At 73.1% G+C, this 56,155-nt stretch carries 51 protein-coding genes (1 of these 51 cut by a window edge); 19 read left to right on the forward strand and 32 right to left on the reverse strand.

Features of this window, described 5'->3' with window-relative positions; all coding sequences use genetic code 11:
* Positions 1-316 precede the first annotated feature (316 nt).
* The 7 genes from ACGF3I_RS25690 to ACGF3I_RS25720 all read right to left on the reverse strand — a co-directional run bounded on the left by ACGF3I_RS25690 (position 317) and on the right by ACGF3I_RS25720 (position 7,421).
* Entirely contained in the window at positions 317-1,438 is a 1,122-nt protein-coding gene (locus tag ACGF3I_RS25690) for an LLM class flavin-dependent oxidoreductase (protein WP_393135855.1), read from the reverse strand.
* A 154-nt stretch (positions 1,439-1,592) separates the two neighbouring features.
* On the reverse strand, positions 1,593-2,378 hold the full coding sequence (locus tag ACGF3I_RS25695; protein ID WP_393135857.1) for an SDR family NAD(P)-dependent oxidoreductase: 786 nt from the start codon (positions 2,376-2,378) through the stop codon (positions 1,593-1,595).
* Positions 2,379-2,403: 25 nt separating this feature from the next.
* The gene (locus ACGF3I_RS25700; RefSeq protein WP_393135859.1) at positions 2,404-3,369 is read right to left on the reverse strand and encodes an LLM class F420-dependent oxidoreductase; all 966 of its coding nucleotides are present in this window, start codon (positions 3,367-3,369) and stop codon (positions 2,404-2,406) included.
* Positions 3,370-3,453: 84 nt separating this feature from the next.
* Complete coding sequence (locus ACGF3I_RS25705) at positions 3,454-4,656, reverse strand: S8 family peptidase (protein ID WP_393135861.1); 1,203 nt, start codon at positions 4,654-4,656, stop codon at positions 3,454-3,456.
* 327 nt (positions 4,657-4,983) lie between these two features.
* Entirely contained in the window at positions 4,984-5,262 is a 279-nt protein-coding gene (locus ACGF3I_RS25710) for a hypothetical protein (protein ID WP_393135863.1), read from the reverse strand.
* Positions 5,263-5,416: 154 nt separating this feature from the next.
* Entirely contained in the window at positions 5,417-5,851 is a 435-nt protein-coding gene (locus tag ACGF3I_RS25715) for a hypothetical protein (RefSeq protein ID WP_393135865.1), read from the reverse strand.
* A 349-nt stretch (positions 5,852-6,200) separates the two neighbouring features.
* Positions 6,201-7,421, reverse strand: coding sequence for an amidohydrolase family protein (locus tag ACGF3I_RS25720; protein ID WP_393135867.1), 1,221 nt, complete (start codon positions 7,419-7,421; stop codon positions 6,201-6,203).
* A gap of 218 nt (positions 7,422-7,639) precedes the next feature.
* Between ACGF3I_RS25720 and ACGF3I_RS25725 the strand changes: the two genes are divergently transcribed.
* Together ACGF3I_RS25725 and ACGF3I_RS25730 are read left to right on the forward strand one after the other, a co-directional pair.
* Complete coding sequence (locus tag ACGF3I_RS25725) at positions 7,640-10,648, forward strand: BTAD domain-containing putative transcriptional regulator (protein WP_393135869.1); 3,009 nt, start codon at positions 7,640-7,642, stop codon at positions 10,646-10,648.
* Between the two features lie 216 nt (positions 10,649-10,864).
* Positions 10,865-11,059 carry a hypothetical protein gene (locus tag ACGF3I_RS25730; RefSeq protein WP_393135871.1) on the forward strand — a complete coding sequence of 65 codons (195 nt, stop codon included), beginning with the start codon at positions 10,865-10,867 and terminating at the stop codon, positions 11,057-11,059.
* 124 nt (positions 11,060-11,183) lie between these two features.
* Here ACGF3I_RS25730 and ACGF3I_RS25735 read toward each other — a convergent pair whose 3' ends face one another.
* The 3 genes from ACGF3I_RS25735 to ACGF3I_RS25745 are packed head-to-tail and all read right to left on the reverse strand — an operon-like array spanning position 11,184 to position 13,383.
* Complete coding sequence (locus ACGF3I_RS25735) at positions 11,184-11,555, reverse strand: fic family toxin-antitoxin system, toxin component (RefSeq protein ID WP_393135873.1); 372 nt, start codon at positions 11,553-11,555, stop codon at positions 11,184-11,186.
* Positions 11,552-11,770: a hypothetical protein gene (locus ACGF3I_RS25740; protein WP_393135875.1), complete on the reverse strand. Its 219-nt coding sequence runs from the start codon at positions 11,768-11,770 to the stop codon at positions 11,552-11,554. The genes ACGF3I_RS25735 and ACGF3I_RS25740 overlap by 4 nt, the downstream gene beginning before the upstream one ends.
* Positions 11,771-11,802: 32 nt before the next feature.
* Entirely contained in the window at positions 11,803-13,383 is a 1,581-nt protein-coding gene (locus ACGF3I_RS25745) for a FadD3 family acyl-CoA ligase (RefSeq protein ID WP_393136035.1), read from the reverse strand.
* 214 nt (positions 13,384-13,597) lie between these two features.
* On the opposite strand from ACGF3I_RS25745, the gene ACGF3I_RS25750 reads away from it, so the two are divergent.
* From ACGF3I_RS25750 to ACGF3I_RS25760, 3 genes are read left to right on the forward strand one after another with little or no spacing between them, the layout of a single operon-like run.
* Positions 13,598-14,746 (forward strand): lipid-transfer protein, encoded by a 1,149-nt coding sequence (locus tag ACGF3I_RS25750; protein ID WP_393135876.1) that lies wholly within the window; start codon positions 13,598-13,600, stop codon positions 14,744-14,746.
* 3 nt (positions 14,747-14,749) lie between these two features.
* The gene (locus tag ACGF3I_RS25755; RefSeq protein WP_393135878.1) at positions 14,750-15,181 is read left to right on the forward strand and encodes a Zn-ribbon domain-containing OB-fold protein; all 432 of its coding nucleotides are present in this window, start codon (positions 14,750-14,752) and stop codon (positions 15,179-15,181) included.
* On the forward strand, positions 15,178-15,951 hold the full coding sequence (locus tag ACGF3I_RS25760) for an enoyl-CoA hydratase/isomerase family protein (protein WP_393135880.1): 774 nt from the start codon (positions 15,178-15,180) through the stop codon (positions 15,949-15,951). Before ACGF3I_RS25755 ends, ACGF3I_RS25760 begins: the two co-directional genes overlap by 4 nt.
* A 55-nt stretch (positions 15,952-16,006) precedes the next feature.
* Here the strand turns inward: ACGF3I_RS25760 and ACGF3I_RS25765 are convergent, their stop codons facing one another.
* The gene (locus ACGF3I_RS25765; protein WP_393135882.1) at positions 16,007-16,558 is read right to left on the reverse strand and encodes a hypothetical protein; all 552 of its coding nucleotides are present in this window, start codon (positions 16,556-16,558) and stop codon (positions 16,007-16,009) included.
* A gap of 219 nt (positions 16,559-16,777) precedes the next feature.
* Between ACGF3I_RS25765 and ACGF3I_RS25770 the strand changes: the two genes are divergently transcribed.
* Positions 16,778-17,671 carry a hypothetical protein gene (locus tag ACGF3I_RS25770; RefSeq protein WP_393135884.1) on the forward strand — a complete coding sequence of 298 codons (894 nt, stop codon included), beginning with the start codon at positions 16,778-16,780 and terminating at the stop codon, positions 17,669-17,671.
* 27 nt (positions 17,672-17,698) lie between these two features.
* Here ACGF3I_RS25770 and ACGF3I_RS25775 read toward each other — a convergent pair whose 3' ends face one another.
* The 3 genes from ACGF3I_RS25775 to ACGF3I_RS25785 form a co-directional block, all read right to left on the reverse strand.
* Positions 17,699-18,487 (reverse strand): putative protein N(5)-glutamine methyltransferase, encoded by a 789-nt coding sequence (locus tag ACGF3I_RS25775; protein WP_393135885.1) that lies wholly within the window; start codon positions 18,485-18,487, stop codon positions 17,699-17,701.
* Between the two features lie 96 nt (positions 18,488-18,583).
* Positions 18,584-20,923, reverse strand: coding sequence for a PQQ-binding-like beta-propeller repeat protein (locus tag ACGF3I_RS25780; RefSeq protein WP_393135887.1), 2,340 nt, complete (start codon positions 20,921-20,923; stop codon positions 18,584-18,586).
* Between the two features lie 161 nt (positions 20,924-21,084).
* Positions 21,085-21,876 carry a VOC family protein gene (locus tag ACGF3I_RS25785; protein ID WP_393135889.1) on the reverse strand — a complete coding sequence of 264 codons (792 nt, stop codon included), beginning with the start codon at positions 21,874-21,876 and terminating at the stop codon, positions 21,085-21,087.
* Positions 21,877-22,248: 372 nt separating this feature from the next.
* On the opposite strand from ACGF3I_RS25785, the gene ACGF3I_RS25790 reads away from it, so the two are divergent.
* Positions 22,249-22,896 carry a TetR family transcriptional regulator gene (locus ACGF3I_RS25790; protein ID WP_393135891.1) on the forward strand — a complete coding sequence of 216 codons (648 nt, stop codon included), beginning with the start codon at positions 22,249-22,251 and terminating at the stop codon, positions 22,894-22,896.
* A 162-nt stretch (positions 22,897-23,058) separates the two neighbouring features.
* Here ACGF3I_RS25790 and ACGF3I_RS25795 read toward each other — a convergent pair whose 3' ends face one another.
* Positions 23,059-23,517: a nitroreductase family deazaflavin-dependent oxidoreductase gene (locus ACGF3I_RS25795; protein ID WP_393136037.1), complete on the reverse strand. Its 459-nt coding sequence runs from the start codon at positions 23,515-23,517 to the stop codon at positions 23,059-23,061.
* 38 nt (positions 23,518-23,555) lie between these two features.
* A complete protein-coding gene (locus ACGF3I_RS25800) occupies positions 23,556-24,737 on the reverse strand; it encodes an acyl-CoA dehydrogenase family protein (RefSeq protein WP_393135893.1) in 1,182 nt (393 codons plus the stop codon).
* Positions 24,738-24,968: 231 nt separating this feature from the next.
* Between ACGF3I_RS25800 and ACGF3I_RS25805 the strand changes: the two genes are divergently transcribed.
* Positions 24,969-26,150 carry an acetyl-CoA acetyltransferase gene (locus ACGF3I_RS25805; RefSeq protein WP_393135895.1) on the forward strand — a complete coding sequence of 394 codons (1,182 nt, stop codon included), beginning with the start codon at positions 24,969-24,971 and terminating at the stop codon, positions 26,148-26,150.
* Between the two features lie 241 nt (positions 26,151-26,391).
* Here the strand turns inward: ACGF3I_RS25805 and ACGF3I_RS25810 are convergent, their stop codons facing one another.
* From ACGF3I_RS25810 to ACGF3I_RS25820, 3 genes are read right to left on the reverse strand one after another with little or no spacing between them, the layout of a single operon-like run.
* Positions 26,392-26,949, reverse strand: a complete 558-nt coding sequence (locus ACGF3I_RS25810; RefSeq protein WP_393135897.1) for a GNAT family N-acetyltransferase — start codon at positions 26,947-26,949, stop codon at positions 26,392-26,394.
* A gap of 37 nt (positions 26,950-26,986) precedes the next feature.
* Entirely contained in the window at positions 26,987-27,460 is a 474-nt protein-coding gene (locus ACGF3I_RS25815) for a Zn-ribbon domain-containing OB-fold protein (protein ID WP_393135899.1), read from the reverse strand.
* Entirely contained in the window at positions 27,457-27,909 is a 453-nt protein-coding gene (locus ACGF3I_RS25820; protein ID WP_393135901.1) for a DoxX family protein, read from the reverse strand. The genes ACGF3I_RS25815 and ACGF3I_RS25820 overlap by 4 nt, the downstream gene beginning before the upstream one ends.
* A gap of 279 nt (positions 27,910-28,188) precedes the next feature.
* On the opposite strand from ACGF3I_RS25820, the gene ACGF3I_RS25825 reads away from it, so the two are divergent.
* From ACGF3I_RS25825 to ACGF3I_RS25840, 4 genes are all read left to right on the forward strand, one after another.
* Positions 28,189-29,319, forward strand: a complete 1,131-nt coding sequence (locus tag ACGF3I_RS25825; RefSeq protein WP_393135903.1) for a flavin-containing monooxygenase — start codon at positions 28,189-28,191, stop codon at positions 29,317-29,319.
* Positions 29,320-30,231: 912 nt separating this feature from the next.
* Entirely contained in the window at positions 30,232-32,457 is a 2,226-nt protein-coding gene (locus ACGF3I_RS25830; RefSeq protein ID WP_393135905.1) for an acetate--CoA ligase family protein, read from the forward strand.
* A 221-nt stretch (positions 32,458-32,678) separates the two neighbouring features.
* Complete coding sequence (locus tag ACGF3I_RS25835) at positions 32,679-33,401, forward strand: enoyl-CoA hydratase/isomerase family protein (RefSeq protein ID WP_393136039.1); 723 nt, start codon at positions 32,679-32,681, stop codon at positions 33,399-33,401.
* 82 nt (positions 33,402-33,483) lie between these two features.
* Positions 33,484-34,074, forward strand: a complete 591-nt coding sequence (locus ACGF3I_RS25840) for a flavin reductase family protein (RefSeq protein WP_393136041.1) — start codon at positions 33,484-33,486, stop codon at positions 34,072-34,074.
* Positions 34,075-34,614: 540 nt separating this feature from the next.
* On the opposite strand, the gene ACGF3I_RS25845 is transcribed toward ACGF3I_RS25840, so the two are convergent.
* Together ACGF3I_RS25845 and ACGF3I_RS25850 are read right to left on the reverse strand one after the other, a co-directional pair.
* Entirely contained in the window at positions 34,615-35,910 is a 1,296-nt protein-coding gene (locus ACGF3I_RS25845; protein WP_393135907.1) for an MFS transporter, read from the reverse strand.
* Positions 35,911-36,126: 216 nt separating this feature from the next.
* Positions 36,127-37,425 carry an MFS transporter gene (locus tag ACGF3I_RS25850; RefSeq protein ID WP_393135909.1) on the reverse strand — a complete coding sequence of 433 codons (1,299 nt, stop codon included), beginning with the start codon at positions 37,423-37,425 and terminating at the stop codon, positions 36,127-36,129.
* A gap of 69 nt (positions 37,426-37,494) precedes the next feature.
* Here ACGF3I_RS25850 and ACGF3I_RS25855 point away from each other — a divergent pair, with 69 nt between their 5' ends.
* The gene (locus ACGF3I_RS25855; protein WP_393135911.1) at positions 37,495-38,502 is read left to right on the forward strand and encodes a GlxA family transcriptional regulator; all 1,008 of its coding nucleotides are present in this window, start codon (positions 37,495-37,497) and stop codon (positions 38,500-38,502) included.
* Positions 38,503-38,564: 62 nt separating this feature from the next.
* On the opposite strand, the gene ACGF3I_RS25860 is transcribed toward ACGF3I_RS25855, so the two are convergent.
* From ACGF3I_RS25860 to ACGF3I_RS25870, 3 genes are all read right to left on the reverse strand, one after another.
* Positions 38,565-39,614, reverse strand: coding sequence for a Zn-dependent alcohol dehydrogenase (locus tag ACGF3I_RS25860; protein ID WP_393135913.1), 1,050 nt, complete (start codon positions 39,612-39,614; stop codon positions 38,565-38,567).
* Positions 39,611-40,807 carry an acyl-CoA dehydrogenase family protein gene (locus ACGF3I_RS25865; protein ID WP_393135915.1) on the reverse strand — a complete coding sequence of 399 codons (1,197 nt, stop codon included), beginning with the start codon at positions 40,805-40,807 and terminating at the stop codon, positions 39,611-39,613. The genes ACGF3I_RS25860 and ACGF3I_RS25865 overlap by 4 nt, the downstream gene beginning before the upstream one ends.
* A 539-nt stretch (positions 40,808-41,346) precedes the next feature.
* Positions 41,347-42,258: an SDR family NAD(P)-dependent oxidoreductase gene (locus tag ACGF3I_RS25870; RefSeq protein WP_393135917.1), complete on the reverse strand. Its 912-nt coding sequence runs from the start codon at positions 42,256-42,258 to the stop codon at positions 41,347-41,349.
* Positions 42,259-42,345: 87 nt separating this feature from the next.
* Here ACGF3I_RS25870 and ACGF3I_RS25875 point away from each other — a divergent pair, with 87 nt between their 5' ends.
* Positions 42,346-43,272: a cyclase family protein gene (locus ACGF3I_RS25875; protein ID WP_393135919.1), complete on the forward strand. Its 927-nt coding sequence runs from the start codon at positions 42,346-42,348 to the stop codon at positions 43,270-43,272.
* A gap of 398 nt (positions 43,273-43,670) precedes the next feature.
* Here ACGF3I_RS25875 and ACGF3I_RS25880 read toward each other — a convergent pair whose 3' ends face one another.
* The 4 genes from ACGF3I_RS25880 to ACGF3I_RS25895 form a co-directional block, all read right to left on the reverse strand.
* A complete protein-coding gene (locus ACGF3I_RS25880) occupies positions 43,671-44,201 on the reverse strand; it encodes an ATP-binding protein (RefSeq protein ID WP_393135921.1) in 531 nt (176 codons plus the stop codon).
* Positions 44,202-44,628: 427 nt separating this feature from the next.
* Entirely contained in the window at positions 44,629-45,489 is an 861-nt protein-coding gene (locus ACGF3I_RS25885) for an acyl-CoA dehydrogenase family protein (protein WP_393135923.1), read from the reverse strand.
* The gene (locus tag ACGF3I_RS25890) at positions 45,489-46,643 is read right to left on the reverse strand and encodes an acyl-CoA dehydrogenase family protein (RefSeq protein WP_393135925.1); all 1,155 of its coding nucleotides are present in this window, start codon (positions 46,641-46,643) and stop codon (positions 45,489-45,491) included. Before ACGF3I_RS25890 ends, ACGF3I_RS25885 begins: the two co-directional genes overlap by 1 nt.
* A 49-nt stretch (positions 46,644-46,692) precedes the next feature.
* The gene (locus tag ACGF3I_RS25895; RefSeq protein ID WP_393135927.1) at positions 46,693-47,892 is read right to left on the reverse strand and encodes an amidohydrolase family protein; all 1,200 of its coding nucleotides are present in this window, start codon (positions 47,890-47,892) and stop codon (positions 46,693-46,695) included.
* Between the two features lie 124 nt (positions 47,893-48,016).
* Between ACGF3I_RS25895 and ACGF3I_RS25900 the strand changes: the two genes are divergently transcribed.
* Positions 48,017-49,552, forward strand: a complete 1,536-nt coding sequence (locus ACGF3I_RS25900; protein ID WP_393135929.1) for a class I adenylate-forming enzyme family protein — start codon at positions 48,017-48,019, stop codon at positions 49,550-49,552.
* 44 nt (positions 49,553-49,596) lie between these two features.
* On the forward strand, positions 49,597-50,553 hold the full coding sequence (locus ACGF3I_RS25905) for a phosphatidylinositol-specific phospholipase C (protein WP_393135931.1): 957 nt from the start codon (positions 49,597-49,599) through the stop codon (positions 50,551-50,553).
* Positions 50,554-50,593: 40 nt separating this feature from the next.
* Here the strand turns inward: ACGF3I_RS25905 and ACGF3I_RS25910 are convergent, their stop codons facing one another.
* Both ACGF3I_RS25910 and ACGF3I_RS25915 read right to left on the reverse strand, forming a co-directional pair.
* The gene (locus tag ACGF3I_RS25910) at positions 50,594-51,124 is read right to left on the reverse strand and encodes an EF-hand domain-containing protein (RefSeq protein ID WP_393135933.1); all 531 of its coding nucleotides are present in this window, start codon (positions 51,122-51,124) and stop codon (positions 50,594-50,596) included.
* 90 nt (positions 51,125-51,214) lie between these two features.
* Positions 51,215-51,589, reverse strand: a complete 375-nt coding sequence (locus ACGF3I_RS25915; RefSeq protein ID WP_393135935.1) for an STAS domain-containing protein — start codon at positions 51,587-51,589, stop codon at positions 51,215-51,217.
* A gap of 211 nt (positions 51,590-51,800) precedes the next feature.
* On the opposite strand from ACGF3I_RS25915, the gene ACGF3I_RS25920 reads away from it, so the two are divergent.
* Both ACGF3I_RS25920 and ACGF3I_RS25925 read left to right on the forward strand, forming a co-directional pair.
* On the forward strand, positions 51,801-52,382 hold the full coding sequence (locus tag ACGF3I_RS25920) for a sigma-70 family RNA polymerase sigma factor (RefSeq protein WP_393135937.1): 582 nt from the start codon (positions 51,801-51,803) through the stop codon (positions 52,380-52,382).
* Between the two features lie 8 nt (positions 52,383-52,390).
* A complete protein-coding gene (locus ACGF3I_RS25925) occupies positions 52,391-53,725 on the forward strand; it encodes a zf-HC2 domain-containing protein (protein WP_393136043.1) in 1,335 nt (444 codons plus the stop codon).
* 107 nt (positions 53,726-53,832) lie between these two features.
* Here ACGF3I_RS25925 and purU read toward each other — a convergent pair whose 3' ends face one another.
* Positions 53,833-54,684 (reverse strand): formyltetrahydrofolate deformylase, encoded by an 852-nt coding sequence (gene purU / locus ACGF3I_RS25930; RefSeq protein WP_393135939.1) that lies wholly within the window; start codon positions 54,682-54,684, stop codon positions 53,833-53,835.
* 56 nt (positions 54,685-54,740) lie between these two features.
* Complete coding sequence (locus ACGF3I_RS25935) at positions 54,741-55,187, reverse strand: hypothetical protein (protein WP_393136045.1); 447 nt, start codon at positions 55,185-55,187, stop codon at positions 54,741-54,743.
* A 173-nt stretch (positions 55,188-55,360) separates the two neighbouring features.
* Here ACGF3I_RS25935 and ACGF3I_RS25940 point away from each other — a divergent pair, with 173 nt between their 5' ends.
* A protein-coding gene (locus tag ACGF3I_RS25940) for an ABC transporter substrate-binding protein (RefSeq protein WP_393135941.1) crosses the window boundary here: on the forward strand, positions 55,361-56,155 show its 5' portion. Its footprint extends 567 nt past the window's final position; only the first 795 of its 1,362 coding nucleotides appear in the window; its start codon is at positions 55,361-55,363; the stop codon falls past the right edge of the window.

The raw sequence follows: 56,155 nt of genomic DNA on the forward strand, positions 1-56,155 counted from the left end.
CCCGTCCGGCGTTTGAGGACGAGCGCCGTTCAGGCGCGATAGGGGGGTGCAGGGGGCGCAGCCCCCGCCGGGGTCCGAGGGGCGGAGCCCCTCAGCGGGTCTGGGGCGCAGCCCCAGGGGCCGCACCCTTCAACCCGCTGCACGGGCGGGTGGGCGGGCGAGCCCCCCGGGGTCTGGGGCGGAGCCCCAGGGAGCCGGGGCCAGCCAGCCCCCTCCACGGGCGGGCGGGTGGGCAAACCCCCCGGGGCCCGGGGCCCCCACCCAGGCCCAGGCAACCCCCGGAACGGCAACCCGGCCCAGGCCGAAGCACACCCCGTCAGCGAGCCGCCCGGAAGCGGGCCGTACGGTGGACCGGGTCCGTGTCGATCTTCGGGATCACGTGCTCCCCGATGAGCCGAATCGTCTGGAGCGTGTCCTCGAAGGACACCCCGATCGGCAGCCCGAACGACAACTGGTCCGCCCCCGCCTGCTCCCACCGCTTGCACTGAGCGGTCACCTCATCCGGATCCCCGCAGATCATCAGCTCCTCCGCGATGAGCAGCTCGATGATCTCCGCGCTGTACTCCGGCAGCAGCTCCGGCCACTCCGGAATCCCCTCGGGACGGGGGAACGTGTCGTGGTAGCGGAACACCAGCGACTGGAGCCGGTTCAACCCGCCCCCGACCGCGATCCGCACCGCCTCGTCGTGCGTGGGCGCACAGATCGCCGTGGAGGTCACCATCACGTTGTCGTTGACGAAGTCCCCGATCGGCTCGGCCTCCCGGATCGCCGTCTTGTACTGCTCGAGGACCCACTCCATGTCGGAGACCTTCTGCACCGAGAACCCGAGCACCCCCAGCCCCTTGCGCGCCGCCATGGCGTACGAGGAGGGCGAGCCGGCCGCGTACCACATGGCCGGGTGGGACGTCCCGTACGGCTTGGGGAAGATCTTGCGCGGCGGAAGCTGCCAGTGCTTGCCCTGGAACCCCGGGTACTCCTCCTGGAGCCACATCTTGGGGAACTCGGCGATGGTCTCTTCCCAGATCTCCTTGGTGTAGTTCATGTCGGTCACCCCGGGTATGAACCCGAGGATCTCGTGGGAGCCCGCACCGCGCCCGCTGCCGAACTCGAAGCGGCCCTCGGAGAGGTGGTCCAGCATGGCCACCTTCTCGGCGACCTTGACCGGGTGGTTGACCTGGGCCAGCGGGTTGAAGATGCCCGAGCCGAGGTGGATGCGCTCGGTGGCGTGGGCGAGGTAGCCGAGGAAGACCTCGTTGGCCGAGAGGTGCGAGTACTCCTCCAGGAAGTGGTGCTCGGAGGCCCAGGCGTACTTGAAGCCGGACTTGTCGGCCTGGATGACGTACTTCGTCTCCTCCATCAGCGCCTTGTGCTCCGCCATGGGGTCGACCGCGGACCGTGCTGCCGGCACGTATCCCTGCACAAAGAGTCCGAATTCCAAGGGACTTCTCCTTCATGGGACTCACGCGTTTCTGACGCATCGTCAGATTGTGACGGGCTCGACTGTTCCACCGGCCGCGAGAGGCGTCAATAGCTGACGCACAGTCAGGCGCGCGTGCCGGCGCGACGCGGACGACAGGACGCGGGCGGCGGGCTCAGAACAGGGACACGCCCGCCAGCCAGCCCCCGTCGATGACGAACGGCTGCCCGGTGATGTAGGAGGAGTCCTGGGACGTCAGGAACAGCGCCAGGGCCGCCACCTCCTCGGGCCTGCCCACTCGCCCGAGCGGCACCAGCTTGCGGTAGAGCGCGTCCAGTGCGGCCGATGTCTCGGACGCGTCCGCCGTCGGGTCCAGCTGGGCGGGGTTGGACATCGCCGTGTCGATGGCCCCCGGGCACACCGCGTTGACCCGGATCCCCAGGTGCGCCAGCTCCATCGAGGCGACCCGGGTCAGACCGAGGATGGCGTGCTTGGTCGCGGCGTACGTGCCCACCGCGCTCATGCCGGTCAGTGCCGTGTACGAGGCGGTGTTGACGATGGTGCCGCCGCCCGCCGCCCCGATCTCGGGAGCCAGCGTCCTGATGCCGAGGAAGCAGCCGACCTGGTTGACCTGCACCACCTGCATGAACTCGTCCAGGGGCGTGTCCACCAGGGCGTTGAAGCGCAGGATGCCGGCGTTGTTGACCAGGCCGTCGATCCTGCCGAAGGCGTCCTTGGCGGTGGCGACGGCGGCGGTCCACTCCTCCTCGCGGCTCACGTCGAGGTGGACGAAGCGGGCGCATTCCTGCCCCAGCTCCTTGGCCAGCGCCTCGCCCTGTTCGTCCAGCACGTCCGCGATCACGACCCTGGCGCCCTCGGCCACGAAGAGCCGCGCCTCCTGCTCGCCCTGTCCGCGCGCCGCTCCGGTGATGAACACGACCCGTCCGTCGAGCTTGCCCATGCGGTCCTCCTGGCTTTCGGCTGCGTCAGTCATTGAGGTGCGGGCCGACCTCGGCCCCGAACGCGGCGATCTGGTCGAGGAGTTCGGCCCGGTCGCGGGAGCGGAAGCGCACCTGGATCTGGTCCACGCCCATCGCGCGGTACGCGCGCAGCGATTCGGCGAGGGCCTGCGGCTTGCCGGTGAGCGTGCGCCGGCCGGTGTTCCAGGCGGGCTCCCCCACGTACAGGGCCTCGGTGATCGCGCCCACGGTGATGGGATCGGCGACTCCCGCCTGGTCACGCAGGGACTTCAAGGTGGCTATCTGAGCCGGGAGTTGCTCGCGCGGGTCGCCCTGCGGCAGCCAGCCGTCGCCGCGCAGGGCGGCGCGGCGCACGGCGGCCGGCGAGGAGCCGCCGACCCAGATCGGCACCTGTCGCTGAGCGGGCCTCGGTCGCTGGCCGAGGCCGTCGAAGGAGAAGCGCTCGCCCTGGAACGAGGGGTACTCCTCGGGTCCGAGCGCGGCCCGCAACGCGTCGATGGTCTCGTCCAGGACCGGGCCCCGGCCCGCGAAGTCGGCCCCGACCGCATCGAACTCCTCGCGGACGTGCCCGGCCCCGACCCCCAGGATCAGCCGCCCGCCACTGAGGTGGTCCAGGGTCGCGTACTGCTTGGCGGTGACGAGCGGATGGCGCAGGCCGACCACCGCCACATGGCTCATCAGCAGGACCCGCTCGGTGATCGCGGCGAGGTAGGAGAGCGTGGCGACCGGGTCGTACCAGATGGTGCTCATCGGCCCCGCGAGCCGGCGCGGAACGCCCACGTGGTCGCAGCTCGCGATGTAGGCGAAGCCCGACCGGTCGGCCGCCCGCGCGATCTCGGCCAGGTCCCCGGGACCCGCCTCGGCCTCCCAGTCCTCCGCGTAGAGGGTGCTCTGCGACTGGACGGGGAGCTGCATCCCGTACACCAGTCGTCCGTTCGGCAGTATCGGCACCGTGGGACCGCCTCCAGCCATATCTGACGCACCGTCACATACGTACGGGGCCATCGTCATTGCTGACGGTTGGTCAGGCAAGAGGCGTGCGCGGCGTACCGGACGTCAGCGCGGCGCCCCCACGGCGAGGAGGCGGTTGGGCGAGCCCGGGCCGGGCCGGGTGACGCGGCCCTTCGAAGCGGCGGCGACCAGGGCCGAGGCGACCTGGCCCGGCCGGGCCAGCGGGTGGTCGGCCAGGTAGAGCGCGGCCGCTCCCGCCACGTGCGGGGCCGCCATGGACGTGCCGGAGTCGGTGAGCGTGGCCGTGTCGCCGGCGTTCCCGGCGGAGGTGATGAACTCGCCCGGGGCGAACAGGTCGAGCGCACCGCCGTAGTTGGAGAGGCTGTCGCGGGCGTCGCGCTCGTTGGTGGACCCCACGGTGACGGCCTCGCGGACGCGCGCCGGGGAGGACGCCGAGGCGTCCTGGCCGTCGTTGCCGGCCGCGACGGTGTACGTCACGCCGGAGGCGATGGACTTCCTGACGGCCTGGTCGACCACCGGGTCCGCGCCGCCGCTGAGCGACAGGTTGGCGACGGCGGGCTTCTTCGCGTGCCGCGTCACCCAGTCGATGCCGGCGACGATCTGCTCGGTGGTGCCGTTGCCCGCGTCGTCGAGCACGCGCACCGCGACGACCTTCGCCTTCTTGGCGACCCCGTGGCGGCTGCCCGCCGCGATGGCGGCGACGTGGGTGCCGTGACCGAACCCGTCCTGCGCGACCGGGTCGTCGTCGACCGCGTCGTAGCCGTAGGAGGCCCGGCCGCCGAAGTCCCGGTGGGTGATGCGGATCCCGCTGTCGATGATGTACGCGGTCACGCCGGATCCGGCGCTGTCCGGGTAGGTGTAGCTCCGGTCGAGCGGCAGGCGGCGCTGGTCGATCCGGTCGAGCCCCCAGGACGCCGGGCGGGGCTGGGTGCCGGTGACGCGGAAGGAGCGGTTGGGCGACACGGACGCGACCGCGGGGTCCGCGGCGAGCGCGCGGGCCTGCGCCGGCGTGGCCTGGACGGAGTACCCGTTGACCGCCTGGTGGTAGGTGCGCCGCACGGTCGCGCCATGGGCGCGGGCCGGCGCCAGGCCCTCGGCCGAATCGGCGCGCGCAGCCGCGTCCTTGAGCGTGACGAGGTAGGTGCCGGGCACGCCCTCGGCGGCGCCGGCCGCGCGGTGCTGCCCGGCCGGCGCGGCGGACGCCTGCGGTGCGGTGAGGGACGACAGGCCCGTGGCGAGTACACCGAGGGCGGTCAGACTCACGGCGAGGTCGCGTGCCCAGGGCATGACAGAAGTACCTCCGTGCTTGATGGGTGTCGGGGGGCGATCAAGGGGTGGGCCGGGGCCCCGGAGCGGCGGGGCCCGCCGGACCCGGAGAGCAGGGGCGCGGGAACGGCCGGGGCGCGCGATCGGCGGGTTCGGGTAGGCTTCCCGTGTGTTATCGCAAGGGGGAGGAAGTCCTCACGGACACCCTGGACAGGCGTGGAAACCGAAAGGGCGCCCGCGAACTTCTTCCCCCGATGACCTTTCGCCTTCGCGCATTTCATTCCGACAATGCGCAGCGCAATTCTTCCGCCTTCACAAGTCCTTTTGCCGGTGCATTCCTTTCGGCATTCACCAGTGCAGCAAAAGCGCGGTCAACTGCCAGGCCAGTACGGCGTGCACGAGAATGCACGGACCCCATTGCGCGCCGCGGCGCGGACCGCGGCGCAGCACCACGGTCCATTCGACCGCCACCAGAAGGGCGGACAGCGCCCACAGCACCCAGGAGATCGCACTCCACGGGCCGGCCGTCCGGTCCGTGAGGACGCCGACGGCCGCCAGGGGCGCGAGGGCGAGCAGCGGCAGGGCCCAGGTGCCGGTGGCCGTGCGGGGGGTCTTGGTGTCGTTCATCCGGGACGCTCCGTGTCTGCGGGTGGCGGTGTTCGTCCGGTCCGTCCGGACGGACCGGACGAACACCGCGTGCTGAACAGTCCGGGGAGCCGTGGCGCGCCCCCCGGGTCGGACTCACCGGGGGATCGTCACCAGGGCGGTCCCCCGCGGGTCATCAGTGCAGAGCGTTGTAGATGTCCAGGATCGTCAGACCGGGGCTGACCGCCGCGAGCGGCGCCTTCACCCACCACGACAGGCCGTCGTACCACTTCTTGAAGTCGCTGTACTTGCCGCCGATGGCCTTGGCGAAGCCGCCCACCTTGCTGAACGCGGCACGGATGGCGCTCCACTTGCTGGCGGCCGTGAACTCGCCGCCGGCGATCTGTCGCATCTGGGTCTGCTCGGCCGGCGAGAGCTTGGCCGCCAGCGGGCTCGCCAGCAGGGCGCTCGCGGCCTGCTGGGCCTCGGTGTGCACGGCCGCCTGCTGCGTCACGGAGACCGGGGCCGCGGCCGCGCGGGACTCGGAGGCCTGGGCGAGGCCCGCGGCCCCGCCGAGGGTGACGGCGGCGATGGCGGAAACGGCGGCCATCCGCAGAGCGTTGCGGTTCATTCGATTCATCCCTTGCGTCGTCGCAAGGGGGAGGAAGCCCAGACAGGCAACCCGAACAGGCGTGGAAACCGAAAGGTCCCCCCGGACTTCATTCCCCCGATTACCCGGCGGTCGCGCCCTCATGGTCAAGTGAGGTACCACCGCCGGAACCTGGCCTTTCGGTGCCAGGCACGCCTGAACGTAACACGGAAAACGATCAGTTGGCCACCGGTCGCCGACGGTGATTTCCCCCTTCCTCCTGGTCGAGCCCTGATATAGGACTGGCAATGTGATGGTCAAGGGAAGTGTGGCCCGGAACACCGCAGTTGAGTCTTGCGGAACACCGCGGGGAACGGAAGGCGCAGAGGCGCTACCGGCCCGGCCACAGCCCCTCGGGGGTGAGCCCGAGCAGGTCGATCGCGTTGCCCCGCACGATCCGGTCCACCAGCTCCGGCGCCAGGTGTCCCATCTGGGCCTGGCCGACCTCCTTGGACCTCGGCCACGTCGAGTCGGAGTGCGGGTAGTCCGTCTCGTAGAGGACGTTGCCCACGCCCACCGCGTCCAGGTTCCGCAGGCCGAACGCGTCGTCGAAGAAGCAGCCGTACACGTGCTCCGCGAAGAGCTCCGACGGCGGGCGGTGGACCTTGTCGGCCACGCCTCCCCAGCCCCGGTTCTCCTCCCACACCACGTCCGCGCGCTCCAGGATGTACGGGATCCATCCGATCTGGCCCTCCGCGTACATGATCCTCAGTCCCGGGAAGCGCTCGAACTTGCCGCTCATCAGCCAATCGACCATCGAGAAGCAGCAGTTGGCGAAGGTGATGGTGGAGCCGACCGCGGGCGGCGCGTCCGCCGAGGTCGAGGGCATCCTGCTGGAGGAGCCGATGTGCATGGCGATGACGGTGCCGGTCTCGTCGCAGGCGGCGAGGAAGGGGTCCCAGTCGTCGGTGTGGATGGAGGGGAGCCCGAGGTGCGGGGGGATCTCGGAGAAGGCCACCGCGCGCACCCCGCGCGCCGCGTTGCGGCGGACCTCGGCGGCGGCCAGCTCCGCGTCCCACAGCGGGATCAGCGTGAGCGGGATGAGGCGCCCGTGCGCCTGCGGGCCGCACCACTCCTCCACCATCCAGTCGTTGTAGGCCCGCACCGCGAGCAGACCGAGTTCGCGGTCGGATGCCTCGGTGAAGGTCTGGCCGCAAAAGCGCGGGAAGGTCGGGAAGCAGAGCGCGGACTGGACGTGGTTGACGTCCATGTCGGCGAGCCGGGCGGGCACGTCGTAGGAGCCGGGGCGCATCTGCTCGTAGGTGATGACCTCAAGACGTATCTCGTCCCTGTCGTAGCCCACCGCCGTGTCCAGGCGGGTCAGCGGGCGGTGCAGGTCCTCGTACACCCACCAGTCGCCGATCGGCCCTTCGTCGCCCTTGGCGCCCATGACCGGCGCGAACTTGCCGCCCAGGAAGGTCATTTCCTTCAGGGGGGCGCGGACGATGCGCGGTCCGCTGTCGCGGTACTTCGACGGGAGGCGGTCCTGCCAGACGTGAGGCGGCTCCACCGTGTGGTCGTCCACCGAGATGATCTTCGGGAAGGTCTCCATGTCCTTCACGGTAGACCCGATCTGACGATCCGTCAGCTGATTCCGCGCCCCTGCCGCGGCGGCTTCTGCCACGCCCGGGGCCGGACAGCGCTTGCGTCGACCGTGCAGGGCATGTGTCGAAGCCTTGTGCAGAGCGTCACCCGTTGCTGACGCGACCCCTCCGGACAGGGCAGACTGGCGGGGAGCATTCCAGGAGTACGGGGGTACAGGGGGCAGCAATGGACCGTGACGGCGGGCCGCGCGTACCGGAGCAGCGCGCTCCGGTACCGCCGCCGCAGCACGCGACGAGCCGGCTCGACCAGGAGACGCCCGAGCACGGACGGGAGGCGTCCGGCGCCGGGCTCCGCTTCGGCGTACTCGGGCCCGTCCGGGCCTGGCGCGGCGATCAGGCGCTGCCGTCCGGCTCCCCGCAACAGCGCGCCCTGCTGGCGGCCCTGCTGCTGCGCGACGGCCGCACCGCCACCGCGGGCGAACTCATCGACGCCATCTGGGGCGACGAGCCGCCCTCGCAGGCCCTGGCCGCGCTGCGCACCTACGCCTCGCGGCTGCGCAAGGTGCTGGACCCCGGCGTCCTGGTCAGCGAGTCCGGCGGTTACGCGATACGGGCCGGGGCCGCCACCCTCGACCTCAACCGGGCCCAGGAGCAGGCGACGGCGGCCGACAAGGCCAGGGCCGGCGGCGACAGGGGCCGCGCCCGCGAGCTGCTGTGCGCCGCCCTCGCCCACTGGGACGGCGAACCGCTGGCCGGCGTGCCGGGACCGTACGCGGAGAACCAGCGCACCCGGCTCGCCGAATGGCGCCTCCAGCTCACCGAGGCGCGCCTCGACCTGGACCTGGAGGCGGGCCGCCACGCCGAGGCCGTCTCCGAACTGACCGCGCTCACCGCCGCGCAGCCGCTGCGCGAGCGGCTGCGCGAACTGCTGATGCTGGCCCTGTACCGCAGCGGGCGCCAGGCCGAGGCCCTGGCCGTGTACGCGGACACCCGTCGGCTGCTCGCCGACGAGCTGGGCGTCGACCCGCGCCCCGAACTCGCCCGCCTCCAGCAGCGCATCCTGCGCGCCGACCAGGACCTCGCGCGCCCGTCGGCCGACGCCCCCGCCGCCGCGCCCGCACCCGTGCGCCCGGCCCAACTGCCCGCCTCCGTACCGGACTTCACGGGCCGCTCGGCCTTCGTGCGGGAGCTCACCTCGCGCCTGGCCGGCGCCGAGACGACGGTGATGGCGGTCTCGGCGCTGGCCGGGATCGGCGGCGTCGGCAAGACCACGCTCGCCGTGCACGTGGCCCACGCCGCCCGCCCCTACTTCCCCGACGGCCAGCTCTACGTCGACCTCCAGGGCGCGGGCCAGCACGCAGCGGAGCCGGACACCGTGCTCGGCGCGTTCCTGCGCGCGCTCGGCACCCCGGACGCGGCGATCCCCGACTCGATGGAGGAGCGCGCGGCCCTGTTCCGCTCGACCCTGGACGGCCGCCGGGTCCTGGTGCTGCTCGACAACGCCCGCGACGCGGCCCAGATCCGGCCGCTGCTCCCGGGCACCGCGGGCTGCGCGGCGCTCGTCACCAGCCGTATCCGCATGGTCGACCTGGTCGGCGCGCACCTGGTCGACCTGGACGTGATGAGCCCCGACGAGGCGCTCCAGCTGTTCACCCGGATCGTCGGCCAGGAGAGGGTGTCGGCCGAGCGCGAGGCGGCCCTCGACGTGGTGGCCGCCTGCGGCTTCCTGCCGCTCGCCATCCGCATCGCCGCCTCGCGCCTCGCCTCGCGCCGCACCTGGACGGTGTCGGTGCTCGCCGCCAAGCTCGCGGACGAACGCCGGCGCCTGGACGAGCTCCAGGCCGGCGACCTCGCGGTGAAGGCGACCTTCGAGCTCGGCTACGGCCAACTGGAGCCCGCGCAGTCGCGCGCCTTCCGGCTGCTGGGGCTGCCGGACGGGCCGGACCTCTCGCTGGCCGCCGCCGCCGCCGTCCTCGACCTGCCCGAGCAGGAGACCGAGGACCTCCTCGAATCCCTGGTGGACACCTCCCTGGTCGAGTCGGCGGCCCCGGGCCGCTACCGCTACCACGACCTGGTGCGCCTCTACGCGCGTTCCTGCGCCGAGCGCGACGACCTGCCGCCGGCCGAGCGCGACTCGGCGCTCTCGCGGCTGCTCGACTTCTACCTGGCGACCGCCGCCGGGGTGTACGCCCTGGAGCGTCCCGGCGACCGGCTCGTGGACCACCTGGAGCCCACCACCCACCGGGGCCTGTCATTCGGCGACCGCCACTCGGCCCAGGACTGGCTCTACGCCGAGGCCGACCCGCTGCTCGCCTGCGTACGCCAGCTGGCGGGCCCCGGCACCCTGCGCCGGGCCGTCGACCTGCTGTACGCGGCGCTCGACCTCGGCGAGTCCGGCGCCAACTCCCGCCAGTACGAGGCGACCGCGGAGGCGGTGCGCGAGGCCGCGCGCAGCCAGGGCGACACGCAGGCCGAGGGGCGGGCGGTGATGACGCTCGCCAATGTGCACCAGCTGGCGGGCCGCTTCGAGCACGCCGACCGCGAGGCCCAGGAGGCCATGCGCCTGGCCGGCCCCACCCGGGACCCGCTGCCGCTGTGCTGGGCCTCCAACGCGCGCGGCATCATCGCGCTCTACCAGAACCGGCACACCGACGGCGAGACGCATCTGACCCGCGCCATCGAGGCGTTCCGCGCCGACGACAACCGGCCCGGCGAGGCCAGCGCGCTGTGCAACCTGTCCCGCATCCACCTGGCGATGGGCCGCACCGCGAGCGCGGTCACCCTGGCCCAGGAGGGCCTCGACATCTACGACGCGATGGGACACGAACTGCGCGGCGCCAACGCCCGTTACGCGCTGGGCCTCGCCCTCACCAAGAGCGGCCAGCTGCGCGCGGCGGCCGACCGGCTCGACGAGGCGCTGGCCGTCTTCCGCGACAGCCGCCAGCGGCTGTGGGAGGGGATGACGCTGTTCCGGCTCGCGGAGGTCGACCTCGCGGGCCGGCGGCCCGCCCAGGCGGCGGCCAACGCCGAGATGGCGCTCACCGTGCTGCGCGGCATCGGGGGCGAGTGGCGGCGCGGCAACGTGCTGACGGTGCTGGGGCAGGCTCTGGCGGGCATCGGACACGCGGGCCGCGCCCAGGTCTGCTGGCGCGACGCGCTGGTCATCTTCGAGGAGTTGGGCTCGCCGGAGGCGGCCCAGGTGCGGGCCCTGCTCAGCCCCCTGGCCGCCGCATAACGCCCCTGGTCAGCGCGTTCATTGAACGTTTATCGGCACCCGTCATTGTCTTTCTTGTCGGCCCGCCGCGTCGGGGGGCGCGCAGGCCGACTGGAAGGCCGGTCATCCACCTGCCGGCCCTGGCAAGTCCGTCCGGCCACCCTCGGGGGAGTGGCCGGACGGTTTCGCCTCTCCATCAGGCAGCGTCACTAACGGGAGATGAGAACTATGGGCGACGTGAAGAAGAACGAGCCGCCGGTCGTCACGCCGCAGGACCAGCACGCCACGGACGAGCCCGCCATCGCCACGCTCGACCAGCACGCCACCGGCACACCCGTCACGGTCCTTGACCAGCACGCCACGGACGAGCCGGCCCTCACCACCATGGACCAGCACGCCACGTCGGAGCCCTTCAAGGCCCAGCTCCAGTAGGACCACCTCCACGGGGGACGGTCGCGGCGGCGCGGGAGGGGAGCCGCCGCGGCCGTGCACCATCACACGGTGCGGACCCGCTGGGGGGCGGGTCCGCACCGCTGTGCGTCCGGAGGGCCGGCCGTCACACCGCCCAGGTCTTGAGCACGGCGGCCACGCTATGAGCGGTGCAGGCGTCCTTCTTCAGCTCGGCGGCGAGAGCGGAGACCCTCCGCTGGTCCAGCTTCGCCGGGACGCCGGAGGCGATCAGGTAGGCGTGCGCCACCGCCACCGCCACCCGCAGGTTGGACCGCTCCAGCCAGCGCATCCGGCCGAGCGTGTGCGCGAGCGCCGCTGCCCGGGCGTACACGCCCTGATACACGTCCTGGCCGACCAGAACCGCCCGGTGCCGCTCGACGGCCGCGATGGGCACGCCGTAGTCGTCGACGGCGGGGTCGTCCTGGCCCGCGCGCCGGGCGACCTCCAGGATCCACGCCAGGTCGATGGTCACGTTCACTCGCCGGGAGCCCCTTCGATCTCATCGATCAAGTCCCCGTAGTGGTCGAGGACTTCCTGGGCGGCGGCCATGAAGACGGCCCGGAGCTGCTCGTTGTCGTCGCGGATCAACTGCTCGACGTACTCGTTGACCGCTATGCGCCGGGTAGCGGCCGCCTGGCGGGCCATCTCGGCCGTCTCGTCATCCATGCGGATGTTGATCTGGGTCTTCGCCATACCCAGAAGGTACCACCTGATACCAACACGGGCTAGCCCCTGATACCAAGGGCCCGCAGCTCACCCTTGACCACCTTCCCGCCGGCATTGCGCGGCAGTTCGGTGAGGAACTCCACCGACCTCGGCACCTTGTAGTTGGCCATCTCGCGCCGGGCCCAGGCGATCAGGTCGTCCGCCGTCACGGGCGAGCCCGGCCTGCGGACCACGTACGCGCGGCCCACCTCGCCCAGGCGCGGGTCGGGGACGCCGATCACCGCCACGTCGGCCACCTCCGGGTGCAGGCCGAGGAGTTGCTCGATCTCGGCCGGGTAGGCGTTGAAGCCGCCGACGATGAACATGTCCTTGATCCGGTCGGTGACGCGCAGGTTGCCCGCCGTGTCCAGGACGCCGATGTCGCCGGTGTGCAGCCAGCCGTCCGCGTCGATGGCCCCGGCCGTCCCCGCCTCGTCCTCGAAGTAGCCCCGCATCACGTTGAAGCCGCGCACCAGAATCTCGCCGGGCTCCCCCGGATCGGCCCGCACGCACACCTCGGTGCCCGGTATCGCACGGCCCGAGGTCGAGGCGATGACCTCCGCCGGGTCGCCGCGGCGGCACATCGTGACGATGCCGCTCGCCTCGGACAGCCCGTACGCCGTCAGGACGGTGCCCACGCCCAGCTCGCCGCGCAGCCGTTCGACCAGGCGCAGCGGCACCACCGCCGCCCCGGTCACCACGAGCCGCAGCGCGCTCAGGTCGTGCTGGTCGCGCGCGGGGTGGTCCAGGAGGGACTGGTGCAGGGTGGGCGGCCCGGGGAGCACCGAGATGCGTTCGGCGGCGATGTTGGCGAGCGCGGTGTCGACGCTGAACACCGGCTGCGGCACCATGGTGGCGCCCCGCATCAGACAGGCGATGATGCCCGCCTTGTAGCCGAAGGTGTGGAAGAAGGGGTTCACGATCAGATAGCGGTCGCCCTCGCGCAGGCCCGCGAGCTCGGACCAGATCGCGTAGCCGCGCAGCGTCTGCGCATGGGTGATCACCGCACCCTTGGGGCGGCCGGTGGTGCCCGAGGTGTAGACGATGTCGGAGGGCGAGCCGGGGCTGATCGCGTCGGCCCGGGCCCGGACCTCCGCGCCCGACACCGCCTCCCCGCCCGCCAGGAAGTCCTTCCAGGTCCGGAAGGCGTCGGGGGCGTCGTCGGACAGCACGACCACCTGCTCCAGGTGCGGCAGCGCGGGCAGCGGGCCCGGGCCCGTTCCCTCGGCGGTCGCCCGGCGCAGCGAGGCCACGTACGAGGTGCCGAGGAAGGTGCCGGTCACGAACAGGAGCTTCGCGCGGCTGCTCGCGAGGACGTAGGCGGCTTCCGCACCCTTGAACCGGGTGTTCAGCGGCACCAGCACGGCGCCCGCGGTCACCGCGCCGAGCGCCGCGACGATCCAGTCCGCGGTGTTGGGTGCCCAGACGGCGACCCGGTCGCCCGGTGCGGTCCCGGCCGCGAGGCAGGCGGCCGCGGCCCGCTCGACCCGCTCCCCCAGCTCCGCGTACGTGAGCCGGGCGCGCCCTTCGACGACGGCCTCGCGCCCGCCGTACCGGGCGGCGGCGGTGCGGACGAGCTCCGCGATCGTGCTCCATTCCATATCCTCGCGCTCCGGATCCCCGCGCTCCAGATCCCCGCGCTCCGGTTCACCGCGCTCCAGGTCCCCGCGCTCCGCAAGCCCCATCGCTGGCCCCTCCGCCCTCCCCCGCCCTCAACTCCGTTACGGGCGGGGGATTCCCGGTTGCTGACTAACCGTCAGATTAGCTGTAGCCTCCTGCGCTGTCAGTACTGGTGACGCTCGTGGAGGTGGGGCCATGGCCACCCTGAAGGACGCGACGGCCATCGTCGGAATCGGACAGACGCCGTTCGCCAAGCACCTGCCCGCGTCCGAGAAGGCGTTGGCGTGCCGGGCGATCCTGGCCGCGCTCGACGACGCGGGCATCGACCCGGCCGAGGTGGACGCGTTCGCGTCGTACACGATGGAGGAGACCGACGAGGTCGAGGTCGCCAAGTCCATCGGCGCGGGGGACGTGACCTTCTTCAGCAAGGTCGGCTTCGGGGGCGGCGGTTCGTGCGCCACCGTCGGCCATCTCGCCGCCGCCATCGCCACCGGCCAGGCGAGCGTCGGCGTCGCCTGGCGCTCGAGGAAGCGCGGCAGCGGCCCAAGGCCCTGGAAGAACACGGCCGTTCAGCTGCCCACCCCCGCCCAGTGGACCCGCCCGTTCGGTCTGCTCAGACCCGCCGACGAGATCGGCATGCTCGCCCGCCGCTACCTCCACGAACACGGCGCCACCCGCGACCACCTCTTCAACGTGGCCCTCGCCTGCCGCAACCGCGCCAACCAGAACCCCGCCGCGATCATGTACGAGCGCCCGCTGACCCGCGAGATGTACATGACCTCGCGCTGGATCAGCGAGCCGCTGTGCCTCTACGACAACTGCCTGGAGACCGACGGCGCGCTGGCCTGCGTCATCGTCTCCGCGGAGCGGGCCCGCGACTGCCGCCAGAAACCCGTGTACGTGCACTCCGCCGCCCAGGGCCTGCCCTCCCAGCACCACGGGATGGTCAACTACTGGAACGACGACCCGCTGACGGGGCCGGCCTGGACCGCCGCCCGACACCTGTGGAAGCAGGCCGACTTCGGGCCCGAGGACATCGACGTGGCCCAGATCTACGACGCGTTCACCCCCCTCATCCCGCTCTCCCTGGAGGGCTACGGCTTCTGCGGACGCGGCGAGGGCGCCGCGTTCACCGAGGGCGGCGCCCTGGAGATCGGCGGCCGGCTGCCCATCAACACCGGCGGCGGCGGTCTGAGCGAGGCCTATGTGCACGGCTTCAACCTCATCAACGAAGGCGTCAAACAGCTGCGCGGCAGCAGCACCGCCCAGGTGCCGGACGCCGCCACCTGCCTGGTCACCGCGGGCGAGGGAGTGCCCACCTCCGCCATCCTGCTGAGGAGTTGAGAGATGCTCACACCCGTAGTGGACGACGACGGCGCCCCCTTCTGGGAGTACGCGGCCCGGGGCGAACTGCGCGTCCAGGCCTGCGCCGCCCCCGACTGCGGCCGGCTCCGCTTCCCTCCCCGGCCCTGCTGCCCGCACTGCCAGTCCTTCGACAGCACCTGGCGCCCGGTGTCGGGGCGCGGCCGCATCTGGTCCTACGTCCTCCCGCACCCCCCGCTGCTGCCCGACTACGCGGCCATGGCCCCCTACAACGCGGTCGTCGTCGAGCTCGCCGAGGACCCGCTGATCCGCCTGGTCGGCAATGTGGTCGCCGAGCCCGGCGCCCCGCTCGACTCGGTCGACCCGGCCCGCCTGAAGATCGGCGCCCGGGTCCAGGTCGCCTTCACCGAGATCGACGGGATGAGCGTGCCGCGCTGGCTCCTGGAGCGCGCATGAGCGTCCTGGTGACCCGCGACAAGGAGACCGGCGTCGCGGTCGTCACCCTGAACCGGCCCGAGCGCCTGAACGCCGTGGACCTGGCGACGGCCGGTGAACTCGCCGCCGCCTGGCGCGAGTTGCGGCATGACGACACCGTACGGGCCGTCGTCCTGACGGGCGCCGGAGAGCGGGCGTTCTGCACCGGCATCGACCGCTCGGCCGAGGTGCCGCAGCCCTCCTCCCCGTACTCGACCGACGACCCGCTGCTCACGATCGGCCCCAAGGCCAACGACCTGTGGAAACCGGTGATCGCCGCCGTGCGCGGAATGGCCTGCGGCGGGGCGTTCTACCTGCTCGGCGAGGCCGAGTTCCTGGTCGCCGCCGAGGACGCCACCTTCTTCGACCCGCACACCACGTACGGCATGGTCAGCGCGTACGAGTCGATGTACCTCGCGCTGCGGATGCCGCACGGCGAGGCGGCCCGGCTGGCCCTGCTGGGCACCGCCGAGCGGATGTCGGCGCGACGGGCGTACGAGATCGGCTTCGTCAGCGAACTCACCGCTCCGGGAGAGGAGTTGGCGGGGGCCGTGCGGTGCGCCGAGACGATCGCCTCGTTCCCCGCCGAGGCCGTGCAGGGCACGGTGCGCTCGGTGTGGGCCGCCAAGGAGGCCACCCTCGCCCAGGCCCACTCCCGCGCCCCCGCCTTCGTGGCGCTCGGCAACCTGCCCCCGGAGCGGCAGGCCGACCTGTTCGCGGCCCGGCGCTCCAAGGACTTCCGGGTGAGGTGACCGGCGCCAGGACGTGCCGGGCGCCGCGCCACGGACGAGATGGGCCGGACGCGCCCTAGTCCAGCGAACCCCGGGCCTCGCAGCGGGCGACCCGGGACACCAGGGCGGGGGCGCCCATCGCCACCGTGACGGACCGCCGGGCCGAGGGGCCCAGGGTCACCGTCGTGGACGCGCGGTCGACCGCGGCGCCGCCCGCGTCGTAGAAGGTGACCTCCACCCGGTAGCGGTGGCTGCCGCGCCCGGATCCGGTGCTCACGTCCACCGTCGAGGCGGTGCGCCGGGCGGCGGCGGAGGCGCAGGCGCTGACGTGCGCGGTGATGGTCGGCGTCCCGGTGGAGGTGGAGCCGCCCGTGGGGGAGCTGGTGGTGCCGGTGGTGTTGTTGTAGCGGTTGCCGTAGGAGCCACTGCTGTAACCGCTGCCGCCCGTGGAGGCCCGGCCGGTGGTACCGCTGTCCTGCGTGCTGCCGCCACTGCTGTCACTGCTTCCCGAACTCCCGTTGCTCTTGCGGGAGTTGGAGCAGCCTCCGCCCGAGCTGTGGCTCTTGCCATGGCTGCCGTGACTGGAGAATCCGGTCAGTGCGAGGCCGAGCCCCGCCGCGACCGCCACGCATTTCATCCTGCGACGTATCACCGTCGCCCCCCTCCGAAGACCGGCCGACACCTTAACAGCGCCCGCGCCGGGCCCTGGCGTCACGAGGGAAGCGCCCAGTAGCGCGGGGGGCACCTGGTAGCGGGGGGCGTCTGGTAGCGGGGGCGCCGGGTAGCGGGGGCCGTCCGCCGGGCGTAGCGTCGGCTGCGAGAGCCGCTCTCTTTAAGGAGGGCCGAGATGGTCCGCAATGTCCTCGGCTCGATCCTCGCTCTCATCGGAGCGACGGCCGCCGTCTGGAGCCCCTTCCGTGCCTGGTACGACGGCCGTCACGGCAGCGCCTACCGCATCGACGACCTGTTCTCGGGCATCTCCGCCGACAAGGCGCAGGTGGCCGGCTCGATGCTGCTGCCCCTGGCCTTCGCGGCCCTGCTGACCCTGATCGGTCTGGTGCTGCGGTCCCGGCTGCTCGTCGCCGTGGCCGGGCTCGTCGTACTCGGGTTCACCATCCTGTGGATGGTGCGCCAGGGGCAGGAGGCGGGCCACCTCACCGTCGACTCGTCGGGCAAGGGCCTCGGGCAGGGCGTCGCGATGGCCCTGGGCGGCGGTTTGGTGCTGCTGCTCGCCTCGGCCCTGATGGCGGGCCGCCGCCGCAACCGGCTCGCGGAGCCCACCGGGTACGGAGCGCCGACCGCGGCGGCGGCGCACGACCCGCACCCCACCCCCGCGCACCCCGCCTCCCCGGACGAGACGGCCCCTCGCGGCACCGCGCCGTACCCCACCGCGCCCCAGGACCCCGCCTCGCACGACACCACGCCGCACGGCACCGCCCCGGACGAGACGGCCCCGTACCGCACGCCTCCGTACCCGTACGCGGACGAGGGGGCGGGACGTCGCGGCGAGGCGGGCGGGGCACCGGGCCCCGCCGACGGGCGCTGGACGGGAGCCGACGGGCGCGGGACGGACGGCGACGGGCGCGGGACGGACGACGACAGGCGCGGGACGGACGGCGACAGGCGCGGGACGGGCGACGACGACCCGCACGAGCCCCCGCCGCACCACGGCATCGGCCGGACCCCGCCCTACCACGGGCCCCCCGCACCGCCCCGGCGCGACGACCCGCCGCCCGGCTGACGGGCGCCGCCCGCCCGACGGCGCGGCTCAGTCGCGGGTGCCCGTCACCACGTGGGCGTACAGCTCCCGCGAGGTGACCAGGTGGGCAGTGAGGCCGCCCGCGCCCATCGCGGCGAGCGCCCCCGGCACCTGCCGCTCGCTCGCCTCCACGAACAGCGTGCCGCCCGGCGCCAGCCAGTCCCGCGCGGCGAGGGCGACGCGGCGCATCACGTCCAGCCCGTCCGAGCCGCCGTCGAGTGCGACGAGCGGCTCGTGCTCGCGCGCCTCCGGCGGCAGCAGCCCGACCTCGTCGGACGGGACGTAGGGGACGTTCGCGGTGAGGATGTCGACGCGCCCCCGCAGAGCGCGCGGCAGCGGCGCGAAGAGGTCGCCCTCGTACACCCGGCCCCCGAAGGGCGCCAGATTGCGGCGGGCGCAGCGCACGGCCGCCGGATCGATGTCCGCCGCGTGCAGCTCGGCTCCCGGCAGCGCCGACGCGAGGGCGGCCCCGAGCGCCCCCGAACCGCAGCACAGGTCCACCACCACGGTGGGCCGCTCGGTGGCGGCGGCGGCCAGCGCCTGCTCCACCAGGAACTCGGTGCGCCGGCGCGGCACGAAGACCCCGGGGTCGACGGCGATGCGCAGCGGCCCGAACTGGGCCCAGCCCAGGACGTGTTCGAGCGGAAGCCCGGCCGCCCTGCGCTCCACCATCGCGAGGACCTCGGCCTGCCCGCACGCGGTGGCCAGTATCAACTCGGCCTCGTCCTCGGCGAAGACGCACCCGGCGGCGCGCAGCCGGCCGACGACCGCGGCGGGCGACAGGGGCTCAACTGACATACGGGGACGGGCCTTTCGGGCGCGGTGGGGGAAGGCCGAGGAGTCGCGGGGAAGGGCCGCACCGCACCGCCAGGACGGAGCGAGGGGGCCCCGCGCCTAGCGGGACGCGGAGGTCGCCGTCCCCTTGACCGCGTCGAGGGCGTACACGCACCTGTCCTTGCTGCACGCGTAGACGACCCCGCCGCGCACGACGGGAGATCCGGTGATCTCCCCGCCGGTGGCGAGCTTCCAGCGCAGCTGGCCGCCCGCCGCGTCCAGGGTGTACAGGCAGTGGTCGGCCGAGCCGAAGTGGATGCGGCCGTCGGCCACGACCGGGGTCCCCACCACCTCGGCGCCCGCGGCGAAGCGCCACTTGGGGGTCGAGGTGACCGCGTCCAGGGTGTAGAGCGCGTTGCCGCTGCCCACGTGGACGTTGCCGTCGGCCACCAGGACCGGCTCGGCGGAGTTGCGGGCCTCGGTCGCGATGCGCCAGCGGTCCTTGCCGGTCGCCGCGTCCAGCGCGTACACGGTGCCGAGGTAGTCGGCGAGGTAGACCCCGCCGCCCGCGACCGCGGGCCCCGGCGCGAACGCGGGCGGGCACAGGAACACGGCGGGGGCCTCGAAGTGCCAGCGGACGCGGCCCGAGGCGATGTCCACCGCCAGCACCCGGGTGCCGGCCGAGACGTACACGTAGCCGTCCTGCGCGGGCGCCACCCGGACCGGGACGCCGCCGCAGGAGGCCGCGTCGCCCACCGGGTAGGACCAGCGCTCGGCGCCGGTCCGGGCGTCGAGCGCGCGCAGCCGGGCGTCCTGCCAGACGTACACCGTGCCGTCGTGGACGGACGGGCCGGCCTCGGGGGTCTCGAAGTCGCTCTGGGCGCCGGTGATCTCCCACAGCTTCTCGCCGTTGGCCGCTTCCCACGCCTGGACGCCGCCGCCGCGGGTGCCGGTGACGACGGTGCCGCGGTCGGCCTTCAGGGAGTACACCCAGGCGTCCGCGGACAGCCGCCACAGCTCGCCGCCGTCGCTCGCGTCCAGGGCGTACAGGGAGGGCCCGTCGGAGGCGTGGATGCGGCCGGCCTCGACGGCCATCGCCCAGGCGACGTCGCGCGTCTTGAACTGGCGGCGGCCGGTGGCCACGTCCAGGGCGTGCACCTCGAAGGACGTCACGTACAGCAGGTCATCGGCGACGGCCGGCGTCCCCCACACGTCGTTGGACATGCGAAAGCGCCAGGGCCGCCAGCGCTCCGCGGCCTCCGGCGGGTGGGCCGGGGCCGGCACCGGGGCGGGCGCGGCGCCGCCACCGGGCCTGCGGACCCAGCCGGTGGCGTGGCCCGCGTCCACGGCGACACGGGAGGCGTCGGCGGCCCGCGGTCCGGGGCCGATGGGCACCTTGGCGCCGGCCAGGCGCACCGGGTCGTCGGCGTGGGCCGGCGGATACGTCACGGAGGAACCGGCGTGCCGGGCCGCGTACGGCGGGTCGGCGGGGCGCGGCGGCGCCGGCGGGACCGTGCGGGCGGCGGGGCGGGGCGCGGGCTCGGCGGGCGGCGGGAGCTGCATCCGGCCGCCGCCCCTGCGCTGCTCGATCATGGCGACCGAGCGGGGCGGCAGCCAGGCCGACGCGGTGCCGCTGTCGTCGGAGCCGGAGGCGAACAGGTGCGGGGCGAGCTGGGCCTGGAGGTCCTCGGGGGTGGGCCGGTTGGGGTGCTCCATCTGCATGCAGGACTCGATGAGCGGGCGCAGCTCGTCGGGCAGACCCGTGATGTCCGGGCCCTCGCGCAGCAGCATGAACACCGTCTCGACCGGGTTCGCGCCGTGGAAGGGGGCGTGGCCCGTCGCGGCGAAGACGAGCGTCGAGCCGAGCGAGAAGACGTCGGACGCGCCGGTCACGCTGCGGGAGTCCTTGGCCTGCTCGGGCGACATGTAGGCGGGGGTGCCCACCGCCACGTTCGTCATGGTCAGGCGGGTGTTGGAGACCCCGGACGCGATGCCGAAGTCGATCACGCGCGGGCCGTCCTCGACGACCAGCACGTTCGACGGCTTCAGGTCGCGGTGGACCAGGCCCGCGCCGTGGATGGACTGGAGGGCCTCGGCGATGCCGGCGGCGAGCCAGCGCACCGCCTGCGCCGGGAGCGGCCCGCACTCGTTCACGATCTCCTCGAGCGAGGGCGCGGGCACATAGGCGGTGGCCAGCCACGGCACGGGGGCGCGCGGATCGGCGTCGACCACGGCGGCGGTGTAGAACCCGCTGACCGCGCGGGCGGCCTCGACCTCGCGCGTGAAGCGGACCCGGAACAGCTGGTCCTCGGCGAGCTCGGTGCGCACCGTCTTGATGGCCACGCGGCGGCCGGACGCCGAGCGCGCCAGATAGACGAGCCCCATGCCGCCGGCACCGAGCCGTCCCAGCACCTCGAAGGGGCCGATCCGCCTCGGGTCGTGCTGCGTCAGCTGCTCCACTTGCCTGCCACCTCCCCGTACGGGCCGTGCATGAATGCGGCCCCGTGCAGCGTCTCACGCGGCACCCCGATTCTCCCTGCCGGAGGTGGCCGGTGGCCAACCCGGGTCGAGACCGGGATGTCCCACCCCGATCCGGGACACCCCGGGCATGCCGTGCGCGGTTACGCGTCCGAACCCTGCAGAACGGCGAAGACGGCGCCCTGGTTGTCGTTGAGGACGGCCATCCGCCCGTACGGAATGTCGAACGGCTCGGCGGTGACGCGGCCGCCGAGGCGGGTGCAGGCGCCGGCCGCCGCGTCGCAGTCCTCGACGCTGAAGTAGACGAGGAAGTGCTCGGGCAGGGCCGCGGGGAAGGCGTCGGACATCAGTCCGCGGCCGACGACGGCGGCGCCCGGGCCGGGTCCGGCGCCGGGCAGCGACCAGAGGCGGAAGTCGGCCCCGCCCTCGCCCAGGACGTCCGCGTCGGCGCCTCGGTAGCCGAAGACGGACTCGAAGAACGCGTCGGCCCGGTCGGTGTCGCGGGTGTAGACCTCGCTCCAGCAGTACGCGCCGGGCGCGCGGGTCAGCTCGAACCCGGTGTGCTCCTCCCCCTGCCACAGGCCGAAGACGGCCCCGCCCGGGTCGGCGGCGATGGCCAGGGTGCCGTGCGGCGGCACCGGCATCGGGTCGGTGATCAGGCTGCCGCCGGCCGCGCGGATGCGGGCGGTCAGCGCGCGGACGTCGGGGGTGGCGAGGTAGACGGTCCAGGAGGTGGGCATGCGCCCGTCGCTCTTGGGCTGGAGGGCGGCGACGCGTCGGCCGTCCTTGAAGGCGTTGGTGTAGTGCCCGTGCCGTTCGTCGGTGTCCTCGTCGAAGGTCCAGCCGAAGAGCTCGCCGTAGAACCTGCGGCCGGCCGCGAGGTCGGACAGCGAGACGTCGGCCCAGCACGGCGCGCCTTCCGGATATCCGCCCATGCGCCTGGTTCCTTCCTCGGGTGCCCCGTCGCCCCTGCGCCGGGGCCCGTCGAGGCCAAGCTAACGAGCCACCCCGCCCGGCGCGGCCGGACAATGAGGACATTCAGCCGGATTACGGGTGCGCATCACCGCTCCCGGCCAGGCCCCGCACGGCTTGTCCACCAAAGTTGTCCACAGGTTGTTGATAACACCATTCGAGTGGACGCCCCTCCCGACGACCGCGGACGATCACGCGAAGGGCCACGCGAACGGCCACGCGAAGGGCCGCGCGAGGCGCCCGGTTTTCCGCCCCCATCGGAGCGCACCACCCCCCGGGCCCCCATTTGCACTCGGCCGAATCGCGCTCCGATCACCCCTCGGTAAGCTGACGGCATGACAGGACAAGTACGCACCGTCGACGGCCGCGTGGCCGGCCGACGCGGGCAGGCGACACGGCAGAAGCTGCTCGACTGCCTCAGTGAGATGCTCAGCTCGTCGCCGTACCGGGACGTCAAAGTCATCGACGTGGCCCGGAAGGCGGGCACTTCACCCGCGACCTTCTACCAGTACTTCCCCGACGTCGAGGGGGCCGTCCTGGAGATCGCGGAGGAAATGGCCAAGGAAGGCGCCGGGTTGACCGCTCTGGTCGAGGGCCGCTCCTGGACCGGCCGGGCCGGCTGGCAGACGGCCGAGGAACTCGTGGAGGGCTTCCTCGACTTCTGGCGCAAGAACGACGCGATCCTCCGGGTCGTCGATCTGGGCGCGGCCGAGGGCGACAAGCGCTTCTACAAGATCCGCATGAAGATCCTGAACTCGGTCACCAACTCCCTTACGGACGCGGTCACCGAGCTCCAGGCCAAGAACAAGGTCGACAAGGACGTGAGCCCCGCGGCAATGGCGGGCTCCCTCGTCGCGATGCTCGCCTCGGTGGCCTCGCACCAGAAGGGCTTCCAGACCTGGGGCGTCAAGCAGGCCGAACTGAAGCCGAACCTGGCCCTGTTGGTCCACCTGGGCATCACGGGCAGGAAGCCGACGAAGTAGCGACCACGCGGCGGCCGATACCCAAGTCCTGTCGCGCCGACGGCGGCTCGTCCCCTTCCCGGGACGACCGCCGTCGGCGTTCCCGTGTCCGGGACGACCACCGTCGGTGTTCCCGTGTCCGGGACCGCGCGCACCCCCGGGCGCAGCCCCTCCCCCTCCCCCTCATCCCTCGCGCCGCTCCAGCCGGAAGAGCCGGATCTCCCGCTCGATCCTGGACTGGTAAGTGGCGTACGGCGGCCAGAACTTGAGCGCCGCCTGCCAGGCAGCGGCCCGCTCGTCGCCTTCGAGCAGCCGGGCCCGCACCGCGATGTCCCGTCCGCGCCAGCTGATCGAGGCGTCCGGGTGGGCGAGCAGGTTGCTGGTCCACGCGGGATGCCCCGGCCGCCCGAAGTTGGACCCGATCAGCACCCAGCTCGCGCCTCCTTCGTCCGGCATGCAGGCCAGCGGGGTGGTGCGCGCCAGGCCCGACTTGGCGCCGTACGCGGTGAGCACCACACCGGGCAGCATCTGCGCGCTGAGGATGACCCGGCCCCGGGTCAGACGGTGCACGGCACGGTCCATGGCGGGCACGATGTGCGGGGCGACCTTCGCGAACGTACGCGTCGAGGACACCTTCTGCATCAGCCGTACCCCGGGCGCGGTCCGGGCGGGCCCGGCGCTCACACCGTCACCCCGGCCCCGCCGAACAGACCGGCCTGCTCGGCGGCGTGGTCGCGCAGCCGGTGCACCGGACCGAAGAGCAGCTCGTCGGCGGCGGCCCGCTTGAAGTAGAGGTGCGCCTCGTGCTCCCAGGTGAAGCCGATCCCGCCGTGCAGCTGCACGGCCTCGGCCGCGGTCGCGCGCAGCGCGTCGAGTCCCTGGGCCAGTGCGAGCGCCCCCGCCCCCGGGTCCCAGGCCGCGTAGTACGCCGCCGATCTGGCCGCCTGCACCCGTACGTACAGGTCGGCCAGCCGGTGCTTGACCGCCTGGAAGGAGCCGATGGCCCGCCCGAACTGCTCGCGCTCCTTGACGTAGGCCACCGTGCGCTCCAGCGCCTCGCCCGCGGCGCCCACGGCCTCGGCGGCCAGACAGGCGGCGGCGGTGCGCCCGGCGGCGGCGAGCGCGGCAGACACATCGGCGCTCTCGTCACTCCCGAGCAACTCGCCTTCCACGTCCCGGAGTTGCACTCTGGCCTGAGTGCGGGTCTCGTCGAGCGTGGTCTGCCGGGTGCGCCGCAGCCCCGGGGCGTCACCGCGCACGGCGAAGAGGAGGGTGCGGCTGCGGGCGAAGCCGCCGGTGTGCGCGGCGATGAGGAGCAGCGCCGCGCTGTGACCGTCGAGCACCTGCTCGGCCTCTCCGTACAGCCGCCAGGTCCCGTCCGGCAGCGGCCGGGCCTGCACGCCTCCGGCCCGGCCGCCCCCGGCCAGGTCACCGTCCGGCCGGCCGCCGGTGAGTCCGAGCGCGAGGGCGAGGCGGGCACCGGGCACGACGAGCGTGGCGGTGCCCTCCCCGCGGGCGATGGGCGCGAGCAGGGCTCGCTTCTGGGTCTCGGTGCCGAGCGCGCCGATGAGCGGGGCGGCGAGGACGGCGGTGGCCAGCAGCGGGGAGGGCAGCAGGACCCGCCCGGTCTCCTCGCAGGCGAGCGCGAGCTCGGTGGCCGTGCATCCCGCTCCCCCGTACTCCTCGGGCAGCGCGAGCCCCGGCAGCCCGAGCTCGGCGGCGAGCCGCCCCCACAGCGCCGCGTCGTACCCGACCGGGGTGCGCACCGCGCTCTTCACGTCCTGTGGGCCGCAGTGTTTGGCGAGCAGTTCGTGCAGGGTGCGGCGGATCTCGTCCTGTTCCGCGGTGAAGGCGGCGTCCATCGTCGGGCTCCTCCCCCAGAGGCGAAGCCTCTGAACTGACGGGGCGTCATGTTAGGACCGGGGGGCGTAGATGCACAGGGGTGGGAGGGGGTTGGCGCGGGGCGGTGAGGGTGAGGCGGTGGGGGCGCGGGGCGGCGAGGGCGAGGCGGTGGGGGCGCGGGGCTGCGGGGCCGTGGGGCCGCGGGGCGGGCCTATGCCCTGCGGCCGCCGATCTGATGTACCGTCAGATTCATGTCATCACCCTCAACTCACCGTCCCCGCAAGGTCGCTGTGGTCGGGGTCGCCCTCTCCGACACCGGGCGGGTGGACGACGCCACGCCCTACGCCCTGCACGCCCAGGCCGCCCGGCGGGCGCTGGCCGACTCCGGGCTCAACCGGTCGGTCGTCGACGGGTTCGGCTCGGCGGGGCTCGGCACGCTCGCGCCCGTGGAGGTGGCGGAGTACCTCGGGCTCCGTCCGACCTGGGTCGACTCCACCAGCGTCGGGGGCGCCACCTGGGAGGTCATGGCCGCGCACGCCGCCGACGCGATAGCCGCCGGGCACGCCAACGCCGTCCTGCTCGTGTACGGCTCGACCGCGCGCGCGGACATCAAGGCGGGCCGGCGCACCGCCAACCTCTCCTTCGGGGCACGCGGCCCGCTCCAGTTCGAGGCACCGTACGGGCACACGCTGATCTCGAAGTACGCGATGGCGGCCCGCCGCCACATGCACCAATACGGCACCACAGTCGAGCAGTTGGCGCAGATCGCGGTGCAGGCCCGGGCGAACGCGGCCACCAACCCGGATGCGATGTTCCGCGACCCGATCACCGTGGACGACGTCCTGTCCGGCCCGATGATCGCCGACCCGTTCACCAAACTGCACTGCTGCATACGCTCCGACGGCGGCTGCGCGGTGCTGCTCGCGGCCGAGGAGTACGTGCCCGACACGGCCAAGGCGCCGGTGTGGGTGCTGGGTTCGGGGATGTCGGTGTCCCACACGACGATGTCGGAGTGGGAGGACTTCACGGTGTCCCCGGCGGCGGTGTCCGGCCGCCTCGCCTTCGAGCGCGCCGGGGTACGCCCCGAGGACATCGACCTCGCCGAGATCTACGACGCCTTCACGTACATGACGCTGGTGACGCTCGAAGACCTCGGGTTCTGTGCGAAGGGGGAGGGTGGGGCGTTCGTGGAGAAGGGTCGGCTGTTGCGGGACGGGGGGCTGCCCGTCAACACCGACGGGGGTGGGTTGTCGGCCTGCCATCCGGGGATGCGGGGGTTGTTCCTGTTGGTGGAGGCGGTGCGGCAGTTGCGGGGGGAAGGGGGGGTGGGGCAGGTTCGGCGGGGTGGGGGGGTGCTGCCTGCTCTTGCGGTGGTGTCGGGGACGGGGGGCTGGTTCTGCTCCTCTGCCACCCTGATCCTCTCGGGCTCCTGAGCCCGGGCTCCTGGGGGGTGCGGCCCGGGCCCCCGGGGGGGTTGCCCACCCACCCGCCCGTGCGGCGGGCTGGAAGGGTCCGGCCCCCGGGGCTGCGCCCCCGAACCCCCCTTCGCGCCTGAACGGCGCTCGTCCTCAAACGCCGGACGGGCTGAGGATGCGCATGCTGGCCCGCACCGGTCCTGCCAGGGGCGCGGGGAACTGCGCGAAAAGCGGGCACTGCCGCCGGGAGGGGACGGGCTCAATCCGTTGCGAGCCGTGCGTGCAGATGCAGGTCACGGAAGGCATCCCGCCGCTGGGACGCGAACATCGCACCCCGCAACGTCCCCTCCACCACATAACCACCCCGCTCAGCGACCCGGCAGGAGGCCGTGTGCCCCACCGCGTGACCCAGCTCCACGCGATGGAGCCCCACGGCGTCGAAAGCCCAGCGGGTGACCAGTCCCAGGGCGTGCCCCGCGATCCCGCGGCCCCGCGCCTCGGGCAGCGTCCAGTAGCCGACCCGGGCGCAACGGAGGTTCCAGTCAAGGGAGTTGAGGCCCACGTGGCCCAGCACGGTGCCGTCGGCCTCGTCCGTGACGCAGTACGTGGCGACCTCGCCCCGCGCCCATCCCCGCGCCCTGAGGCGGAGCAGTTCCGCGACGGCCGCCTCGTCCTCGACGGGCGTGGTGTGGGTGTTCCAGCGCAGGTACTCGGGGTCGGTCACCGCGCGCAGCAGCACCGCGAGGTCGTCGTCGCGCCAGACGCGCAGACGCAGTCCGTGGCCGCTCAGGTCGGCCGGTATGAGGCGATGGTCCATGCCGCCATTCAACCGCTGACCCGCCCTTCGCCCGCCATCACCCGGTGCGCGAGGGTGAAGCGGGCCGGAACAGCGGCACGGCCACCCCGCCCCCGGGCCCGCCGCCACCCCTGGGCCCGTCTCCACCCCCGCCGCCAGGCCCGCAACCACCCCCACCCCGGAACGTCACGGTCAGCTCCATCCCGATGCGCAGCTCCCCCTCCGGGCAGTCGACGACCTCCGTCATCATCCGGGGCCCCTCGGCGAGATCGACGACGGCGGCGACGTACGGCACCCGCTCCCCGAAGGGCGGGAGATCGTTGCGGTGCACGACGGACCAGGTGTAGAGCGTGGCCCGGCCGCTCGCCGGGCTCCAGTGCACGTCCTCGCTCCAGCAGTACGGGCAGAACTCGCGCGGGTAGTGGTGCGGGCGGTCGCAGGCCGCGCAGTGCCGGAGCAGGAGACGGCCCTCGGCGGCGGCGTCCCAGTACGGACGGGTGAAGGCGTCGGGCTCGGGGGTGGCGGCGGTCACCGGAAGAGTCCCAGCGCGTCGTCCAGGGACCAGGTCTGCCACGCCATGGCGCCGAGCGCGACCAGCGAGATGAGCGCCATCATCGCGTTCTGCCCCTGCTCGGCCCAGTCGTGGATCATCAGCACCAGGTAGAGGAGGTTGAGCAACAGGCCGCAGACCAGGGCGACGGGGGTCAGGAAACCGACCACCAGGCCGAGCCCCAGGGCGAGTTCGGCGTAGACCACGACGTAGGCCATCGCCTTCGGACGCGGCTTGACCACGGCGTCGAAGCCGCTGCGGACGGCGCTCCATCGGTGCTTGGCGGCGACGTCGGCCGCCCAGGCGATGCCCGTACCGCGCTCGAACCAGCCCTTCTTGTCCTTGTGGCGCCAGCTCTCCAGCCACCACAGACCGAGGCCGATGCGCAGGACGGCGAGCCATTCGGCCCCGCTGAGCCAGATCGAGTCCACGCCGGCCCCCACCTCTCCTGTGCCCCACACGTTTTCTGACGGTACGTCAGTTCAGCGGATCCGAGCCGCGCGCGCAAGGGGTGGTGGGCGGGCAACGGGTGGGCGGGGCCGCGCCAGGCGGACGGGCAGACGATGGACGGGCGACGGGCGACGGGCGGGCGGACGATGGGCGGACGGACGGACGAATCGACAGACGGATGGACGGACGTGATCAGATCGCAACCGAACCCCTTCTTGACCGAGACCCATCAAGTGGTCATCCCGTTACGCTCAGCGTTCATGGCCGATACCACCACCCCCGCGAGCCCCGTCTACGTGATCGGCGCCGGGCCCGGCGGCCTCGCCGTCGCCGCCGAGCTGGGGGCGCGGGGCGTACGGGCCGTCGTCCTGGAGAAGTCGGACGCCGTGGCCGCGTCCTGGCGGCGCCATTACGACCGACTGCACCTGCACACCACGCGCCGGCTCTCCTCGCTGCCCGGGCTGCGCATCCCGCGCCGGTTCGGTCGGTGGGTGGCGCGCGACGACGTGGTGCGCTACCTGGAGAAGTACGCCGACTTCCACGAGCTGGACGTCGTGACGGGGGTCGAGGTCGAGCGGATCGAGCGCGGCCCGGGCGGCGAGGGCTGGGTGCTGCACGCGACCGGCGGGCGCCGGCTCTCGTGTTCGGCGGTGGTGGTGGCCACCGGGTTCAACCACACGCCGTACGTGCCGGAGTGGGACGGCCTCGACACGTTCCGGGGCGAGCTGTTGCACGCCGGGGAGTACCGCAACCCCGCGCCGTACGCCGGGCGGGACGTGCTGGTCGTCGGGGCCGGCAACACGGGTGCGGAGATCGCGGCCGACCTCGCGGACGGCGGGGCGGGACGGGTACGGCTCGCGGTGCGCACGCCCCCGCACATCGTGCGCCGGTCCACCGCCGGCTGGCCCTCGCAGAGGACGGGCATCCTGGTGCGGCGGCTCCCGGTGTGGCTGGTGGACCGGCTGGCGTCGCTCACCGAACGGCTCTCCGTGCCGGACCTCTCGGCGTACGGCCTGCTGCGCCCGGCCTCGGGCCTGTACTCACGGGTGCGCGAAGGGGCGATCCCGGTGCAGGACGTGGGCCTGATCGACGCGGTGCGGGGCGGGCGGGTGCAGCCGGTCGCGGCGGTCGAGTCGTTCGACGACGGCAAGGTCGTCCTCGCGGACGGGACGAGGATCGCGCCGGAGGTGGTGATCGCGGCGACCGGATACCGGCGCGGCCTCGACGGCCTCGTGGGGCATCTGGGGGTGCTGGACGGGCGGGGGCGGCCCCGGCGGCCCCGTGCGGCGGTGCCGGGGTTGTACTTCACGGGCTTTACGAACCCCATCAGCGGGATGCTGCGCGAACTGGCCCGCGACGCCAAAAAAATCGCCAGAACCCTGCGGCCCTGACCACCCCCGGCGCGCCCGGGCCCGCTCCGCCCTGGGTTGCCCGCACCCCCGGCGGCACCCGGGGTTCGCGCAGTTCCCCGCGCCCCTCACCCCCGGTCATCTGCGGACCGTGCTCGCTTCTCGCGCAGTTCCCCGCGCCTCTGACGGTGCTGGGCGTGCCCGGGGTTCGCGCAGTTCCCCGCACCCCTCAACCCCCGGTCATCTGCGGGCCGTGGTCGCTCCTCGCGCAGTTCCCCGCGCCCCTAACTGCACCGGTGCGGGCCAGCATGCGCATCCTCAGCCCGTCCGGCGATTGAGGACGAGCGCCGTTCAGGTGCGAAGGGGGGTCCGGGGGCGCAGCCCCCGAAAGGGGTGCAGGGGCGAAGCCCCGCCGGGGTCCGAGGGGCGGAGCCCCTCAGCGGGGCTGGGGCGCAGCCCCAGGGGCCGGGCCCATCCAACCCCCTGCACGGGCGGGCGGGTGGGCAAACCCGCCGGGGTCCGAGGGGCGGAGCCCCTCAGCGGGTCTGGGGCGCAGCCCCAGGGGCCGGGCCTATCCAACCCGCTGCACGGGCGGGCGGGTGGGCAAACCCCTCGGGGTCTGGGGCGGAGCCCCAGGGAGCCAGGCCTATCCAACCCCCGTCACGGGCGGGCGGGTGGGCAAGCCCCCCCCCCGGGGGCCCGGGGCGGAGCCCCAGCAGGGCAGCACCGGCCATAGTTGCGGGGGACCGCGCCAAAGGGCGGCCGAGGGGTTTGGGCCGCCCCCACCCCGGGGGAGGCCAACCCAGCGCACCCCGCACCCCCCACACCCCCAACCCCCAGGCTTTGCCCGCAAACCCGTTCCTGACAGCCCGTCAGGTCTGTAATCTGACTATGCGTCAGTTACGACCGGCACGGCTCAGTCATGTTGGCCAACGACCAGGAGCGGGCGGAACGATGCTTGGATCGACTCACGGCACCCTCACGACCGACTTCCGAGCGCGGGTGGTCGCCTGCGGCGAGCAGCCCGCCCCCCACGCCGTCCACGGCCGAGCCGCGGGCGAGGGCGACCTGGACGTCAGCGGCCGCCCCCTCTACGCCGACGTACCCGACCTGGACCGGTTCTTCCGCCCGGAGTCCGTCGCCGTCATCGGCGCGTCCGACGCCGCGGGCCGCCCCAACACCGGGATCACCCGTCAACTCGTCGACTGGGCCCAGCGGGTCGGCGCCCGCCTGCACCCCGTGCACCCCACCCGTACGACCGTGTTCGGGCTGCCCTGCGCGGCCTCCGTGTCCGAGCTGCCGGAACAGGTCGACCTCGCGGTGCTGCTCGTCGGCGACCCGCTCCCCGTCATCGAGGAACTCGCCGAGGCCAAGGTGAAGTTCGCGGTCGCCTTCGCCTCCGGGTTCGCCGAGACGGGCGAGCAGGGCGCCGCCGCCCAGGAACGGCTCGCCGCCGCCGTCAAGCGCTCCGGGCTCCGACTGCTGGGGCCCAACACCAATCTGAACGCCTTCGAGCGCTTCCGGGACGACCTCGACGGGCCCGCCATCGCACTCATCACCCAGTCCGGCCACCAGGGCCGCCCCGTGTTCACCCTCCAGGAACTCGGCGTGCGGCTCTCGCACTGGGCGCCCACCGGCAACGAGGCCGACCTGGAGACCGCCGACTTCATCTCCTACTTCGCCGAGCGCCCCGAGGTCGGCGCCATCGCCTGCTACGTCGAGGGGCTCAAGGACGGGCGGTCCTTCCTGCTCGCCGCCGACCGCGCGGCCCGGGCCGGTGTGCCGGTGGTGGCCGTCAAGGTCGGCCGCACCGAGGCGGGCGCGCGCATGGCCGCCTCGCACACCGGCAAACTGACCGGCGCCGACGACGTCGTGGACGCCGCCATGCGTCAGTACGGCGTGATCCGCGTGGACGGCCTCGACCAACTCCAGGACACCGCAGCCCTGTTGGCGCGCGCCCGCGCGCCGCGCGCCGACGGGGTCGTGGTGTATTCGATCTCCGGCGGCACCGGGGCGCACTTCTCCGACCTCGCCACCGCCGCGGGGCTGCACCTGCCGACCCTCTCCCCCGCCAAGCAGGCCGAGCTGCACGAGTGGATACCGCCGTACCTGAGCGTCGCCAACCCGGTCGACAACGGGGGCCACCCCGTCGGCGACTGGCGCGGTCGCAAGATCATCGACGCGATCCTGGCCGACCCGTCCGTCGGCGTACTGATCTGCCCGATCACCGGCCCCTTCCCGCCGATGAGCGACAAACTGGCGCAGGACCTGGTGGACGCGGCGGAGCAGACGGACAAGCTGGTGTGCGTGGTGTGGGGCTCGCCGCTCGGCACCGAGGCCGCCTACCGCGAGACGCTGCTCGGCTCGGCCCGCGTCGCCACGTTCCGTACGTTCGCCAACTGCATCGGCGCCGTACGGGCCCATCTCTCCCACCACCGCTTCACCACCGGCTACCGCTCGCCCTTCGACGAGGCGCCGCGCGTGCCGTCCCCGTCCTTCCGCAAGGCGCAGGCCCTGATGCGCCCCGGCCAGCAGCTCAGCGAACACGCCGCCAAGCAGCTCCTGCGGGCGTACGGGATCCGGGTGCCGCGCGAGCAGCTGGTCACCAGCGCGGCGGCGGCCGTGCGCGCGGCCGGCCTCGTCGGCTACCCCGTCGTCATGAAGGCCTCCGGCGCACGCCTCGCCCACAAGACCGAACTCGGCCTGGTCAAGGTCGGGTTGACCTCGGCGAGCCAGATCAGGGACGCCTACCGCGAACTGACCGACATCGCCCGCTACGAGGGGGTCGACCTCGATGGCGTCCTGGTCTGCCAGATGGTCGAGCGCGGCGTCGAGATGGTGGTCGGCGTCGCGCACGACGCGCTGTTCGGACCCACCGTGACCGTCGGGCTCGGCGGTGTCCTGGTGGAGGTGCTGGGCGACTCGGCCGTCCGCGTACCGCCGTTCGGCGAGGAGCAGGCGCGGGACATGCTCGGGGAGCTGCGGGGGCGGGCGCTGCTCGACGGCGTACGCGGCGGGCCGCCGCTGGACGTGGACGCGCTCGTCGAAGTCGTCCTGCGCGTCCAGCGCATGGCCCTCGAACTGGGCGGCGAGCTGGCCGAGTTGGACATCAACCCGATCATGGTGCTGCCCCGCGGGCAGGGCGCCGTGGCCCTCGACGCCCTCGCCATCTGCCGCTGACCCCGCCGTCACGTCCCCTCCCCCGCCATCTGCGCCAACCCCCTCCTCCGCCCCGCGCGCCACGCCCACTCCCCCGCCCCGCGCGTCACATCCCCTGCCGCGCCCCGTCCCGCCCTGGAGCCCCCTTGGACCCCTCGACCACGTCCGATCCCCTGGACTCCTTGATACGGCACACCACTGACAACGGCGTCTCGTGGATCACGCTCAACCGGCCGGAGGCCATGAACGCCGTCACCTGGGACCAGCGCGAACGCGTCATCGCGCTGCTCGACGCGGCCTCCGCCGACCCCGCCGTACGCGCCGTCGTGATCACCGGCACCGGCCGGGGCTTCTGCGCGGGCGCCGATCTGCGCGGCGCCCCCGCGTCCGGTGGCGAGCGCGTCGCGGGGGACGTCGCCCGCACGATCCGGCGGGGTGCCCAGCGCCTGGTCACCGCCGTACTCGACTGCGAGAAGCCCGTGCTCGCGGCGGTCAACGGCACCGCGGCCGGCCTCGGCGTCCATCTCGCGCTCGCCTGCGACCTGGTCCTGGCCGCCGAATCGGCCCGTTTCATCGAGGTGTTCGTACGCCGCGGCCTCGTGCCGGACGGCGGCGGCGCCTATCTGCTGACGCGCCTGGTCGGGCCGCAGCGGGCGAAGGAGCTGATGTTCTTCGGTGACGCGCTGGACGCGGCCGGCGCGCACCGCATGGGTCTGGTCAACCGGGTGGTGGCCGACGCCGAACTCGCCGCCACCGCGAAGGAGTGGGCCGAGCGCCTGGCCGCCGCGCCGACCCGCGCGCTGGCCCTCACCAAGCACCTGGTCAACGCCTCCCTGGACGGCGACCGCGAGTCCGCCCTGGCGGCGGAGGCCTGGGCGCAGGAGATCAACATGACGACCCTGGACGCGAACGAGGGGGTGGCGGCCTTCGTGGAACGCCGCACCCCCAAGTACCGGGGGCTGTGACCCGCCTTGCCTTCGCGCCCTTCCTCGTCTTCCCATCTGACGCACCGTCAGTTTCAATGAAAGGGTGATGGGACACGCAGGGATGGCGGCCACCGTCGTCCGATACCTCAGGTCCGTCGGCGCCGCCACGGCAGCCGAGCCCGTCGAGTTCCTGCCCCGGCCGGACCTGCGGGCCGTACGGGACGACGAGCGGGCGCCGGTCGATCCGGGCGAGTTCCGCCGGGTGCTGGGGGCGTTCGCGAGCGGGGTCACCGTCATCACCGCCGAGGACGCCGCCGGCCCCACCGGCTTCGCCTGCCAGTCCTTCGCCTCCCTCTCCCTGGACCCGCCGCTGGTCGCCTTGATGGTGGCGCGCACGTCGACGACCTGGCCGCGGATCGCCCGGGCGGGCGTGTTCTGCGTGAACGTCCTGGGGGCGGACCAGGGGGCGCTGTGCCGGGGGTTCGCGGTGAGCGGCGCGGACAAGTTCGCGGGGGTGGGGTATGACGGGGCGCCCGTGACGGGGGCGCCCCGGCTTGTGGGGGTGGCGGCTTGGGTGGATTGCCGCATCCATGCGGTGCATACGGGTGGGGATCACTTGATCGTGGTGGGCCGGGTCGAGGCGCTCGGCGCGGCCTCTGACGCCCCGCCCCTCCTCTTCCACCAGGGCCGCTTCGGCACCTTCACCCCCTGACCCGGGCCGCCCGCGCAGTTCCCCGCGCCCCGAGACCATCGGTCACGTGCGGACCGTGCTCGCTTCTCGCGCAGTTCCCCGCGCCCCTAAACCCCCTCTCACCTGCGGACCGTGCTCGCTTCTCGCGCAGTTCCCCGCGCCCCTGGGGGTGCCTCCTCCCCAGACGCCCCGGCACCCCGAGCCGCCCCCAGCCCCCGCAACACACATGCCGACCGGCACCGGTCCCGTCAGGGGCGCGGGGAACTGCGCGACCAGCCACACACGGCCTGCGGACGTAAGCGGGTTTTAGGGGCGCGGGGAACTGCGCGAGGCAGGCTGGGACACACGTGCGGGCCGGCACCAGGCCCGTCAGGGGCGCGGGGAACTGCGCGACCAGCCACACACGGCCTGCGGACGTAAGCGGGTTTCAGGGGCGCGGGGAACTGCGCAAGACGCGGGCACGGTCCGCACGCGCAAGCGGGTCCAGGGGCGCGGGGAACTGCGCGGACGGCTCGGCGGCGGCCCGGGGGCGCGGGGCGCGCAAGGGCCCCCGCCTGGGGGCTAGGCCGGGAGGGCGGGGCCGCGGCGCATGACCAGGGCCATGAGCGCGGCCCCGGCGCACAACCCCCCAGCCCCGTACCAGACCACGTCGTAACTTCCGAACACATCCCGCGCCACCCCACCCAAGAAGGCCACCACCGCCGCCCCCACCTGGTGCGACGCCAGCACCCAGCCGAAGACGATCGCGCTGTCCTCCCCGTAGTGCTGCCGGCACAGCGCGATCGTCGGCGGCACCGTGGCCACCCAGTCGAGCCCGTAGAAGACGATGAAGAAGATCATCGGAGGGTGCACGGCCGGCGCGAGCAGCATCGGCAGGAAGAGCAGCGAGATCCCCCGCAGCGCGTAGTACGTGGCGAGCAGCCGCCGCGATTCGAAGCGGTCGGTGAGCCAGCCGGAGAAGATCGTGCCGGCCACGTCGAAAACACCGATGACCGCGAGCAGCCCGGCCGCGGCCGTCACCGGCATGCCGTGGTCGTGCGCGGCCGGCACGAAGTGCGTCTGGACGAGCCCGTTCGTGGACGCGCCGCAGATCGCGAAGGTGCCTGCGAGCAGCCAGAACGGTCCCGTACGGGCGGCCCGCACCAGGACGGTGAGCGTGCGCCGGGCCGCGCCGGTGACGGGCGCGGGCTTGGGCACGAAGGAGCGGGCGCCGTACGGGGAGAGGCCCACGTCCGCCGGGTGGTCGCGCAGGAGCAGCCACACGAACGGGACGACGGCCAACGCGGCCAGCGCCACGGTGATCGCCGCCGGCCGCCACCCGTGGGACTCCACCATCCACGAGAGCAGCGGCAGGAAGATCAGCTGCCCGGAGGCGGACGCGGCGGTCAGGACGCCGGTGACCAGGCCCCGACGCTCGGCGAACCAGCGATTGGTGACCGTCGCCGCGAACGCGAGCGCCATCGACCCACTGCCAAGACCCACCAACAGGCCCCAGTAGAGCATCAGTTGCCAGGCCGCGTGCATGAAGACGGTGAGGCCGGACCCCACCGCGATCACGCTCAGGGCGACGGCCACCACCTTGCGGATGCCGAAGCGGTCCATCAGGGCGGCCGCGAAGGGCGCGGTCAGGCCGTAGAGCGCGAGGTTCACCGAGACCGCGGCCCCGATGGTGCCGCGCGACCAGTGGAACTCGTCGTGCAACGGGTCGATCAGCAGCCCGGGCAGCGAGCGGAAGGCCGCCGCCCCGATGATCGTGACGAAGGCGACGGCCGCGACGAACCACGCGCGGTGGATCCTGGGTTCGGCCGTGCGCCGCGGCGCGGGCCCGGTCTCGGGGCGGTGGGTTGTCTGGGTCACGTCAGCAAGAGTGGTCGTACGACATCTCTCGTACGAGTGGCCCGAGGGTCATGCTTCGCAGGGATCGGGCCACCGGACGCCCCCCTCAGCCTTCGGCCTCCGAGCCCCCGCCCGCGTCCACCCGCGTCCACCCGCAACCGCCCAGCCCACCAACCCACTCACCCATCACTCACCACTCACCCACGCACTCGCTCATCCACGCACAGACCAACCCCCTCACACCCTCCGCAACCGGCTGATCGCCGGAACGCTCAGCAGAACCCCCACCACCAGCACATTGAGCCCCGCCCCTACCAGCAGCACCCGCTCCGCGCCGATCGCCTCCGCCACCGGGCCGGCCAGCGCACGGCCGGCCGCGAGCATCAGCAGGGAGCCGGCCACGTCGTAGGCGTGCAGGCGGTTCAGGGCCTCCGGCGGGATGTGGGTCTGGACGGTCGTGGACCACATGACCAGCCAGAACGCGAAGGCCCCGCCGATCGCGAACTGCCCTGCCCCCAGAGCCGGCAGGGGCAGGTCGAGTCCCAGCGAAAGCAGCGCGACGGACACCCCGAGCAGCGCGCAGGCGCCCGCCGCGAGGGGGCGGGACGGCCGCAGCCGCAGCGCGAGGAGCCCGCCCGCGACGCTGCCCGCGCCGTTGACGGCCATGAGCGCCCCGTACGCCCCGGCCCCGTGGCCGTCGGTCACCAGGACGGCGGTGAGCGGGGTGGCGGGGCCGAGCACGGTCAGGCCGTACACGGTCCAGATGACGATGACGCCCCACAGCCAGCTGCGCGCCTTGAACTCCCGCCAGCCGCCCGCGAGTTCGGCGAAGAAGCCGCCGCGCGTCACCGCGTCGTCCCCGGCGGCGGAGCCCAGCTTGAGCAGGAAGAGGCAGACCCCGCTGACGCCGAAGGTGGACGCGTTCGCGGCGAACACCGCGCCCGCGCCCCAGAACCCGGCGACGACGCCGGCGAAGGCGGGCCCTGCCATGCCCATCAGCGCCTCGGAGACGCCGAGCACGGCGTTGGCGCGCTGCACGTCGGCCGAGATGCGGGGCACGGTCGAGGCGACGCCGGGCTGGAAGAGCGCGGCCCCGATGCCGGAGACGGCGCTCAGGGCGTACACCTCCCACAGCGGCGGCCCGCCCTCGATCACCAGGAACGACACGGCGAGCACGCTCGCGCCCACGAGCCGCAGCCCGTCCGCGACGACCATCATCCGGCGCGGTGTGAACCGGTCCGCGAGGACCCCGCCGAACAGGACGAACGCGGCGAGCGGCCCCATCCAGGCGCCCAGCGCGTAGCCGACCGAGGAGGCGGGACGCCCGGCGCCGAGCAGTCCGGCGGTGAGCGCGACCGGAACCATGCCGTCGCCGAACAGGGCGACCGTGCGGGCGGTGAAGAAGAGCCGGAAGTCGTGGTTCCAGAGGGAGGCGCGCGCCAGGTCCGGCCCGGGAGGCCCCGCCGGGGGCGGGGCGCCGGGACGCGGGGATCCGACTTGGGGAATGTCCTGGCCGATCGCAGACTTGTCCGTCACAAGACGGCAGGTGTACCAGGCGGTGGTCTATACCACCACCCCTTATCGGTGGGCGGGACGGAGGACGCGATGGCCACGGAGCCAGGACGGGCACGGGTGCGGGGCCCGCACCGGGTGGTGGTGCTCGCGCTGGACGGGCTGCTCCCCTTCGAACTCGGCATCCCCCAGCGCATCTTCGGGCGCGCGGCGGACGCGGAGGGCGGGCCGCTGTACGAGGTGGTGACCTGCTCGGTCCGCGCGCCGGGGCCGGTGCGCACCGACGCCGACTTCGCGGTCCTGGTCGAGAACGGCCCCGAGGCGCTCGCCACCGCCGACACCGTGGTGGTCCCGGCCTCGTACGAACTCGGCCCCGTTTTCGAGGAGGGCGTGCTCACCCCCGAACTCGCCACCGCCCTCGCCCTCGTACGCCCCGGCACCCGCATGGTGTCCATCTGCACCGGCGGCTACGTCCTGGCGGCGGCGGGCCTCCTGGACGGGCGCCCGGCCGCCACGCACTGGGCCTCGGCCGAACACTTCCAGCGGCTCTTCCCCCGCGTCCGGGTGGATCCGGAGGTGCTGTTCATCGACGACGGGGACGTACTGACCTCGGCCGGGGTGGCCGCCGGGATCGACCTGTGCCTGCACATCGTGCGCCGCGACCACGGCTCGGCCGTCGCCAACGACGTGGCCCGGCGCACGGTCGTGCCCCCGCACCGGCCCGGCGGCCAGTCCCAGTTCATCCAACGCCCCGTTCCCGAGCCGCAGTTGGCGAGCACCACCACCGCGCGGGCCTGGGCGCTGGGCCGCCTGCACGAGCCGATCCAGCTGCGCGACCTCGCCGAACAGGAGGCGATGTCGGTACGCACCTTCACCCGCCGCTTCCGCGAGGAGGTGGGCGTGAGCCCCGGCCAGTGGCTGACCCAGCAACGCGTGGAACACGCCCGCCACCTCCTCGAATCCACCGACCTCTCGGTGGACGCGATAGCCCGAGCCGCAGGCTTCGGCACGGCGACCTCCCTGCGCCAACACCTCCAGTCGGCCCTGGGCGTCCCCCCGACCACCTACCGCCGCGCGTTCCGGGCGGGGGCCACGGGGTAGGGCCGTCCGGCAAACCGCGTGCGGTCCGGCGCCGGCCCCGGAACGGCCCGGAACCGCCCGGGCTAGAAGGTGAGTACTCCTCGGGCCACGCGGCCCTCATGGAGGTCGTCGGCTGCCTTGGCGAAGTCTTCTACGGGGTAGGTGCGGGTGACCAGTTCGTCCAGGAGCAGGGCGCCGCTGCGGTACAGCTCGGCGTAGCGGGGGATGTCGCGCTGGGGGCGTGAACTCCCGTAGCGGCAGCCCAGGATGGACTTGTCGAGGAACAGGGCGGCGGGCAGGAAGGACGCCTCCACCGTGGGGGCCGTCATGCCGAGCAGGACCGCCTGGCCGTGGCGGTCCAGGAGGTCGATCGCGGTCCGGACCAGGCCGGGGTGGCCCACGCACTCGAAGGCGTGGTCGGCGCCGTCGGGCAGGACCTCGCGGACGCCCTCCGCCGACGGCAGGAAGTGGGTCGCCCCGAAGTGGCGGGCCAGCGGCTCCTTCGCCGGGTTGTTGTCGACGGCGACGATCACCGACGCCCCCGCGATCCGCGCACCCTGGATGACGTTGAGCCCGATCCCTCCGGTGCCGATCACCACCACGGTGTCGCCGATGTCGACCTTCGCCCGGTTCAGTACGGCGCCGACACCGGTCAGCACCCCGCATCCGATGAGCGCCGCCGACGTCAGCGGCACGTCCTCGGGGATCTTCACCGCCTGGACGGCCTTGACCAGGGTGCGCTCCGCGAACGCCGAGTTCGAGGCGAACTGATAGAGCGGGGCGCCGCCCCGCGAGAACGGGCGGCCCGGCATGCCGATCGCCTTGCGGCACATCGTCGGCCTCCCCCGGTCGCACTCCCCGCACGCCCCGCACCCCGCCAGCGTGGACAGCGCGACGTGGTCCCCCGGCGCCACGTGCCCCACGCCCGGGCCGACCGCCTCCACCACGCCCGCGCCCTCGTGCCCGAGGACCACCGGCACGGGGAAGGGGATCGTGCCGTCGATGACCGACAGGTCCGAGTGGCACAGCCCCGCCGCCGCTATGGCCACGAGCACCTCCCCCGGCCCCGGTCCCCGTACCTCCAGGTCATCGACGACCTGGCTCTGCTTCCCGTCGAACAGGACACCTCTCACGGAACACGGACCTCCCTCGGCAGGCCGAGCACGCGCTCGGCGATGATGGTGCGCTGGATCTCGTCCGAGCCGCCGTAGATCGTGTCGGCCCTGGAGAACAGGAACAGGTGCTGGAGCGGGTCGAGCGGGTAGGGCCGCTCCTCGTCCCAGTCGTACGGTCCGACGGTGGCGGCGGCGCCCCGTACGGCCATGGCCAGCTCCCCGAGCCGCTGGTGCCAGCCACCCCAAAGCAGCTTCGCCACGCTGGGCGCGCCGGCGTCCCCCGCCCCCGCCAGGGTGCGCAGGGCGTTCCAGCTCATGACCTTCAACTCGGCCCAAAGGGTGGCGAGTTGGCCGCGGATGTGGGGGTCGAGCTGTACGTTAGGGGAGCCGCCGCCGCGGCCGGCCTCGCCACCTCGGGCGGTATCGAGCGCGACCCGGATCACCGCCTCCAACTCGGCGACGAATCCCACCTGTTGGGCGAGTGTGGACACCCCGCGCTCCAGGGCCAGCAGACTCATGGCGACCTGCCAGCCGTTCCCCTCACCGCCCACGAGGTGCTCGGCGCGGGCCTCGGCACCGTCGAAGAACACCTCGTTGAACTCGCTCGTCCCCGTCAGCTGCCGGATCGGACGCACCTCGATCCTGCCGGGCTGGTCCATCGGCACGAGGAGGAAGGACAGCCCGTGGTGGCGCCGCGAGCCCTCCTCGGTGCGGGCCAGCACGAAGCACCAGTCGGCCTCGTGGGCCAGCGAGGTCCAGATCTTCTGCCCGGTGACGCGGTACGTGTCGCCGTCGCGGCGGGCGGCGGTACGGATGCCGGCGAGGTCGGAGCCGGCTCCGGGTTCGCTGTAGCCCTGGCACCACAGTTCCTCGCCCCGGGCGATGGGGGGAAGGAAGCGGGCCTTCTGGGCGGGGGTGCCGTGGGCGAGGAGGGTGGGGGCGAGGAGGTTCTCGCCGATGTGGCCCGTTCGGGCGGGGGCGCCCGCCCGGGCGTACTCCTCGGCCCAGACGACCTGCTGGGTCAGGGTGGCCACGCGGTTGCCGTATCCCCCCGCCCCCCACCCGATCCCGATCCATCCGCCCTGGCCCAACTGGCGTTCCCAGAGGCGGGGTTGGGGGGGTGTGGCGGGGGGTGGGGGGAGGTGGTGGGTTAGCCAGGTTCTGGCTGCTGTGCGGAAGGGGGTGTCTTGGGGGGTGGGGTGGAAGTCCATGGGGTGCCTCCGGGTGCTGGGGTGCCCGGGGTTTGCGCAGTTCCCCGCGCCCCTAACCCCCTGGTCGTGTGCGGACCGTGCTCGCTTCTCGCGCAGTTCCTCGCGCCCCTGGGGGTGCTGGGTGCCCGGGGTTTGCGCAGTTCCCCGCGCCCCTAACCCCCGGTCATGTGCGGACCGTGCTCGCTTCTCGCGCAGTTCCCCGCGCCCCTGGGGGTGCTGGGTGCCCGGGGTTTGCGCAGTTCCCCGCGCCCCTAACCCCCCGGTCGTCTGCGGACCGTGCGTGGCTGGTCGCGCAGTTCCCCGCGCCCCTAACTGCGCCGGTGCGGGCCGGCATGCGCATCCTTAGCCCGTCCGGCGATTGAGGACGAGCGCCGTTCAGGTGCGAAAGGGGGGTCCGGGGGCGCAGCCCCCGGCGGGGTTCGAGGGGCGGAGCCCCTCGGGGGGTCTGGGGCGGAGCCCCAGGGGGCTGAACCCTTCAACCCCCTGCACGGGCGGGTGGGTGGGCGAACCCCCCGGGGTCTGGGGCAACCCCCAGGGGGTCAGGTGTTGGGGCGGGTGTTGGTGGCGGCCGCCTGGGCCATGGCGTCGAGCTGGGCCAGCAGGGGCATGGGGTCGACCCCGACCGTCCCCGGCAGAAACTCCGCGATCCGCTCAGCCGTCCACCCCCCCTCCGCATACCCCGCCCGAAGCTCCCGCGGCTGCGCCCACACCGCGATCTTCGGCCCGGCGATCGTGTACACCTGCCCGGTGATCCCCTCGTCCCGCGCGCGCGAAGAGAGCAGGTACACCACCAGCGCCGCCACGTCCTCGGGCGAGCCGATCTCCTTCAGCTCCATGGGCACGTTCGCCGACATCCGGGTACGGGCGACCGGCGCGACCGCGTTCGCCGTCACCCCGTACTTGTGCAGCCCGAGCGCGGCGCTGCGCACCAGGGAGATGACGCCCCCCTTCGCCGCGCTGTAGTTGGCCTGCGCCACGCTCCCCTGGTGGTTGCCGCTGGTGAAGCCGATCAGCGTGCCCGAGCCCTGCTTGCGCATCACCGCCGAGGCCGCCCGGAACACCGTGAAGGTGCCCTTGAGGTGCGTGGCGACCACCGGGTCCCACTCCTGTTCGGACATGTTGAACAGCATCCGTTCGCGCAGGATCCCCGCGACGCACACCACCCCGTCGATCCGTCCGTACCGGGTGAGCGCGGTGTCCACGACGCGCTGCCCGCCCGCCATCGTCGAGATGTCGTCGGCGACCGCCACCGCCTCGCCGCCCGCCGCGACGATCTCCTTCACGACCCCGTCGGCGATCTCGCTGCTCGGTTCGCCGCCCTCGATGGAGACGCCGTAGTCGTTGACGACGACCCGCGCCCCCTCGGCGGCGGCGGCGAGTGCGACGGCGCGGCCGATGCCCCGGCCGGCCCCCGTCACGGCGATGACCTTGCCTGCCAAGAAGTTCCCCACGCCCGGCCCCTTCCCGCGGTTTCTGACGGACCGTTAGATTCTATGACCCGTCAGATGCTTCACCACAAGCCCCCGGGAGGGACGGGTATGTCACTGCCGCCCGAGTTCCATGAAATCGCCAAACGCGTGAACAACTGGGGCCGTTGGGGGGCCGACGACGAGCGGGGCACCCTCAATCTCGTCACCGACGAGGTGGTCAGGCAGGCGGCCGGCCACATCCGCACCGGTCGACGCGTCCCCCTCGCGGTGCCGCTCCGGCAGGACGGCGTGCAGACCGGCGTCATCCCCGGGCGGATCAACCCGCTGCACACCATGGTCCAGATCAATCAGGAGCTCTTCGGCCCCGGCACCGTCGCGTGCAGCGACGACACGGTGACCTTCGGGCTCCAGGCGGCCACGCACTGGGACGCGCTGACCCATGTCTCGCACTCGGGGAAGATCTACAACGGCCGGCCCGCCGCCACCGTCACCGCGCACGGGGGAGCCGAGTTCAGCGGCATCGACAAGCCCGGCCACGTCGTCTCGCGCGGGGTGCTCCTCGACGTCGCCCGCGCCAAGGGGCTCGACCGTCTCGACGGGGGCCACGCGGTCACCCCGGAGGACCTGGCCGAGGCGGAGGAGTTCGCGGGGGTCACCGTGCGCGCCGGGGACGTCGTGCTCGTACGGACCGGGCAGATCCGGGCGTACCTCGCCGGGGACCGGCACGGCTACGGCTATCCGTCGCCCGGGCTCTCGGTGCGTACGCCGGAATGGTTCCACGCGCGGGACGTCGCGGCGGTCGCCAACGACACCCTCACCTTCGAGATCTTCCCGCCCGAGATCGAGGACCTCTGGCTGCCCGTGCACGCCCTGCACCTGGTGGAGATGGGGATGCTCCAGGGCCAGAACTGGAACCTGGAGGAGCTCTCCACCGCCTGCGCCGAGGAGTCGCGGTACGCGTTCTGGCTGAGCGCCATGCCCGAGCCGTTCGTCGGGGCGACCGGGACTCCGGTGGCCCCGGTGGCCGTTCTGTAGGACCGCCCCAGGGGCGGCGTCGCCCTGTGCCCGCCCTGTAGTTCCTGTGCCCGCCCTGTAGTTCATCGGCGGCGTCGCACGCCCCGAGGTTCACCGGTTGCGACGCCGCGCACACCCCGAGGTTCACCGGTTGCGGCGCCGCGCACACCCCAAGGTTCACGGGTGGCGGCGCCGTGTGCGCGCCCCGAGCGCGCCACCGCCACCGCCACCCGGCATCGACGTGCCGGCTCTGCCCCTCGGGTGCCCTGAGAGGGGCCTCGCCCTGATCGAGCCGGCGCCGTGCCGCGACCCGCACTCGCCGAGGCGTGCAGTTCCTCGGCGTCCCCTCGCGACGAATCGCTCGTCCCAGGGTGATCAGCTCGACACCGGGCGTCAACACCCACTGGGCAGTATGGGCGTTATGCCGGATTTGTGACGGCGCGCGGGGGTTCATAGACCCCGTTCCCGTACGCCCCGTCCGTGCGCCCCAAGGACTCCTTGAGCCCCGAGTGCCCCGCAAGCTCCGAGAACTCCGACGGACAGGCCGCTCCGGGCGCGCCGCGATCCACCTCGCACCAGATGGACTTGCCCACGCCCTCGGCCCGCCAGCCCCAGCGGTCGGCGAGGCCGTCGACGAGTTCGAGCCCGCGCCCGTTGGTGTCGTCCCCCTGCGCGTGCCGGGGTCTGGGCGGACAGCAGCTGCGATCGGCCACCTCGACGCGTACGGTGCCGCCCTCGGCCGGGCCGAGCAGCATCCGCAGCACCGCCGGACAGCCCGTGTGCACCACGGCGTTGGTGACGAGCTCCGAGATCAGCAGGATCAACGTCTCGGCGACCGGCTCGTCGAGCCCTATGCCGCAGCCCGCCAGCCGCGAGCGCGCCCACTTCCGGGCCCGGCCCACCTCCGCGGGATCCGGACCGACCTCCAACTGCACCTGAAGCACCTGCACCGTTCACACCATCCGAACCGGCGGACACATCGCCTCGCGCCTCACAGGGACCACCATCGGGGTCACGGAACGTGATTTCCGTGGGAGACAGCATGGTTGACGTACAGTCACCGCAACAAGCGCTTCGGGCATATTCCAGCGCGAAGGAGTATGCGTGGTGCATACTGTGCGGCTCATCCTGCGAGAAACCGAACGGGAGCGCGTACGACGCCTCCGTGCGGGGCGAGCCGTGTGCGTCCCGGGCCCCGGAGCCGCCGTACTGGCAACACCGGGAGAGCCGCGCAACGCCACCACTCGCATCCCACGGAGAGTACCGGAGAGCGCCGCCGACTCCGGCTCGTGACGACTGCGCCGGGCCGCCGATGTCGACGCACCGTGACCGTCCGCCCTCCGCATCCGGCCGCCGCCACGCCCAGGGCCCCCGCGCCTAGAGCGCCGCGGCGAGCGCCTCGGCCGCCTGGTCCGCCGACTGCCACTGCTCGGCCCGCACCCAGGCCCGCTTGAGGTGCAGGTGCACATCGGCCTCCCAGGTGAACCCCATCCCGCCGTGCACCTGGAGGCAGTCGCGAGCGCCGCGCACGGCCGCCTCGTCGGCGAGCAGTTTGGCCCCGGCGATCTCCACCGGGTCGGCCGTGACGGCCGCCGCGTAGACCGCGGCGCGCGCCACCTCGGTCCGTACGAGGAGGTCGGCGCACAGGTGCTTGACCGCCTGGAAGGCCCCCACCGGCTGCCCGAACTGCTCGCGCTGCCGGGCGTGTTGGACCGCAAGCTCGGTGCTGCGGGCCGCGCTGCCGAGCTGCTGGGCGGCGCTCAGCAGCACGGCCTCGGGGACGTGGGCCGTACGGGTCGCCGGGATTCGGTGCAGCGGGGTCAGGGGGTCGACGGAGCGCAGCGGGCGGGCGTTCGAGGCGTCCCCCTGGACGTGGTCGGCCTCGGCCAGCCAGCTGACGAGGGGGCCGTCCACACGGGTCACCACCGTCTCTCCGGCCGCCGCCCCCTCGACCGTGCCGGCCGCCAGGTGGGTGGCCACGAGCGGGCCCGGGAGCAGGGCGCGCCCCGCCTCCTCGAACACGAGCACCGCCTCGGGAAGCCCGAGGCCCACCCCGCCCTCGCCCTCGGGCAGCCGCAGCGCGAAGAAGCCGGCCTTGCCGAGGGCCTGCCACAGGCCCCGGTCGAGCCCGGGCCGCTCGACGGCGGCGCGCAGCGCGTCCCGGTCGAAGCGTGCCGCGAGCAGGTCGCGCATGCCCGCCCGCAACGCCCGCTGGTCGTCGGTGAGTCGGAAGTCCATCAGCGCCCCTTGGGCAGGCCGAGGATGCGCTCGGCGACGATGTTCCGCTGGATCTGCGAGGTGCCGGCGGCGATGGTGTACGCGAGCGAGGACAGGCGGTCCAGGGTCGGTTCACGGTCCAGGTCGAGGGCGTCGGGGCCGAGTACGCGGGCCGCGGTGTCGAACAGCTCCTGACGGGCGTGCGAATAGCGCAGCTTGAAGACGGAGCCGCCGACCCCCGGCACTCCGCCGGCGCGCTGCGCCTCGCTCACGTTCCACTGCGTGAGCCGCCACAGCGCCGTGAACTCCGCGTTCAGGCGGCCGAGTTGACGCCTCAGCGAGCTGTCGTCCCAGCTACCGTTCGCCTTCGCGGTGTCCGCGAGTGCGGCGAGGGTGCGGCGGCAGGCCACCACCTCGCCCACGAAAGCGGTACCGCGTTCGAAGGACAGCGTCACCATGGTGACCCGCCAGCCGTCGTTCTCCTCGCCGACCCGGTGGGCGGCCGGTATCCGCACCTCGTCGAGGAACACCTCGGCGAACTCGGCCGACCCGGCCAGGGTCCGCAGCGGACGCACCGTGATGCCGGGCGCGTCCATCGGCATGGCCAGCCAGGTGATGCCCCGGTGTTTGGGGGCGCCGGGGTCGGTGCGCACCAACAGCTCGCACCAGTCGGCCACTTCGGCGTGCGAGGTCCAGATCTTGGAGCCGCTCACCACGTAGTCGTCGCCGTCGCGGACCGCCCGGGTGCGCAGCGCCGCGAGGTCGGACCCGGCGTCCGGCTCGCTGAAGCCCTGGCACCAGATCTCGTCGCCGCGCAGCACCGGCGGCAGCCAGCGCTCCCGCTGGGCGGCGGTGCCCTCGGCGGCGATGGTGGGGCCGGCGTGCAGGAGTCCGACGAAGTTGGCCCCGACGTAGGGCGCGCCCGCCCGTTCGGTCTCCTCCAGGTAGATGAGGTGCTGGGTGGGCGTGGCCCCCCGGCCTCCGGCCGTCTCGGGCCAGTGCAGGCCCGCGTATCCGGCGTCGTACAGCATGCGCTGCCAGGCCGTGTCGTGGGCGCGGCGCGCGGTCCAGTCCAACGGATCCGGTTTGGGGGGCACTTGGGGCAGCGCGGTGGTGAGCCAGGCGCGCAGGCGGGCGCGGAAGTCCTCCTCCTCCTCGGTGTAGGTCAGGTCCACCGGCGCTCCCCCGTCAGCGGCTCCGGGCCCCCCAGCGGGTCCGGGCCCATCAGCGGGCCCGGTCGAGGTCGAGGCCGAGCATGCGGATGGCGTTGCCGCGCATCAGTTTGTGGACGGTCTCGTCGTCGAGCCCCTTGACGTGGTCGAGCGCGACCTCCTTGGTGTGCGGGAAGGTCGAGTCCACGTGCGGGTAGTCGGTCTCGAAGGTGGCGTTGTCGCGGCCGACCACGTCGAGGGACGCCACCCCGTGCTTGTCGCGGAAGAAGCAGCAGAAGATCTGCCGGTAGTAGTACGTGGACGGCGGCTCGGGGATCAGATCGCGCACCCCGCCCCAGGCCCGGTGCTCCTCCCACACGTCGTCGGCCCGCTCGAGGGCGTACGGGATCCAGCCCATCTGGCCCTCGCTGTAGGCGAGTTTGAGGGTGGGGAACTTGACGAGGACGCCGCTGAACAGGAAGTCCATCATCGAGGCCATCGCGTTGTTGAAGCTCAGCGACGCCTGGACGGCCGGCGGCGCGTCGGGCGAGGCGGCCGGCATCTGCGAGCTGCTGCCGATGTGCATGTTGACGACGGTGCCGGTCTCCTGGCACACCGCGAAGAACGGGTCCCAGTACCCGGAGTGGATGGACGGCAGGCCGAGGTGGGTGGGGATCTCGGAGAACGTCACCGCGCGCACCCCGCGCGCCGCGTTGCGCCGGATCTCGGCGACGGCGAGGTCGATGTCCCACAGCGGGATGATGCACAGCGGGATGAGCCGGCCCCCGCTGTCGCCGCACCACTCCTCCACCATCCAGTCGTTGTACGCGCGTACACAGGCGAGCGCGACCTCCTTGTCATGGGCCTCGGCGAAGGTCTGGCCGCAAAAGCGCGGGAAGGTGGGGAAGCAGAGCGAGGCCTCGACGTGGTTGAGGTCCATGTCGTCCAGGCGCGCCTTGGGGTCCCAGCAGCCGCGGCGCATCTCGGCGCGGGTGATGCCCTCCAGGGTCATGTCGTCCCGGTCGAAGCCGACGGCGGCGATGTTGCGCTTGTACGGGAACTTCAGGTCCTCGTAGATCCACCAGTCGGCGGGCGGCCCGTCGGGGTCCATGGTGATCCGGTACTTGCCCGCCACGTACGCCAGTTCGCCGATGCCCGCGGTGAGCGGCCGGGGGCCGCGCTCGCGGTACTTGGCGGGCAGCCAGACGTCGAAGAGATGGGCCGGCTCGATCACATGGTCGTCCACGCTGACGATCCGCGGCAGTTCGGTCATGGGTCCCCTCCACACATCTGATGCTCCGTCAGATGGCAGGCTAGCCGCGCACCCCTGGACCAGCAAGGAGCGGGGGCCTACGCTCTGCGCCATATCTGACAGCCCGTCAGTTCGGAGGTTCGGCATGACCGGCACCCCACACGCACTGGCCTCCTCGCGCACGCTCTGGGAGCTGATCGAACGCCGCGCCGAGCTGACCCCGGACCGCCCGGTCCTCCTCCAGGGCGACCGCGTCCTCACCTTCGGCGCCCTGCGCGAACGCTGCGAGCGCGTCGCGGCGGGCCTGTACGGGAGGGGGGTGCGGCCCGGCACGGTGGTCGCCTGGCAGCTGCCGACCCGCATCGAGACGGCCGTCCTGTCGTTCGCGCTGGCCCGGCTCGGCGCCGTCCAGTCGCCCGTGATCCCCTTCTACCGGGACCGCGAGGTGGGCTTCGCGCTGCGCGCCTCCCAGGCCGAGTTCTTCGCGGTGCCCGGCACCTGGCGCGGTCACGACCACACCGCGATGGCCCGGCGGCTCGGCGCCCGCGGTGTTTTCGAGGCGTACGGGGAACTGCCGGACGGCGAGCCGGAGTTGCTGCCGCCGCCGCCCCGGGACGGCACCTCGGTGCGCTGGATCTATTGGACCTCCGGCACCACCTCCGACCCCAAGGGCGTGCTGCACACCGACCGTTCACTGATCGCGGGCGGCTCCTGCCTGGCGCACGCCCTGCACCTGTCCGCGGCCGACGTGGGTTCGATGGCGTTCCCCTTCGCCCACATAGCGGGCCCCGACTACACGGTCATGCTGCTCCTCTACGGGTTCCCCGCCGTGATGTTCGAGCACTTCGCCCTCCCGGACGCGCTCGCCGAGTACCGGCGTCACGGCGTGACGGTGGCCGGCGGCTCGACCGCGTTCTACTCGATGTTCCTGGCCGAGCAGCGCAAGGCGCCCGGCGCGAAGGTCGTCCCCACCCTGCGGCTGCTCGCCGGCGGCGGCGCGCCCAAGCCGCCCGAGCTCTATCACGCGGTCGTCCGCGAGATGGGCGTCCAGCTCACCCACGGCTACGGCATGACGGAGGTGCCGATGATCACGATGGGCGCCCCGGACGACACCGCCGAGAACCTGGCGACCACCGAGGGCCGCCCGCCGGCCGGCATGGAGATCCGCGTCACCGACGCGTCGGGCACCCCGCTCGGCCCCGGCGTGGACGGCGAGGTGCGGCTGCGCGGCGAGGCGGTGTGCCGGGGCTATCTCGACCCCGTCCAGTCGAAGGCCGTCTTCGACGCCGACGGCTTCCTCGTCACCGGCGACGTGGGCCACCTCAAGGAGTCCGGGCACCTCGTCCTCACCGGGCGGATCAAGGACATCATCATCCGCAAGGGCGAGAACATCTCCGCCAAGGAGATCGAGGACCTGCTCCACACCCACCCCGCGGTCGGTGACGCCGCCGTCATCGGCCTGCCCGACGCCGAGCGCGGCGAGCTGGTGTGCGCGGTGGTCGAACAGCCTTCGGGGGCAGCGGAGTTGACGCTGGATGACATCACCTCCCATCTGCGGGCACAGGGGCTTTCGGTGCACAAGCTGCCCGAGCGCCTGGAGGTGGTGGAGGCGCTGCCGAGGAACGAGGCGCTGCGGAAGGTCCTGAAATACAAGTTGCGCGAGCGGTTCGGCGGGGCATGACCCCGGGGCCACCCACCCGCCATCACCCCACGAGGACGTGACCGATGGACCTCTCCCGCAGACGGCTCATACTCGGCGCCGCCGCCGTCACCGCGACCACGCTCGCCCCCGCCGCGCTCGTCCCGGCCACCGCGCACGCCGCCGTGCGCCCGGCGAGCGCCGACCCGGCGAACTGGATGGCGGCGCTGCCCGACAGCCGCTCCCTGTTGCGCATGACGATCCCCGGCACCCACGATTCGTGCTGCACCGACCCGAACAACGGCACCGAGTGGTCGCACACCCAGAACTGGGGCCTGACCCAGCAGTTGCAGCAGGGCGTGCGGTTCTTCGACATCCGCGCCAACGGACTCGAAGGCCATCTCGGCGACGCGTTCGGCATCTACCACGCCGCCTTCTACCAGGGCATGACCTTCGGCGACGTACTCCTCCAGAGCGCCGCCTTCCTGGACAGCCACCCGGGCGAAGTCCTGCTGATGCGGCTGAAGAAGGAGAACGGGACCCGCAACGACGTCGGCGCGAACTTCAAGAACGTCCTGAACGTGTACCTCGACCAGAAGGGCTGGCGCTCGCGCTTCCTGCTGACCGACCGGGTGCCCACGCTCGGCGAGGCCCGCGGAAAGATCGTGCTGATCGCCCAGTTCGACAACGACTGGCCGGTGCTCCAGTGGCCCGGCGGCGACAACGACTTCCTGTCCAACCAGTACATCAAGCTCCAGGACGTCTACCAGGGCCTGTCCTGGCCGTCGAAGAAGACGGCCAAGGTGACCCAGCAGTTCGACAACGCCTTCTACGACCAGGACTCCGCGCAGCTCTACATCAACTTCACCAGTTACGCGGGCGGCGGCTGGCCCAAGGTCAACGCGGACGCGATCATGCCCGGCGTGCAGAGCTATCTGCGGGCCCGCCTGACCGAGCGGACCCATCTGGGCGTCGTCCCCATGGACTTCCCCGACTTCCACGCGGACACCCTGCGGACCCTGATCGACTGGAACTGGCACTGAACGGCACGGGCACGGACCGTACCTCGGTCCGTGCGAGGGGCTATGTCATCGTCGTGAAGTAGGCGGCGAAGGCGGCCAGCGCGTCCGGTTCGGTGATGCGGCCGTCGGCGTCCCGGTCGAGGGCCGCGGCGGCGTCGGCCGCGAGGCCGGGCGAGACGCCGAGCGCCCGCAGCGCGCGCTCGGCGTCGGGCAGCGAGAGCGTGCCCTCGCCGGAGGTGTCGGCGACCGCGAACGCGGCGTGCAGGAACGGGCGGGCGATCTCGGTGAAGCCCCTCGTGCGGTCCCGCAGGCGTTTGAGCGCGCCGCCCACGAACTCCTGCCGGGTCACCCGCTGGTCGCCGTCCACGTCCGCGATCCCGGCCAGGCCCTGCCACAGCGCCTCCGCGCCGCCGTACAGGGCCTGCCCCTTGTCGCAGCGGGCGGTCGTGTCGAACTCGGCGAGCAGGGCGGCGGCCGCGGTCGAGAAGTCCTCGCGGTCGATCCAGCCGTTGCCGTCCTGGTCGAAGGAGGCGAACCGGGCGGCCACCTCGCGCTCGTACTCGGCGCTCTCGGGACTGTTCATCCTGTCCATGCCGGGAGCGTACGACTCGCGCGGCCCGTGCGAGGGGGTTACGCCGAGGAGGGGCCGCGCGGGGGACGTCGCGGGGCCGGGGGGCGCACGCTAGGCGGAGAGGGGCTCGGCCAGGTCGTCGGCGGCCGAACCCACGTCCCCGTACACCGCGAAGAGCCGGCGCACGCCGAGCGCGGCCAGCACCTTGTTGACATGGCTGCCGTCCAGGGCGCCGCGCGCGGGCAGGATCAGGCGCAGCCTGCCCTGGCAGGAACGCATCAGACGGCGGGCCGCGATCAGCACGCCGACCCCGCTCGAATCGCAGAACAGCACCCCCGACAGGTCGAGGACCAGGTCCCGCCGGCCCTCGGCCACCGCCTCGTGCACCTGGCGCCGCAGGTGCGGCGAGGTGACCAGATCCAGCTCACCGCTCACCCGCAGCACCGTCCACGCGCCCTGCTCGGACTCGTCCACCCTCAGCGTCACGCCACCGGTCCCTCTCTGTGCTGCCGTGCCCCCATCCTGCGCGGCTGCCCATGCCGACCCTCGCGAAACACCGCCCTTATCATCCGACGGCCCTTCGGGGGCGCACTTGGTGCAAACCTCCGTGCATTGTCAGCCCGTCGCATTACATTCGTAGATACGCAGAGACGGGCGCACAGGGGCACACACGGGGAACGACAGGGTGGGGGAGCCCATGCCGAAGGACGCACCACCGCGGTGGGACCGCCGGATGCAGCAGCGGCTGGCACGCGGCGAGGCCGCCGCCCTCGGCGAGCTGTACGACCGGTTCGCCTCGCTGGTGCACGGCCTCGCCCACCGCGTGCTCGGCGACGAGGCGGCGGCCGACCACATCACCCGCGAGGTCTTCGGCTACGTCTGGGAGAACCCGGACGCCTACGACCCCAAGCAGGGCTCCCTGCGCTCCTGGGTCGCCAAGCTCACCCAGCGCCAGGCCGTGCAGCGGCTGCGCCAGGACGAGACGTCCGCGCACGCGGAGAACGGCGGCGGCTCCACCGAGGAGCTGGAGCTGAAGGTGCGGCGGGCCTCGGCCGCCGCCCGCGCCGACTACATCGTGACGTCGATGCCGGCCCCGCTGCGCGCCGCCCTGGAGCTGGCCTACTTCCAGCGCCGTGACTACCGGCAGGCCGCGGCCGACCTCAGCATCACCGAGGACGAGGCGCGCCGGCGCCTGCGGCTCGGCCTGCAACTGCTCTCCTCGGCCAACATCCGGCCGCCGGAGGGAGCCGCACCGCCCGGATACGGACGGGCCGTGTGACCGGGCCCATGGAGCAGGGCGAGCCGGCGCCCGACGACGGGAACACCCCGCGCATACCCGCGCCGCGCGCGGCCGGCGACGACCTCGCGCACGGGTCCGCCGCCTTCGTGCCGGGGCCCCGCGAGGGCAACCGTTTCCGCGCGCCGGACCCCGAACCCATACCGCCGTCAGCAGAGCCGGAAGCCACGGTGCCCGAAGCCGATCCGCACACGACCCCGCCCCCGCCGCTCGCCGAGCCGCCCTCGCACACCGTGCTCAAGTCGCTGCTCGGCGCCTGGGCCCTGGCCGCGTGCTCCACCGAGGAGACCGACGCCGTCGAGGCGCACCTCACCGAGTGCGCGCCCTGCGCCGACGAGGCGCTGCGGCTGCGGGACGCGGTGGGCCTGCTCCAGACCGAGCGCAGCCTCGACCTGGATCCGATGCTGCGCGCCCGCGTCCTGGAGAACTGCCTGCTGCGGCGCCCGGCCCGCATCCCGGTGCCGGCCTGGGCCGCCCCGTACGACGCCGAGACCGCCCGGCTCGACGCGCTGCTCAACGACTTCGGGGACGCCGAGTGGCACGCCCCGGTGCGCCTGAAGTGGTTCGACGGGCGGCGCCCGGCCGATCGGCGCACCACGGTCGCCGGGGTCATCGGGCACCTGATGGCGGTCGACGCGCTCGTGGCGACCGCGCTCGGTCTCGACGAGCCGGTACCACTCGACGCGGCGGACGCGGCGGGCGGCCCGACGGCGCGCACCGAGGCGCTGTGGCGGGCCGGTCCGTACCCGCTGACCCGCACGGTCCGCGAACCGTGGCGCGAGCAGTCCCACACCCTGATCCGCACGGTGTCGTTCGCGGGCGGCGGCGTCGCCGAACTGGCCGTCCCCTACGGCGAGTTCGCGCTGTCCTTGCAGGACGCGATGCTCGACCGGGCCTTCGAGTGCTGGATCCACGCGGGTGACATCGCGGACGCGGTGGACTATCCGTACGAGCCGCCGTCCGGCGCCCATCTGCACGACATGATCGACCTGGCGGCCCGCATCCTGCCCGCGGCGCTCGCCGACCGGCGCCGGGCCGGTCTCGCCTCTCCGGCGCGCGGCCTGGTCACGGCGGGCTCCCCCGGGCGTTCGCTGCGCCTGGAGATCGAGGGCGCGGGCGGCGGGGACTGGCACATCGCGCTGGACTCGCCGGCCGCCGTCGCCTCTCCCGAGCACGAGGTGGCCCATGTGGCCCTAGACGGCGTGGAGTTCTGCAAACTGGCGGCCGGCCATGTGCCGCCCGAGGAGGCGGCCGTCGGCCAGCTCGGCGACCGCGAGGCCATCAGCGACGTCCTGTTCGCGGCCGCCTCACTGAGCAGACTGTGACGCACTGAGCAGACGGCGACGCAGTGAGCGGCGCTGTGACGCACCGAGCAGACGGTGAGCCCGCCTCGCCCTCGCCGGGGCGCGCCGGCGAGGGCCGCCCCGCCCGTCTAGGCGAAGACGACGGTGCGGCGGCCGTTGAGCAGGATGCGGTGCTCCGCATGCCACTTGACGGCCCGGGCGAGCGCCTGGCACTCGACGTCCCGGCCGATCGCGACGAGCTGGTCGGGCGTGACGTCGTGCCCGACGCGCTCCACCTCCTGCTCGATGATCGGCCCCTCGTCGAGGTCGGCCGTCACGTAGTGGGCGGTCGCGCCGATCAGCTTCACGCCGCGCGCGTGCGCCTGGTGGTAGGGCTTGGCGCCCTTGAAGCTCGGCAGGAACGAGTGGTGGATGTTGATGATCCGCCCGCTGAGCTCCTTGCACAGGTCGTCCGAGAGGACCTGCATGTACCGGGCGAGCACGACCAGTTCGACCCGCTCCTCGCGCACCAGCTCCAGCAGGCGCGCCTCGGCCGCGGCCTTGGTGTCCTTGGTGACCGGGATGTGGTGGAAGGGCACCCCGTAGGAGGCGACGAGTTCGGCGAAGTCGGTGTGGTTGGAGACGACCGCCGCGATCTCCACCGGCAGCGCGCCGGAGCGGGAGCGGAAGAGCAGGTCGTTGAGGCAGTGCCCGAACCTGGACACCATCAGGACGATCCGCATCCGCTCCTCGGGGCGGTGGATCTGCCAGTCCATCTGGAAGGAGTCGCCGACCGCCGCGAAGCTGGCGCGCAGTTTGTCGACGGTGACCGGGGCCTCCGCCGAGAAGTGCACCCGCATGAAGAAGAGCCCGGTGTCGCGGTCCCCGAACTGCTGACTGTCCTCGATGTTGCAGCCCGTGATGAACAGATAGCTCGACACGGCATGCACGATGCCCTGTTTGTCCGGACAGGAGAGCGTGAGGACGTACTGGTCGGTCATCCAGGCAGGATGCCACAACCGGGTGCCGCGACGGCTCCCGGCCCAGGATCCGGACCTCAGGCCGAGCGGGTCATGATCCGCAGCACTTCGAGGGAGCGCGGCGGTGCGTCCGGGTCCTCGCCGTCGCTCTGGGCGAGCCGCACATGGGCCTCGCGCGCGGCCCGCACGGCCTCGGGCCAGGCGTGGTGGGCGAGGTAGGCGGAGACGGGGGCGTCGGCGCCGACCTGGTGCATGATGCGCAGCACCCGCAGCACGGCGACGTCCACCAGGGCCGCCTCGCCGGAGTCGCGGAAGATCGTGCCGACGTACTTCTCGGCCGACCAGTTGTCCAGCCAGGTGTCCTCGACGAGCCGGTACACGGCGTCGGTGACGTCGCCGAACCCCTCGTGTCCTGCCGCCCAGGTCTCCTCGTGGAAGACGGGGTCGGAGAGCATGTGCAGCGCGGACCGTACGTTCGTACGCCAGCGCCACCACGGCATGTCATTCAACGGCATGCCGCCCATGGTGGAGGAGCGACGGCCGCGACGGGAAGGGCTTGCTGAACCTTGCTGCACGCTGGCGATCGTACGTTCCCCTCCGCGGCGGCCCGAGCGGCCCCCGCAATTCACCCCGGCGTCACCCTGCGGTGAGGTGTGCACACTCTTCCGTTACCCGTGGGGCGGCAGGGTGTGCGCACATGACCGGTTACGGAGGGCAGCGTCCCCGGGGCTCGACCCGGCCCCGCCGCTCGATCAGTTCGATCAGCACGACGGCCACCGTGTTCGCCGCGTGTTCGGCGGTGGGCGCCGCTCTGTTGACCGGCTGCGGTGTACTCCCTGGAGTCGCGGGGGGCTCCAGGGAGCCCATCACCGTCATGACGTGGGCGCCGGAGGGCACCTCCGCCACCAACACGCCGGGCATGCCCGCGCTGGCGAAGGCCTTCGCCCGCTGGGTCAACGCGAGCGGCGGCCTCGGCGGCCACGAACTCAACGTGCTGACCTGCAACGAGCACAACACCCCGGCCGGGGCGTCGGACTGCGCGCGCCGGGCGGTGAAGGAGAAGGCGGTCGCCGTCGTCGGCTCCTACAGCCAGTACGGAAGCGCCTTCCTGGCACCGCTGGAAGTGGCCGGCATCCCCTATCTCGGCGGATACGGCATAGCCGACCGGGAGTTCACCAGCCCGCTGTCCTACCCCGTCAACGGCGGCCAGGCCGCCCTGATCGCGGGCAGCGGCCGGCAGCTGGCACAGACCTGCGACCAGGTCTCCCTGGTACGGCCCGACACCATCGCGGGCGACGTCCTGCCCACCGTCCTCAACGCGGGCCTGCGCGCCGCGCACCGGGCCCCCGTCGCCGACATCCGCACCGCCGAGGACGCCGGCGACTACACCGGCGAGGCCCGCCGCGCGCTCGCCGGTGCCGGGGCCGATCCCGCGCTGGTGGGGCGCATCGGGGCGAAGGTGGCGCAGCAGAAGGCGGACAAGGGCTGTGTG

It is taken from the genome of Streptomyces sp. NPDC048111 (genome assembly GCF_043202815.1).
Classification (GTDB): Bacteria; Actinomycetota; Actinomycetes; order Streptomycetales; family Streptomycetaceae; genus Streptomyces.

Excerpts from the sequence above, each read along its gene's own strand:
- ACGF3I_RS25800 (WP_393135893.1), bottom strand. The coding sequence starts at position 24,737 with ATGGACGCCGCCTTCACCGCGGAACAGGACGAGATCCGCCGCACCCTG.
- ACGF3I_RS25835 (WP_393136039.1), top strand. The coding sequence starts at position 32,679 with ATGAACGCCGTCACCTGGGACCAGCGCGAACGCGTCATCGCGCTGCTC.
- ACGF3I_RS25920 (WP_393135937.1), top strand. The coding sequence starts at position 51,801 with ATGCCGAAGGACGCACCACCGCGGTGGGACCGCCGGATGCAGCAGCGG.
- ACGF3I_RS25840 (WP_393136041.1), top strand. The coding sequence starts at position 33,484 with ATGGCGGCCACCGTCGTCCGATACCTCAGGTCCGTCGGCGCCGCCACG.
- ACGF3I_RS25740 (WP_393135875.1), bottom strand. The coding sequence starts at position 11,770 with ATGGCGAAGACCCAGATCAACATCCGCATGGATGACGAGACGGCCGAG.
- ACGF3I_RS25755 (WP_393135878.1), top strand. The coding sequence starts at position 14,750 with ATGCTCACACCCGTAGTGGACGACGACGGCGCCCCCTTCTGGGAGTAC.
- ACGF3I_RS25825 (WP_393135903.1), top strand. The coding sequence starts at position 28,189 with ATGGCCGATACCACCACCCCCGCGAGCCCCGTCTACGTGATCGGCGCC.
- ACGF3I_RS25855 (WP_393135911.1), top strand. The coding sequence starts at position 37,495 with ATGGCCACGGAGCCAGGACGGGCACGGGTGCGGGGCCCGCACCGGGTG.
- ACGF3I_RS25925 (WP_393136043.1), top strand. The coding sequence starts at position 52,391 with ATGGAGCAGGGCGAGCCGGCGCCCGACGACGGGAACACCCCGCGCATA.
- ACGF3I_RS25865 (WP_393135915.1), bottom strand. The coding sequence starts at position 40,807 with ATGGACTTCCACCCCACCCCCCAAGACACCCCCTTCCGCACAGCAGCC.
- purU (WP_393135939.1), bottom strand. The coding sequence starts at position 54,684 with ATGACCGACCAGTACGTCCTCACGCTCTCCTGTCCGGACAAACAGGGC.
- ACGF3I_RS25895 (WP_393135927.1), bottom strand. The coding sequence starts at position 47,892 with ATGACCGAACTGCCGCGGATCGTCAGCGTGGACGACCATGTGATCGAG.
- ACGF3I_RS25725 (WP_393135869.1), top strand. The coding sequence starts at position 7,640 with ATGGACCGTGACGGCGGGCCGCGCGTACCGGAGCAGCGCGCTCCGGTA.
- ACGF3I_RS25745 (WP_393136035.1), bottom strand. The coding sequence starts at position 13,383 with ATGGAATGGAGCACGATCGCGGAGCTCGTCCGCACCGCCGCCGCCCGG.
- ACGF3I_RS25875 (WP_393135919.1), top strand. The coding sequence starts at position 42,346 with ATGTCACTGCCGCCCGAGTTCCATGAAATCGCCAAACGCGTGAACAAC.
- ACGF3I_RS25805 (WP_393135895.1), top strand. The coding sequence starts at position 24,969 with ATGTCATCACCCTCAACTCACCGTCCCCGCAAGGTCGCTGTGGTCGGG.
- ACGF3I_RS25775 (WP_393135885.1), bottom strand. The coding sequence starts at position 18,487 with ATGTCAGTTGAGCCCCTGTCGCCCGCCGCGGTCGTCGGCCGGCTGCGC.
- ACGF3I_RS25720 (WP_393135867.1), bottom strand. The coding sequence starts at position 7,421 with ATGGAGACCTTCCCGAAGATCATCTCGGTGGACGACCACACGGTGGAG.
- ACGF3I_RS25795 (WP_393136037.1), bottom strand. The coding sequence starts at position 23,517 with ATGCAGAAGGTGTCCTCGACGCGTACGTTCGCGAAGGTCGCCCCGCAC.
- ACGF3I_RS25885 (WP_393135923.1), bottom strand. The coding sequence starts at position 45,489 with ATGGACTTCCGACTCACCGACGACCAGCGGGCGTTGCGGGCGGGCATG.
- ACGF3I_RS25790 (WP_393135891.1), top strand. The coding sequence starts at position 22,249 with ATGACAGGACAAGTACGCACCGTCGACGGCCGCGTGGCCGGCCGACGC.
- ACGF3I_RS25910 (WP_393135933.1), bottom strand. The coding sequence starts at position 51,124 with ATGGACAGGATGAACAGTCCCGAGAGCGCCGAGTACGAGCGCGAGGTG.
- ACGF3I_RS25710 (WP_393135863.1), bottom strand. The coding sequence starts at position 5,262 with ATGAACGACACCAAGACCCCCCGCACGGCCACCGGCACCTGGGCCCTG.
- ACGF3I_RS25810 (WP_393135897.1), bottom strand. The coding sequence starts at position 26,949 with ATGGACCATCGCCTCATACCGGCCGACCTGAGCGGCCACGGACTGCGT.
- ACGF3I_RS25695 (WP_393135857.1), bottom strand. The coding sequence starts at position 2,378 with ATGGGCAAGCTCGACGGACGGGTCGTGTTCATCACCGGAGCGGCGCGC.
- ACGF3I_RS25830 (WP_393135905.1), top strand. The coding sequence starts at position 30,232 with ATGCTTGGATCGACTCACGGCACCCTCACGACCGACTTCCGAGCGCGG.
- ACGF3I_RS25935 (WP_393136045.1), bottom strand. The coding sequence starts at position 55,187 with ATGGGCGGCATGCCGTTGAATGACATGCCGTGGTGGCGCTGGCGTACG.
- ACGF3I_RS25760 (WP_393135880.1), top strand. The coding sequence starts at position 15,178 with ATGAGCGTCCTGGTGACCCGCGACAAGGAGACCGGCGTCGCGGTCGTC.
- ACGF3I_RS25715 (WP_393135865.1), bottom strand. The coding sequence starts at position 5,851 with ATGAACCGCAACGCTCTGCGGATGGCCGCCGTTTCCGCCATCGCCGCC.
- ACGF3I_RS25700 (WP_393135859.1), bottom strand. The coding sequence starts at position 3,369 with ATGGCTGGAGGCGGTCCCACGGTGCCGATACTGCCGAACGGACGACTG.
- ACGF3I_RS25785 (WP_393135889.1), bottom strand. The coding sequence starts at position 21,876 with ATGGGCGGATATCCGGAAGGCGCGCCGTGCTGGGCCGACGTCTCGCTG.
- ACGF3I_RS25900 (WP_393135929.1), top strand. The coding sequence starts at position 48,017 with ATGACCGGCACCCCACACGCACTGGCCTCCTCGCGCACGCTCTGGGAG.
- ACGF3I_RS25750 (WP_393135876.1), top strand. The coding sequence starts at position 13,598 with ATGGCCACCCTGAAGGACGCGACGGCCATCGTCGGAATCGGACAGACG.
- ACGF3I_RS25905 (WP_393135931.1), top strand. The coding sequence starts at position 49,597 with ATGGACCTCTCCCGCAGACGGCTCATACTCGGCGCCGCCGCCGTCACC.
- ACGF3I_RS25770 (WP_393135884.1), top strand. The coding sequence starts at position 16,778 with ATGGTCCGCAATGTCCTCGGCTCGATCCTCGCTCTCATCGGAGCGACG.
- ACGF3I_RS25705 (WP_393135861.1), bottom strand. The coding sequence starts at position 4,656 with ATGCCCTGGGCACGCGACCTCGCCGTGAGTCTGACCGCCCTCGGTGTA.